The 56072-nt window shown below is 58.9% G+C and carries 58 protein-coding genes (1 of these 58 only partly in view); 29 read left to right on the top strand and 29 right to left on the bottom strand.

The features are described 5' to 3' along the window. Positions 1-64, bottom strand: partial view of an ADP-forming succinate--CoA ligase subunit beta gene (sucC, locus tag J5Y17_RS14815; protein WP_219786068.1) — the start only. The gene continues 1130 nt to the left of window position 1, outside the view; 64 of the gene's 1194 nt are visible here — the first part of the coding sequence; it begins with the start codon at positions 62-64; its stop codon lies off the left edge, out of view. 371 nt (positions 65-435) lie between these two features. Between sucC and J5Y17_RS14810 the strand changes: the two genes are divergently transcribed. Further along, the gene (locus tag J5Y17_RS14810; RefSeq protein WP_219786066.1) at positions 436-1095 is read left to right on the top strand and encodes an outer membrane protein; all 660 of its coding nucleotides are present in this window, start codon (positions 436-438) and stop codon (positions 1093-1095) included. A gap of 62 nt (positions 1096-1157) precedes the next feature. Here J5Y17_RS14810 and J5Y17_RS14805 read toward each other — a convergent pair whose 3' ends face one another. Further along, positions 1158-2156: a glycosyltransferase family 2 protein gene (locus J5Y17_RS14805; RefSeq protein ID WP_219786064.1), complete on the bottom strand. Its 999-nt coding sequence runs from the start codon at positions 2154-2156 to the stop codon at positions 1158-1160. Positions 2157-2390: 234 nt separating this feature from the next. Further along, on the bottom strand, positions 2391-3353 hold the full coding sequence (gene mdh / locus J5Y17_RS14800; RefSeq protein WP_219786062.1) for a malate dehydrogenase: 963 nt from the start codon (positions 3351-3353) through the stop codon (positions 2391-2393). 162 nt (positions 3354-3515) lie between these two features. On the opposite strand from mdh, the gene J5Y17_RS14795 reads away from it, so the two are divergent. Then, a complete protein-coding gene (locus J5Y17_RS14795) occupies positions 3516-4271 on the top strand; it encodes a sulfite exporter TauE/SafE family protein (RefSeq protein WP_219786060.1) in 756 nt (251 codons plus the stop codon). Here J5Y17_RS14795 and J5Y17_RS14790 read toward each other — a convergent pair. Further along, positions 4268-4585 carry a hypothetical protein gene (locus J5Y17_RS14790; protein WP_219786058.1) on the bottom strand — a complete coding sequence of 106 codons (318 nt, stop codon included), beginning with the start codon at positions 4583-4585 and terminating at the stop codon, positions 4268-4270. The two genes, J5Y17_RS14795 and J5Y17_RS14790, sit on opposite strands and share 4 nt — an antisense overlap. 267 nt (positions 4586-4852) lie before the next feature. On the opposite strand from J5Y17_RS14790, the gene J5Y17_RS14785 reads away from it, so the two are divergent. The 11 genes from J5Y17_RS14785 to J5Y17_RS14735 all read left to right on the top strand — a co-directional run bounded on the left by J5Y17_RS14785 (position 4853) and on the right by J5Y17_RS14735 (position 12631). Beyond that, positions 4853-5707, top strand: a complete 855-nt coding sequence (locus J5Y17_RS14785; protein WP_219786057.1) for a CoA ester lyase — start codon at positions 4853-4855, stop codon at positions 5705-5707. A gap of 3 nt (positions 5708-5710) precedes the next feature. Then, complete coding sequence (locus J5Y17_RS14780; RefSeq protein ID WP_219786055.1) at positions 5711-6262, top strand: NnrU family protein; 552 nt, start codon at positions 5711-5713, stop codon at positions 6260-6262. A gap of 11 nt (positions 6263-6273) precedes the next feature. Continuing rightward, positions 6274-6477, top strand: a complete 204-nt coding sequence (locus J5Y17_RS14775; RefSeq protein WP_219786054.1) for a DUF1737 domain-containing protein — start codon at positions 6274-6276, stop codon at positions 6475-6477. A gap of 10 nt (positions 6478-6487) precedes the next feature. After that, a complete protein-coding gene (locus tag J5Y17_RS14770) occupies positions 6488-7525 on the top strand; it encodes a MaoC family dehydratase (RefSeq protein ID WP_219786115.1) in 1038 nt (345 codons plus the stop codon). Between the two features lie 301 nt (positions 7526-7826). Continuing rightward, the gene (gene sdhC, locus J5Y17_RS14765) at positions 7827-8225 is read left to right on the top strand and encodes a succinate dehydrogenase, cytochrome b556 subunit (protein ID WP_167602298.1); all 399 of its coding nucleotides are present in this window, start codon (positions 7827-7829) and stop codon (positions 8223-8225) included. A 10-nt stretch (positions 8226-8235) separates the two neighbouring features. Next, a complete protein-coding gene (gene sdhD / locus J5Y17_RS14760; RefSeq protein ID WP_219786052.1) occupies positions 8236-8610 on the top strand; it encodes a succinate dehydrogenase, hydrophobic membrane anchor protein in 375 nt (124 codons plus the stop codon). A 22-nt stretch (positions 8611-8632) separates the two neighbouring features. Next, positions 8633-10441 (top strand): succinate dehydrogenase flavoprotein subunit, encoded by a 1809-nt coding sequence (sdhA, locus tag J5Y17_RS14755; RefSeq protein WP_219786050.1) that lies wholly within the window; start codon positions 8633-8635, stop codon positions 10439-10441. Between the two features lie 12 nt (positions 10442-10453). Continuing rightward, positions 10454-11233, top strand: coding sequence for a succinate dehydrogenase iron-sulfur subunit (locus tag J5Y17_RS14750; RefSeq protein WP_219786048.1), 780 nt, complete (start codon positions 10454-10456; stop codon positions 11231-11233). Continuing rightward, a complete protein-coding gene (locus tag J5Y17_RS14745; protein ID WP_219786047.1) occupies positions 11233-12120 on the top strand; it encodes a DUF1989 domain-containing protein in 888 nt (295 codons plus the stop codon). Before J5Y17_RS14750 ends, J5Y17_RS14745 begins: the two co-directional genes overlap by 1 nt. Positions 12121-12129: 9 nt before the next feature. Beyond that, the gene (locus J5Y17_RS14740) at positions 12130-12330 is read left to right on the top strand and encodes a hypothetical protein (protein WP_255572110.1); all 201 of its coding nucleotides are present in this window, start codon (positions 12130-12132) and stop codon (positions 12328-12330) included. A gap of 133 nt (positions 12331-12463) precedes the next feature. Beyond that, complete coding sequence (locus J5Y17_RS14735; RefSeq protein ID WP_167602307.1) at positions 12464-12631, top strand: hypothetical protein; 168 nt, start codon at positions 12464-12466, stop codon at positions 12629-12631. Positions 12632-12695: 64 nt separating this feature from the next. Here J5Y17_RS14735 and J5Y17_RS14730 read toward each other — a convergent pair whose 3' ends face one another. The 4 genes from J5Y17_RS14730 to J5Y17_RS14715 form a co-directional block, all read right to left on the bottom strand. Continuing rightward, positions 12696-13685, bottom strand: a complete 990-nt coding sequence (locus tag J5Y17_RS14730; protein WP_255572109.1) for an aldo/keto reductase — start codon at positions 13683-13685, stop codon at positions 12696-12698. After that, positions 13682-14392, bottom strand: a complete 711-nt coding sequence (gene deoD, locus J5Y17_RS14725) for a purine-nucleoside phosphorylase (RefSeq protein WP_219786045.1) — start codon at positions 14390-14392, stop codon at positions 13682-13684. Before deoD ends, J5Y17_RS14730 begins: the two co-directional genes overlap by 4 nt. Before the next feature lie 91 nt (positions 14393-14483). Then, the gene (locus J5Y17_RS14720; protein WP_219786043.1) at positions 14484-15173 is read right to left on the bottom strand and encodes a sulfotransferase family 2 domain-containing protein; all 690 of its coding nucleotides are present in this window, start codon (positions 15171-15173) and stop codon (positions 14484-14486) included. 165 nt (positions 15174-15338) lie between these two features. Further along, positions 15339-17333: a protein meaA gene (locus J5Y17_RS14715; protein ID WP_219786041.1), complete on the bottom strand. Its 1995-nt coding sequence runs from the start codon at positions 17331-17333 to the stop codon at positions 15339-15341. A 355-nt stretch (positions 17334-17688) separates the two neighbouring features. Here J5Y17_RS14715 and ccrA point away from each other — a divergent pair, with 355 nt between their 5' ends. From ccrA to J5Y17_RS14695, 4 genes are all read left to right on the top strand, one after another. Then, positions 17689-18969 (top strand): crotonyl-CoA carboxylase/reductase, encoded by a 1281-nt coding sequence (gene ccrA / locus J5Y17_RS14710; protein WP_219786039.1) that lies wholly within the window; start codon positions 17689-17691, stop codon positions 18967-18969. 485 nt (positions 18970-19454) lie between these two features. Next, positions 19455-20168 (top strand): autoinducer binding domain-containing protein, encoded by a 714-nt coding sequence (locus J5Y17_RS14705; RefSeq protein WP_219786038.1) that lies wholly within the window; start codon positions 19455-19457, stop codon positions 20166-20168. A 170-nt stretch (positions 20169-20338) separates the two neighbouring features. Beyond that, positions 20339-20977, top strand: a complete 639-nt coding sequence (locus J5Y17_RS14700; RefSeq protein ID WP_219786036.1) for an acyl-homoserine-lactone synthase — start codon at positions 20339-20341, stop codon at positions 20975-20977. A 57-nt stretch (positions 20978-21034) separates the two neighbouring features. Further along, positions 21035-22591: an ATP-dependent RecD-like DNA helicase gene (locus tag J5Y17_RS14695; protein WP_219786035.1), complete on the top strand. Its 1557-nt coding sequence runs from the start codon at positions 21035-21037 to the stop codon at positions 22589-22591. Position 22592: 1 nt separating this feature from the next. On the opposite strand, the gene J5Y17_RS14690 is transcribed toward J5Y17_RS14695, so the two are convergent. The 10 genes from J5Y17_RS14690 to J5Y17_RS14645 all read right to left on the bottom strand — a co-directional run bounded on the left by J5Y17_RS14690 (position 22593) and on the right by J5Y17_RS14645 (position 31280). Next, the gene (locus J5Y17_RS14690) at positions 22593-23339 is read right to left on the bottom strand and encodes a TIGR02186 family protein (protein WP_219786033.1); all 747 of its coding nucleotides are present in this window, start codon (positions 23337-23339) and stop codon (positions 22593-22595) included. Beyond that, complete coding sequence (locus J5Y17_RS14685) at positions 23339-24247, bottom strand: sulfite exporter TauE/SafE family protein (protein ID WP_219786032.1); 909 nt, start codon at positions 24245-24247, stop codon at positions 23339-23341. Before J5Y17_RS14685 ends, J5Y17_RS14690 begins: the two co-directional genes overlap by 1 nt. A 128-nt stretch (positions 24248-24375) precedes the next feature. Continuing rightward, on the bottom strand, positions 24376-25338 hold the full coding sequence (locus J5Y17_RS14680) for an ABC transporter permease (RefSeq protein WP_219786030.1): 963 nt from the start codon (positions 25336-25338) through the stop codon (positions 24376-24378). Between the two features lie 3 nt (positions 25339-25341). Further along, positions 25342-26445: an ABC transporter permease gene (locus tag J5Y17_RS14675; protein ID WP_219786029.1), complete on the bottom strand. Its 1104-nt coding sequence runs from the start codon at positions 26443-26445 to the stop codon at positions 25342-25344. After that, a complete protein-coding gene (locus J5Y17_RS14670; RefSeq protein WP_219786027.1) occupies positions 26442-28052 on the bottom strand; it encodes an ABC transporter ATP-binding protein in 1611 nt (536 codons plus the stop codon). The genes J5Y17_RS14675 and J5Y17_RS14670 overlap by 4 nt, the downstream gene beginning before the upstream one ends. A gap of 12 nt (positions 28053-28064) precedes the next feature. After that, positions 28065-29054, bottom strand: coding sequence for a BMP family protein (locus J5Y17_RS14665; protein WP_219786025.1), 990 nt, complete (start codon positions 29052-29054; stop codon positions 28065-28067). 224 nt (positions 29055-29278) lie between these two features. Next, on the bottom strand, positions 29279-29602 hold the full coding sequence (locus J5Y17_RS14660; protein ID WP_370628965.1) for a GNAT family N-acetyltransferase: 324 nt from the start codon (positions 29600-29602) through the stop codon (positions 29279-29281). 108 nt (positions 29603-29710) lie between these two features. Next, positions 29711-30277: a NifU family protein gene (locus tag J5Y17_RS14655; RefSeq protein ID WP_219786022.1), complete on the bottom strand. Its 567-nt coding sequence runs from the start codon at positions 30275-30277 to the stop codon at positions 29711-29713. A gap of 83 nt (positions 30278-30360) precedes the next feature. Further along, on the bottom strand, positions 30361-30825 hold the full coding sequence (locus tag J5Y17_RS14650; protein WP_219786020.1) for a DUF2267 domain-containing protein: 465 nt from the start codon (positions 30823-30825) through the stop codon (positions 30361-30363). Beyond that, the gene (locus J5Y17_RS14645) at positions 30825-31280 is read right to left on the bottom strand and encodes a universal stress protein (protein WP_219786019.1); all 456 of its coding nucleotides are present in this window, start codon (positions 31278-31280) and stop codon (positions 30825-30827) included. Before J5Y17_RS14645 ends, J5Y17_RS14650 begins: the two co-directional genes overlap by 1 nt. 398 nt (positions 31281-31678) lie before the next feature. Here J5Y17_RS14645 and J5Y17_RS14640 point away from each other — a divergent pair, with 398 nt between their 5' ends. After that, a complete protein-coding gene (locus tag J5Y17_RS14640; protein WP_219786017.1) occupies positions 31679-32278 on the top strand; it encodes a L,D-transpeptidase in 600 nt (199 codons plus the stop codon). A gap of 124 nt (positions 32279-32402) precedes the next feature. Here J5Y17_RS14640 and trpS read toward each other — a convergent pair whose 3' ends face one another. Then, the gene (trpS, locus tag J5Y17_RS14635; protein ID WP_219786015.1) at positions 32403-33419 is read right to left on the bottom strand and encodes a tryptophan--tRNA ligase; all 1017 of its coding nucleotides are present in this window, start codon (positions 33417-33419) and stop codon (positions 32403-32405) included. A 78-nt stretch (positions 33420-33497) separates the two neighbouring features. Between trpS and J5Y17_RS14630 the strand changes: the two genes are divergently transcribed. Further along, the gene (locus J5Y17_RS14630; RefSeq protein WP_219786014.1) at positions 33498-34196 is read left to right on the top strand and encodes a rhomboid family intramembrane serine protease; all 699 of its coding nucleotides are present in this window, start codon (positions 33498-33500) and stop codon (positions 34194-34196) included. A 111-nt stretch (positions 34197-34307) separates the two neighbouring features. Here J5Y17_RS14630 and murJ read toward each other — a convergent pair whose 3' ends face one another. The 3 genes from murJ to J5Y17_RS14615 are packed head-to-tail and all read right to left on the bottom strand — an operon-like array spanning position 34308 to position 39806. Then, positions 34308-35849, bottom strand: coding sequence for a murein biosynthesis integral membrane protein MurJ (gene murJ / locus J5Y17_RS14625; protein ID WP_219786012.1), 1542 nt, complete (start codon positions 35847-35849; stop codon positions 34308-34310). After that, positions 35846-38668 carry a [protein-PII] uridylyltransferase gene (locus tag J5Y17_RS14620; RefSeq protein ID WP_219786010.1) on the bottom strand — a complete coding sequence of 941 codons (2823 nt, stop codon included), beginning with the start codon at positions 38666-38668 and terminating at the stop codon, positions 35846-35848. Before J5Y17_RS14620 ends, murJ begins: the two co-directional genes overlap by 4 nt. Beyond that, positions 38628-39806 (bottom strand): penicillin-binding protein activator, encoded by a 1179-nt coding sequence (locus J5Y17_RS14615; RefSeq protein WP_219786008.1) that lies wholly within the window; start codon positions 39804-39806, stop codon positions 38628-38630. Before J5Y17_RS14615 ends, J5Y17_RS14620 begins: the two co-directional genes overlap by 41 nt. 116 nt (positions 39807-39922) lie before the next feature. Between J5Y17_RS14615 and rsmI the strand changes: the two genes are divergently transcribed. The 4 genes from rsmI to J5Y17_RS14595 all read left to right on the top strand — a co-directional run bounded on the left by rsmI (position 39923) and on the right by J5Y17_RS14595 (position 43151). Further along, on the top strand, positions 39923-40783 hold the full coding sequence (rsmI, locus tag J5Y17_RS14610; protein WP_219786007.1) for a 16S rRNA (cytidine(1402)-2'-O)-methyltransferase: 861 nt from the start codon (positions 39923-39925) through the stop codon (positions 40781-40783). Between the two features lie 28 nt (positions 40784-40811). After that, positions 40812-41210 carry a YraN family protein gene (locus tag J5Y17_RS14605; RefSeq protein WP_370628964.1) on the top strand — a complete coding sequence of 133 codons (399 nt, stop codon included), beginning with the start codon at positions 40812-40814 and terminating at the stop codon, positions 41208-41210. 118 nt (positions 41211-41328) lie between these two features. Then, positions 41329-42264, top strand: a complete 936-nt coding sequence (gene gshB / locus J5Y17_RS14600) for a glutathione synthase (RefSeq protein ID WP_219786110.1) — start codon at positions 41329-41331, stop codon at positions 42262-42264. Continuing rightward, entirely contained in the window at positions 42261-43151 is an 891-nt protein-coding gene (locus tag J5Y17_RS14595; protein WP_219786003.1) for an alpha/beta hydrolase, read from the top strand. Before gshB ends, J5Y17_RS14595 begins: the two co-directional genes overlap by 4 nt. Here the strand turns inward: J5Y17_RS14595 and J5Y17_RS14590 are convergent. The 4 genes from J5Y17_RS14590 to cobU all read right to left on the bottom strand — a co-directional run bounded on the left by J5Y17_RS14590 (position 43144) and on the right by cobU (position 46596). Then, positions 43144-44655: a YifB family Mg chelatase-like AAA ATPase gene (locus J5Y17_RS14590; RefSeq protein WP_219786002.1), complete on the bottom strand. Its 1512-nt coding sequence runs from the start codon at positions 44653-44655 to the stop codon at positions 43144-43146. The genes J5Y17_RS14595 and J5Y17_RS14590 overlap by 8 nt on opposite strands. Positions 44656-44745: 90 nt before the next feature. Continuing rightward, positions 44746-45432 carry a glutathione S-transferase gene (locus tag J5Y17_RS14585; protein ID WP_219786000.1) on the bottom strand — a complete coding sequence of 229 codons (687 nt, stop codon included), beginning with the start codon at positions 45430-45432 and terminating at the stop codon, positions 44746-44748. A gap of 76 nt (positions 45433-45508) precedes the next feature. Beyond that, the gene (locus J5Y17_RS14580) at positions 45509-46078 is read right to left on the bottom strand and encodes a histidine phosphatase family protein (protein WP_219785999.1); all 570 of its coding nucleotides are present in this window, start codon (positions 46076-46078) and stop codon (positions 45509-45511) included. Next, complete coding sequence (gene cobU / locus J5Y17_RS14575) at positions 46075-46596, bottom strand: bifunctional adenosylcobinamide kinase/adenosylcobinamide-phosphate guanylyltransferase (RefSeq protein WP_255572108.1); 522 nt, start codon at positions 46594-46596, stop codon at positions 46075-46077. Before cobU ends, J5Y17_RS14580 begins: the two co-directional genes overlap by 4 nt. Positions 46597-46759: 163 nt before the next feature. On the opposite strand from cobU, the gene J5Y17_RS14570 reads away from it, so the two are divergent. The 6 genes from J5Y17_RS14570 (at position 46760) to J5Y17_RS14545 (ending at position 53352) form a co-directional block, all read left to right on the top strand. Continuing rightward, a complete protein-coding gene (locus J5Y17_RS14570) occupies positions 46760-47641 on the top strand; it encodes an RNA polymerase factor sigma-32 (RefSeq protein ID WP_219785995.1) in 882 nt (293 codons plus the stop codon). After that, entirely contained in the window at positions 47638-48441 is an 804-nt protein-coding gene (locus tag J5Y17_RS14565) for a ChaN family lipoprotein (RefSeq protein ID WP_219785994.1), read from the top strand. The genes J5Y17_RS14570 and J5Y17_RS14565 overlap by 4 nt, the downstream gene beginning before the upstream one ends. Before the next feature lie 110 nt (positions 48442-48551). After that, on the top strand, positions 48552-49751 hold the full coding sequence (gene coaBC / locus J5Y17_RS14560) for a bifunctional phosphopantothenoylcysteine decarboxylase/phosphopantothenate--cysteine ligase CoaBC (protein ID WP_219785992.1): 1200 nt from the start codon (positions 48552-48554) through the stop codon (positions 49749-49751). Between the two features lie 22 nt (positions 49752-49773). Continuing rightward, positions 49774-50241: a dUTP diphosphatase gene (dut, locus tag J5Y17_RS14555; protein WP_219785990.1), complete on the top strand. Its 468-nt coding sequence runs from the start codon at positions 49774-49776 to the stop codon at positions 50239-50241. Continuing rightward, complete coding sequence (moeB, locus tag J5Y17_RS14550; protein ID WP_219785989.1) at positions 50238-51275, top strand: HesA/MoeB/ThiF family protein; 1038 nt, start codon at positions 50238-50240, stop codon at positions 51273-51275. Before dut ends, moeB begins: the two co-directional genes overlap by 4 nt. A gap of 52 nt (positions 51276-51327) precedes the next feature. Next, on the top strand, positions 51328-53352 hold the full coding sequence (locus J5Y17_RS14545) for a M3 family metallopeptidase (protein WP_219785988.1): 2025 nt from the start codon (positions 51328-51330) through the stop codon (positions 53350-53352). Between the two features lie 38 nt (positions 53353-53390). On the opposite strand, the gene J5Y17_RS14540 is transcribed toward J5Y17_RS14545, so the two are convergent. The 3 genes from J5Y17_RS14540 to J5Y17_RS14530 form a co-directional block, all read right to left on the bottom strand. Further along, complete coding sequence (locus J5Y17_RS14540) at positions 53391-54269, bottom strand: cation diffusion facilitator family transporter (protein WP_219785986.1); 879 nt, start codon at positions 54267-54269, stop codon at positions 53391-53393. 83 nt (positions 54270-54352) lie between these two features. Continuing rightward, positions 54353-55342: a hypothetical protein gene (locus tag J5Y17_RS14535; RefSeq protein WP_219785985.1), complete on the bottom strand. Its 990-nt coding sequence runs from the start codon at positions 55340-55342 to the stop codon at positions 54353-54355. Between the two features lie 6 nt (positions 55343-55348). Beyond that, positions 55349-55894 (bottom strand): SH3 domain-containing protein, encoded by a 546-nt coding sequence (locus J5Y17_RS14530; RefSeq protein ID WP_255572107.1) that lies wholly within the window; start codon positions 55892-55894, stop codon positions 55349-55351. Positions 55895-56072: the final 178 nt, after the last annotated feature.

Here is a 56072-nt window from a genome sequence, read left to right as displayed (position 1 = left end):
CGTCCGAAACCGGCGCGCCGTATTCCTTGAGAAGGGCTTTCGCCTGATACTCGTGGATATTCATTAGAGATGTCCTCTCCCTGGTTCGATTGACCCGTGTATGCCATTGGCTGCGGGGCATAAGAAATGGTTTTTTGGCTTGTTGGCGGTAAAACGCCCGTGTTTTGGCGTTTTGTGATCACAGGAAAGTTTCGTGTGATCACAAAATTCATATTCCAATCCGTTTTTCGAATCGACCATGGAATTTTAGCCGGATTTGAGGCTTTTAGAGAGGTGCGTCCGAGTGGGACGGAGGTGTCTAACGCTAACATGCTTCACTCTATCACGGGGCGCGACGCTTTCGCGCGGCTTTGCACAGGCCGCTTTCCTTGCCTGTTTGACGTGAATTTCGTATTCAAAGGGCAAGACTCACCCACGGATACCTCGGGAAAAATCATGCATATTTCTGGATCGAAAGCCTCATTGGCGCTTGTCGCGCTTCTGGCCACGCCGCTGGCAGCAAACGCAGGCGATTTCAGCCTCTCTCTCTACGGCGGCTACCAAACTGCGCCGCACAGCTCTGTGAAGGGCAACGATGGCGTGGATGATTTCGACTTCACCACGGGCTGGGACGGCAAGAGCTTTGACATGCCGCCCTATTACGGCATTCGCGGCACCTACTGGGTGCGGGACAACTTTGGCTGGATCGCCGATTTCAACCACACCAAGGTCTACGCCGACGAGGATGACATGGCGGCAAACGGGTTCTCGACGCTCGAGTTCACCGACGGGTTGAACAACCTGACCGTCGGTCCGATCTGGCGCTGGCCGGGCCTGTGGAACAGCTTCACGCCCTATGTGAGCGTCTCCGCCGGGATGGTGATCCCGCATGTCGAGGTGGTTACGGCCAACACCGACACGATCGAATATCAGATCGCCGGTCCGACCGTCGCTTTGGTGATGGGCGCCAGCTATGAGCTGAACGACCGCTGGGATGTTTTCACGGAATACAAAGGCACCTATAGCCAGCTTGACGTCGACCTTGATGGCGGCGGCAACCTTAAGAGCGACATCATCACCAATGCGCTGAACTTTGGTGTGACCTACAACTTCTGATCCATCGTCGGAACGCGATAGAAAAGCCGGGCCATGTGTCCGGCTTTTTCGTGTCCGTTTTTTTACATATCAAGTCCGGCCTTGGCCAAAATCTCGCCGTCCCTCTCCCGCAACAGCGCATCGAATGTGGCGCGTGTCAGATCAAGATCGTCACAGTCTTTGGGCATAAAGGGATCGAGGCGCAACCGGTCGAGTGCCAAGAGGCTTTCCGCCTGGCGGGTATCAAGCGATTGTACCCCCTCCACCAGCCGCAGGATCTCGCGCGGGCGATCGGCGTGGTTGCGAGCAAAGCGGTATTGCGCCTCGCGCGCCGCGCCGAGTTTGCGTTTCGGGCCGGAGTAATTCTCGAATGATTTCTTGAGCAGCTTTATCGCGTAATGCAGCGGTGTCAGCCCGTCGAAATGCAGCAAAAGACGTCTTTCGGTCGAGACCACAGGCGGTCTGGAGCCATCCGCCAGAATTTTCGGATAATGCACGCCCATTTCCCAGGCCTGCCCGGTAGGTACGATGGTCTTACCAGTGCGATGGCCGGTGAAGCCTTGGGAAAGGAACTTGCTGAACCGCCCGTAAAGCGATTGCATCTCGTCCTCCTCAAGGGCAACAGGCTGCCGGAACCCGCCCTCGAATAACATCTCACCCGGAGCGCCGGGCAGGTAGACGCGTTCTGCATTGCGGATGACGAGCCCCTTGGTGCGATCTGCCTTGCCAAGCGCCTTCGAGAGCGCTGTACCATCGGCGATGAATTCATCGACATCGCAATGCAGGAGCCAATCGCAAGAGGAGGTATTGTAAACGCTCGTGGAGACGAATTTCTGCCGACCTGTGTGGCGTTCCGGCCGCTTGCCGTTGTTCACACGCGCCCAATAGGATTGATCGCAGGTCGTGATGGAAACCCCGTCACGGTCCCCGATCAACTTTTCGACTTCCGGGTTCGGTCGATCCAAAAACACGTGAACCTCAGCGGCGCCGATGGCTAGGTGATGTCGGGCGAAGGCGGCAATCAGAGGCGCGGGTTCGTCGCCCAGAGCTGCGACGGCCCAAGTGGGAGGCGTCCCCGTCATCAGGCGACCCATTCCAAAAGAAACGACCCCTCGATCTTTCTCGCAGAAAGCAAAACGCGGGGTTGGGTCGGGTTTCGGGATGCGTAAGAGGTCAAGATAACGTCGCTCTGCTCTCGGTTTCTGGCAAGCTTTTGAAGCATTTGCATCAGGTTAGCAGGGGTGCAGGTCTCGCGAAATACGAAAAAGCCCGCGGAGCATGTCCGCGGGCTTTGAATGTCTCACTCTCTTTCGAGATCAGGCGAGAGAGCCGTCGATGCCTTTACAAGCGTCCATCAGGCCTTTCACGGCGTCGACGGATTTGTCGAACATCACTTGCTCTTCTTTGGTGAGCTTGATGTCGATAACTTTTTCGATGCCGCCAGCGCCGATCACGGTGGGCACGCCCACATACATGTCGGAGACGCCGATTTCGCCGTCGCAGTAAGCGGCACAGGGCAGCACGCGCTTCTGGTCTTTGAGGTAGGCTTCGGCCATTTCGATGGCGGAGGTCGCCGGTGCGTAGAAGGCGGAGCCGGTTTTCAGGAGGCCCACGATTTCGGCGCCGCCGTCACGGGTGCGCTGAACGATGGCGTCCAGTTTTTCTTGAGTGGTCCAGCCCATCTCGATCAGGTCGGGGAGCGGGATACCGGCAACGGTGGAGTAGCGCACGGAGGGCACCATCGTGTCGCCGTGACCGCCCAGAACGAAGGCGGTGACGTCACGCATGGAGACACCGAATTCGACGGAGAGGAAGTGGCGGAAGCGGGCGGAGTCGAGAACGCCAGCCATGCCGCAGACTTTGTTGGCCGGGAGACCGGAGAATTTCTGCAGTGCCCAAACCATCGCGTCGAGCGGGTTGGTGATGCAGATGACAAATGCGTCGGGGGCGTGTTTGGCGATGCCTTCGCCGACGGATTTCATGACCTTGAGGTTGATGCCCAGAAGATCGTCACGGGACATGCCCGGCTTACGCGCCACACCAGCAGTCACGATGCAGACGTCTGCGCCTGCGATGTCCTCATAGGACTGGGTGCCGGACATGGTGGCGTCGAAGCCTTCGGACGGGCCGGATTCAGCGATGTCGAGCGCTTTGCCTTCGGGCAGGCCTTCGGCGATGTCAAAGAGGACGATGTCGCCAAGTTCTTTGAGAGCTGCGAGGTGGGCAAGCGTGCCGCCGATATTGCCGGAGCCGATGAGGGCAATCTTGGGTCGGGCCATGAGTTTGTCTCCAATCTGTTTGTGAGATTGGCGCATGGGTAGCCCTTTGCTGGCTTTCGTGCAAGTCTGTGCTGCGCTGCCGCGACGTGGCTGTCGGGTCTGGTGGCGCTAACCCCTCGATATTTTCAGGGAAAAACCTCTCGTTGCCCAAAGGCTGTGCTGATGACGCTTGATCTCAATTTCTACCTTTTTGCCGTGCCGGCGGTGATTTTTGCGGGCATGTCCAAGGGAGGTTTCGGTTCTGCTGCCGCCTTTGCGGCCACGCCTTTTCTGGCCTTGATTCTCACGCCGGGGCAGGCGGTGGGACTGATGTTGCCATTGCTGATGGTCATGGATGTGACCGCCGTTAAACTGTTTTGGCGCAAATGGGATATGCGCGTGGCGGGTGTTCTCATCCTGGGGGCCATTCCCGGAATTGTGATCGGAACGTTGCTTTATGGCGTGGCCGATCCTGCGGTGTTCAAGCTTTTGATCGGGATTGTCGCAATTGGATTTGTGGTCTGGCAGCTGGCAAAAGCGCGGCGCTGGATCACCCCGCCGAAACGTGAGCTTGGCACGGGTGCGGGGCTGTTTTGGGGCGCGGTCACGGGGCTCACCAGTTTCATTTCCCATGCCGGAGGCCCACCTGCCGCTGTCTATATGCTGTCAAAGCGGATGGATAAGACGACCTATCAAGCGTCGAGTGTGCTGACCTTCTGGGCGGTGAACCTGATGAAAGTCGTGCCCTACGCCTTTGTCGGTATTTTCTCGAAAGAGACTTCGATCGCTGATCTGACCCTTATCCCGGCGGCTGTCGTCGGTGTGTTGGCTGGGGTCTGGATGCATCACAAAGTGCCGGAAAAGCTGTTTTTCGGGTTGGCCTATGTGTTTCTTCTGATCACCGGGAGCAAACTGATCTGGGAGGTTCTGGCGGCTTAAGCGTCATCGCCTTTCGTGACGGCCACTTCGGCGAGGGTCTCATAGGCCTGACCGGAGGCGATCAGGCAGCTGACGCCGTTGGGCGTGGTCATCAGGATCGTCCAGGTGCCGGTCTCGGTGGAGGCGAAGACCTCGACCACGCCATTATTGGGCGCGAGACCGATGGATTGGCGGCTTTCGCCATATTTGCTTGCGAGCCTGTCCAAGATTTGAGCGCGCTGGGCGCAGTTTTGTTGCGCCATAGCTGGGGTGGCAATAATCGTCGTAGCCACGAGCAGAGCGGCTCCGGTCAGAGTGGCAATCCGTGTCATCATCGTCTTGTCCTTTTCCGTTTTGGCGCGTCATGCTTTGCAAAAGAAATGACGCGCGGCGTCCGGTGCTGGGGTATCCCTCGTTTTGACGTCCCGGTGTGAACATGAGCCTGCCGAAAAAGGGTTAAGAAAGCGGTTGCCCGACCGCGCTCAGGGAGGTTTTCATAGGGCGCAACGTGGAGAAATTCTGCGCTGCGGAAAATTTACCCTTGCAGATTGGTGCGTTTGTGTGGCCTCTTGCGCAATAATATTGCGGAGGAAAAGAATCAAATGACCCAAGTCGCCAACCGTCCCTATCGTTCGGCTCTCTACATCCCCGGTTCGAAAGAACGTGCGCTGGAAAAGGCCAAGGGGTTGGCCTGTGACGCGATCCTTTTTGATCTCGAAGATGCTGTGTCGCCGGATGAAAAGGTAAACGCGCGCGCACTCTTGAAAGAGGCCCTCGCTCAGGGTGGTTACGGCAATCGTGCCAAAATCGTGCGGGTGAACGGCTTTGATACCCAGTGGGGACGCGATGATGTGGCGGCCTTCGTTGGCGCCGACATTGACGGGATTCTCCTGCCGAAGGTCGAGAGCGCCGAAATGGTCGAAGAACTGGCGCAGGCCATTCCCGATGTGCCGCTCTGGGCGATGATGGAAACGCCGAAGGGGATGCTGAACGCCGCCGAGATCGCCGCGCATCCGCGCATGGCAGGGTTCGTCATGGGGACGAACGATCTGGCGAAAGAGTTGAACACGCGGTTCCGGGCCGACCGCCTTCCGATGATGGGCGGGCTCCATATGTGCCTGATCGCGGCGCGCGCCTATGGGGTGATTTGCCTCGACGGCGTCTATAATGCCTTCAAAGACGACGAAGGTCTCAAGGCCGAATGCGAGCAGGGGCGCGACATGGGCTTTGATGGCAAGACGCTCATTCACCCGGCGCAGCTGGAGATTGCCAACGCGGCCTTCGCACCAAGCGAGGCAGAGATCGCTCTGGCCCAGCGTCAGATTGCGGCTTTTGAGGACGCTGAGGCAAAAGGCGAAGGCGTTGCGGTTGTTGATGGGAAAATCGTGGAAAATCTGCATATTGTGACGGCGCGAGCGATGCTTGCGAAACACGAAGCGATTTTAGCCATGGAGTAAATTATGCCTCTTCTCATCCTGGGCCTGCTGATCTGGTGCGGCTCCCATCTTTTCAAACGACTGATGCCGGAGGCTCGCGCGGCACTCGGCGATAAGAAGGGACCAGCGCTTGTTGCAACGGGCAACCTCATCGGCCTCGTGTTGATGGTGGTGGGGTTCCGGATGAGCGAGACTTACGATCTCTACGCCCTGCCACCCTATCTGCGCCATGTGAACAACACGCTGATGATAATCGCAGTGCTTCTGTTTGGGGTCGGCCAATCGAAAAGCCGTCTGCGGGCCAAGATGCGGCACCCGATGCTGACCGGTGTGGTGGTTTGGGCTGTGGCGCATCTCTTGGTGAATTCTGATGCGGCGTCTCTCGTGCTCTTTGGCGGCATGATCCTTTGGGCGCTCGCCGAGATGACGTTGATCAACCGTTCGGAGTCTGCGCCAGAGCGGTATCAAGGCGGCAGTCTTGCGGGCGATATTCGTCTGGTGGTGATTTCTCTCGTGGTCTTCGGCGCGATTGCGGGGATACATATCTGGCTTGGATATAACCCGTTTCCGATGTGAGGGAGTGAGAGATGAAAGCCTACAGGTTGCTGACCGAAGAAGACACATCGGCCTTTTGTCATAAGGTGACAGAGGCTTTGAACAAGGGCTGGGCGCTCTATGGCGACCCCAGCTACGCCTTCGACGCCGCATCGGGAAAGATGCGGTGCGCGCAGGCGGTCACAAAGGAGGCCGAGGGGGAATATTCGCCCGAGGTGAAGCTGGGACAGCTATAGTGGGAGGACCATTGAGGTGAAAACCAATCCGGGACGTTTTTTTGAGGATTACCACGTAGGGCAGGTGATCGAGCACGCCGTGCCGCGCACCGTGTCGGGCGGCGAACGCGCGCTTTATCATGCGCTCTATCCGGCGCGGCATGCGCTTTATTCCTCTGACGAGTTTGCCGAGAACTGCGGGCTTGAGAAAAGCCCTGTGGACGATCTGATCGCCTTCCATGTGGTCTTTGGCAAAACCGTCCCGGATATTTCTCTCAATGCGGTCGCCAACCTTGGCTATGCCGAGGGGCGGTGGCTTAAGCCGGTCTACCCCGGCGATACGCTGCGCTCGGTCTCAGAGGTGATCGGTCTTAAACAGAACTCGAATGGTAAATCCGGCGTGGTCTATGTGCGCACGACGGGTCTCAATCAGTTCGACGAGCCGGTGCTGGAATATGTCCGCTGGGTGATGGTGCGCAAAGGCGATCTGGATGCGCCCGCGCCCGAGACGGTGATCCCGGAACTGACCAAGGTGGTGGCACCCGAGGACCTTGTGATCCCCGAGGGGCTGGACTTCCTGAAATACAATTTCACGCTGGCGGGCGAGCCGCATCGGTTTGGCGACTATGAGATCGGCGAAAAGATCGACCATGTGGACGGGGTGACCATCGAGGAAGCTGAGCACATGATGGCCACGCGGCTTTGGCAGAATACCGCGAAGGTGCATTTCGATGCGACCAATCGCGAGGATGGCAAGCGGCTGATCTATGGCGGCCATGTGATTTCGATGGCGCGGGCGCTGTCTTTCAACGGTCTGGCCAATGCGCAGATGATCGTGGGTCTGAACGGCGGCGCGCATGCCAACCCCTGTTTCACCGGCGATACCGTGCGGGCCTATACCGAGGTGCTCGATAAGGCGGAAACGGATGCGCCAGGTGTTGGTGCGCTGCGGCTCAGACTTGTGGCCTACAAACACGGCGCGCCGGAGTTCGCCTATAAGACCGAAGAGGGCAAGTATCACCCCGATGTTTTGTTGGATCTGGATTACTGGGCTGTCGTGCCACAGTGAGTCTGCTGTGAGTCTTTAGAGGCTGAATTTGTGATCGCAAAACGGGGCTGCGCAGTGATGCGTGGCCCCGTTTCTTCTAAGCGCCCAATCCAAAGCGCCTAAATTCCTTAGAGAAACCCTAGGAGAGCGCATTTTGCCCACTTTTGTGATCACTGAATGTTTCTTGTGATCACAGATTGCTTTTTCCTGTGTTTCGGATTGGATAAACCGCCCCTGTTAGCGCTCACAGGTGGTGACTCGGGGACAAAAAAGTTTATTACGAAAGGCAACTTCAACGCATCAATCGTGAAAGGACGCCACCATGGCTGATGTGAATCGCGGCAACCGACCGCTCTCTCCCTTCATGATCGGACCCTATTATCGACCGCAGATGACGTCGATTTCCTCGATCATGGTCCGTATCACCGGCATTGCATCGCTGGGCTCCGTCTTCCTCGCGATCTGCTGGTTCCTCGCAGCCGCAAGCTCCGAGACGGCATTCAATTTCTTCAACGGTCTCTACGGCAGCTGGATCGGCAACATCGTGATGCTCGCCGCCGCTTGGGCGATCTGGTACCACATGCTGGGCCGGGTGCGTCACGTGATCTGGGACTTCGGCTACTGCCTGGATGTCGAGACCTCCGAGAAAATGGGTTGGGGCATGTTCATCGGGGCGACCGTCCTGACCGTGCTGACCGCTCTTGTGTTTCTGATTTTCTGAGGGGATCGCCATGAACTTTCTCACTGACCGCAAACGTGCGACGGGTCTGGGCTCTGGCGGGACCGGTGCGCAACATCACTGGCTGACCATCGCGACCTCCTTGTCGCTCGTCGTGCTCGTGCCGCTCTTCGTGTTCACCTTCGGCTATGCCGTGGGCCATTCTCTCGAAGAGGTGCTCGCGTTCTACAGCAGCCCCTGCATCGCGATCATCACGGCGCTCTGCCTCGTCGGTGGCATCATCCACCTCAAGACCGAAGTGGACGAAGCGGTCGAAGATTATGTGGGCGGCATCAAGCGCAAGCTGACGCTGATCGCCGTGGCTGGCTTTTGCTACACGTTGATGGCAGCCGGCCTCTTCGCCCTTTTGAAACTCGCCATTCAGTGATGCGCGGCAAGGAATAAAGACAATGACAGCAGCATATGAATATGAAACCCACGAATACGACGTGGTCGTCGTTGGCGCCGGTGGTTCTGGTCTGCGTGCGACGCTCGGTATGGCTGAGCAAGGTCTGCGCACGGCTTGTGTGACCAAGGTCTTCCCGACCCGCTCGCACACCGTGGCGGCTCAGGGCGGGATCGCGGCGTCCCTGTCCAACATGGGTCCGGACAACTGGCAGTGGCACATGTATGACACCGTCAAGGGCTCCGACTGGCTCGGCGATACCGACGCGATGGAATACCTCGCCCGTGAAGCACCCAAGGCTGTTTACGAGCTTGAGCATTACGGTGTGCCTTTCTCGCGGACCGAAGAAGGCAAGATTTACCAGCGTCCCTTTGGTGGTCACACCACCGAATTCGGTGAAGGCCCACCGGTGCAGCGCACCTGTGCCGCCGCTGACCGGACCGGCCACGCGATCCTGCACACGCTTTACGGCCAGTCCGTGAAGAACAACGCAGAATTCTACATCGAATATTTCGCCATCGACCTGATCATGTCCGACGACGGTCAGTGTCAGGGTGTGCTCTGCTGGAAACTTGATGACGGCACGTTCCACCTCTTCTCCGCGAAGATGGTTGTGCTGGCGACGGGTGGCTATGGCCGCGCTTATTTCTCCGCAACCTCTGCCCATACCTGCACCGGCGACGGTGGTGGCATGGTGGCGCGGGCAGGTCTGGCGCTTCAGGACATGGAATTCGTTCAGTTCCACCCGACCGGCATTTACGGCTCCGGCTGTCTGATCACCGAGGGGGCGCGCGGCGAGGGTGGTTACCTGACCAACTCCGAAGGCGAGCGCTTCATGGAGCGTTACGCGCCGACCTACAAAGACCTCGCACCGCGTGACTACGTGTCCCGTTCGATGACGATGGAAATCCGTGAAGGTCGCGGTGTGGGCGAGCACAAGGACCACATCTTCCTCAACCTCAGCCACCTTCCGGCCGAGGCTCTGGCGGAACGTCTTCCGGGCATTTCCGAATCCGCGAAAATCTTCGCCGGTGTGGACGTGACCAAAGAGCCGATCCCGGTTCTGCCGACCGTGCACTATAACATGGGCGGTATCCCGACGAACTATCACGGTGAGGTGTTGAACCCGACCAAAGACAATCCGACCGCTGTCGTGCCGGGCCTTATGGCCGTGGGCGAAGCGGGCTGTGCCTCCGTGCACGGGGCGAACCGTCTGGGCTCCAACTCCTTGATCGACCTTGTGGTCTTTGGCCGCGCCGCCGCAATCCGCGCCGGTCAGGTTGTCGACCCCAAGTCGCCGAACCCGGAACTGAACATGGCCTCCGTGCAAAAGGCGTTCGATCGTTTCGACGGTATCCGTTACGCCAAAGGCCCGATCCCGACCGCCGAACTGCGTCTCGAAATGCAGCGCACGATGCAGGCCGATGCCGCCGTGTTCCGCACCGACAAGACGCTGAAAGAAGGCGTCGAGAAGATGACCGCCGTGGCCGGCAAGATGGGCGACGTCTCCGTCACCGATCGCAGCCTCGTGTGGAACTCGGATCTGATGGAAACGCTGGAACTCACCAACCTGATGCCGAACGCGCTGGCGACGATCCACGGCGCCGAGGCGCGTAAGGAATCCCGCGGTGCGCACGCCCATGAGGATTACCCGGAGCGTGACGATGCGAACTGGCGCATCCACACGATTTCGCGCGTCGAAGGCAATGAGGTCGAGCTCAGCTACCGTCCGATCATCGAGGACCCGCTGACGACCGAAGCCGAAGGCGGCATCAGCCTCGCCAAGATCGCGCCGAAAGCGCGGACGTTCTAAGGAGATTACCCAATGGTACAATTCAATCTGCCCAAGAACTCCAAGATCGTGACGGGCAAGACTTGGCCGAAGCCTGAAGGCGCGACCAATGTTCGCAAGTTCCAGATTTACCGCTGGAGCCCCGATGACGAGAAAAACCCGTCGGTGGACACGTATTTCATCGACATGGACAAATGCGGTCCGATGGTTCTCGACGCGCTGATCAAGATCAAGAACGAGATTGACCCGACGCTGACCTTCCGTCGCTCTTGCCGTGAGGGCATCTGTGGTTCCTGTGCGATGAACATCGATGGGATCAACACGCTGGCCTGTATCTATGGTCTCGACGAGATCAAAGGCGATGTGCGCATCTTCCCGCTGCCGCACATGCCGGTGGTGAAAGACCTCATTCCCGATCTGACCCACTTCTACGCTCAGCACGCCTCGATCATGCCGTGGCTTGAGACCAAGACCAACCGTCCCGAGAAGGAATGGCGTCAGTCCATCGAAGACCGCAAGAAACTCGACGGTCTCTATGAATGTGTGATGTGCGCCTCTTGCTCGACCTCTTGCCCGAGCTACTGGTGGAACGGCGACGAATATCTTGGACCGGCAGCTCTGTTGCACGCCTACCGCTGGATCATCGACTCGCGCGATGAGGCCACCGGCGAGCGTCTCGATTACCTCGAGGACAGCTTCAAGCTCTACCGCTGCCACACCATTATGAACTGTGCGAAAACCTGCCCCAAAGGTCTGAACCCGGCGGCCGCTATCGCGCATATCAAGAAGATGATGCTCGAACGCACGCACTGATGTGTAAAGAGCTGCATTCCTCTTCTGGAAAAGACATTTGCGACGCGCCTGAGGATGCTCAGGCGCGTCGTGCCATTTCGCCCGTGATCTGTTATCCGAATGAGACACTTCCTCAGCCCGATCTCACTTTGTATCAACAGGCAAGAGACGGGGCGGAAAAAATTAACGAAGTGATCGTTCCGCCCCGTGAGGCGGCGACGTTCCGGGTTAACGCTGGTCAGTTTTTCCGTATCAAAAGCATTGAAGGTCCGCAGGTCGGGGATTTTAATCTCTGGAATGCGGCGGATCTGTCGGAGCGTTTCTATTCCGGGAAAACCCGCGCCCTGCATGGCACGCATCTGAGCACGGGGCATCGGATGTGGAGCAGTTTTCCGTCCTTGCGTCCTATGGCGACGATCGTCGGCGACAGTCTGGCATGGTACGGCAAGGATGAATACGGTGGGTCCGTGCATGATGTGATCGGCACGCGCTGTGATCCCTACACGCATCAGCTTTTGTCTGGCGGGCAGTATCATCACTGTTGCCATTCAAACCTGACGCGGGCCTTGGCCAAAGAGCTTGGCGTGACGCCAGCGGAAGCCGAGCCTCATGTGCATGACGTTCTGAACGTGTTCATGTGTACCGGCTTCACGAAAGACACAGGCCAGTATTTCATGAAGGCGAGCCCGGTGCGCCCCGGGGATTATTTGGAATTTTTCGCGGAGATCGACCTCCTTGGCGCTCTTTCGGCGTGTCCGGGTGGGGATTGCTCAACGGTGCATTCCTCAGATGCAGCACAATGCCACCCGCTGTTGGTCGAAATTTTCGCCCCCAAACCCGGTGCGCTCGGGACGTGGACGTCGCCGCCACAGAACGCCTACGATAAAAGCCACGGTTGCCATACTTAGCGCGATAATATGCTGTTCCTTATCCCGATCATCGTCATTTCGCTCTACGTTGGCATGTATGTCTTGCGCACGGATAGGACCTCCGATTGTCGTTGGCGTCAGACCGGAAAAGAGGCGCAAAGCATCGCCTGGCGCTGTCAGGTTTGCGGGGCGGTGGCGCAGACGGATAAGGGAGAGCCGAAACACTGCGGGGCGAAACCGGGCGATTGAAGGCCGCTCCACGGTTGCGCCGCATTGCAGCATGTGCATGGCGACTATGCGACATTAGGGGGCTGTCATTCGCGGCACTGCGGCATACCTGTGTGCACAAGGGAGACCACTACACCTCCACGGAGTTTACGACATGACCCTGCACGATGTTGCACTGAACGACAAAGCCAAAGACGCCGCAATGAAAGTGTCCGAATGGCTCGAATACTACGCCCCGGCCACCCCGGCGGTGAAAACCAGCGAACAGGTTGTTCCGGGCAAACTCGATGTGCTCGATCAAATGTACGCCTACTACGAGTAAGGCTTTTCGCCTCTCGTAAGATGAAGAAGCCCCGCCAAAGCGGGGCTTTTCTATTTTTTGTCGCTTAGCAGTAGCGTTCGACGCCGAAGATTTGCTGATCGGCATAGCGGTGCCCCGCCGCCCACCCTACTGGCAAGATCTGCTCGATCTCCCAGAGATCGTCCTCAGACAGGCCGATCTCTCCCGCATGGGCCCAATCGGCGAGGTGCTCTTTGGTGCGCGTGCCCGGAATCGGGATCAGGTGATCGCCTTGGTGCAGGACCCAAGCCAACGCAAGCGCCGGGGTCGAGACGCCTTTTTTCTCGGCATAGGCTTGGAACGCGTGGATATATTCCAGATTTTCCAACCAGTTCTGCCCCATAAAGCGCGGGTTTACTTTGCGGAAATCGTTGTCGGAAAACTGCGCGGGGTCGAGATCGGCAACGCCAAGTGCGCCGCGTGCAACGGGAGAGAAGGGGATGAACGCGATGCCCAGTTCTTCGCAGGTCTGGATCACACCCAATTCCGGCTGACGGGTCCAGAGCGAATACTCGTTCTGCACCGCCGTGACCGGCACGACTTTATGCGCGCGGCGGATCGTCGAGGGTGCCACTTCGGACAGACCCCAGGCGTCGATCAGCCCCTCTTCGATCAGCTTCCCCATGGTTTCGGCCACCACTTCCACAGGCAATTCTTTTTGCCGACGGTGGATGTAATAGAGCTCGACCTTGTCGCGGTTCAGCTTTTTCAAAGAGCCTTCCAGCTCAGAGCGGATGTAGTCTTCTTCGTTGTTAAAACTGCGCTCCGGCCCAGGTACGATGCCTACCTTTGTGGCCAGCGTCACTTGCGCGCCGCTCTCTTTAAGGTATTGGCCGACGATCTTCTCAGACCGCCCCATCCCGTAGATATTAGCGGTATCCCAGAAATCGATGCCCGCAGCTTCGACGGCGGCGAGAGTTTCGAGGGAGGTGTCATCATCGGCAGCGCCGAAGAACCCGGCGAAACTCATGCAGCCGAAACCAATTGCGCCCACCATCGGGCCGTTTGCGCCAAGCTGGCGTTTGGGCATGCTCATGCGAATGCGGCCTCCAATGCGATTTCGACCATGTCGCCGAAGCTCTTTTCACGCTGATCGGAGGGAAGAGCCTCATGCGTCAGCAGGTGATCGGAGACGGTCATGACGCCCAAAGCACGCACTCCATGCCGGGCGGCGACGGAGTAAAGCTCGGCAGCTTCCATTTCGACGCCCAGAATGCCGTGGCGGATCATCATCTCGTCCAGATCGGGGCGTTCGGCATAGAAGATGTCCGAGGAATAGATGTTGCCGACATGAACGCCTGTGTCTTTCTGACGCGCGGCGGCAACGGCGGCTTCCAAGAGGCCGTAGTCGGCGCAAGGCGCGTAGTTGATTTCTTTGAAAAAGCCAGCGGACGGGGTCGTTCCCATCGTTGTGGCGGTCATGGCGATCACCACGTCGCGCACCTTGATATGATGCTGCATCGCGCCACAGGAGCCAATTCGAATAAGTGTCTTGGCGCCATATTCAGTGATCAACTCATTGGCATAGATCGAGATCGACGGCATCCCCATGCCGGAGCCGTGGATGGTCACCGGGTTGCCTTTGTAGGTGCCGGTAAAGCCCAACATGCCGCGCACTTCGTTCACCAGTTTGATGTCGTCGAGATAGGTCTCGGCGGCCCATTTGGCGCGGTAGGGATCGCCCGGCATCAGGACGGTTTCGGCAATGTCGCCAACGGCGGCTGAAATATGGGGGGTCGGCATGCTATCCTCGCGATAAATCTCTTTGACGCTATAAAGCCAGCCTCGGCACGGATTGTATAGATTGCAACCGTGGTTTTTGTGCTGCGCAGGCTCAGAAGCGGTAGCCGAAATATGCAAGGTCCCGGGCATAGAAGTCCTCAAGCAGAGCGCGGGTCTTGTCGTCATGCGCGAGGCGATAATCCTGCCCTTTGGGCGAGGCCGTTTGCACATGGAGTTTGCCGAGGTCCGGAAAGCCGATCTTTTGCCCGATGCGGGTGATCGCCTCCGCGCGGTTCTCAAAGTGGAAAATTTCGGTGACGAGCTGTTTACCTTCGGCGTCGAGCACGAAATCACAAGCGGTTCGCCGCAAACCGAAATAGCCCAGATACGGCGTCTTTGGCGTGGCCTCGACAAGGCGGGCGACGAATTCAGTGTAGCTCCAGTCGGACGGAAGGTCGCCGCATTTCTGCATATAGTTGTAAAACGACAATAGCCGCTCGAACGGATTGCGCACGATGCTGAAGCTGTAGAGCTCGTCCCACGCGTCTGCACCAGTGATCGCCTGCATCTCGTGCGCACTCAGATGTTCGGGCAGGACCTGCTCCGTCGCATGTTCTGACTCGATCACGTTTCGCTTGCCGTGAATGGGGCCAAATTTCTTACCAAGTTCCGCGCGGATCGAGGTCGAGGAGGTCCGAGGAATGTCGATGAACCAAAAGCCAGTCGAGACAATCGCCTTGGTTGCTTGTCGGTTGCGATAGCGTGTTTTGATCCGGCGGATCGCTTTTTGCAGATGGCCCATGGAGCTGGCTCTCTTCAACTTCCCGGTGGATTGTCCACTAACTCAGAAAGTGACGTGGGTAAAGTGGAGGGCCGGATGGCGGCTGAATTCCTCCTAGGCAAAAAAATGCCCGGCCGCATCGACGCAGCCGGGCGGTGATCCGCATGTGTCGCGCGTGATGCGCGTTTACTCCGCAGCCTCTTTGCTCGGGTCCACCAGCGCCACGATGTCGAACATGATGCGATTCAGTTCGAAGTCTTTCGGCGTGTAAACCCGTGCGACTCCGATGGAGCGAAGATGCTCTGCGTCTTCCTCAGGGATGATGCCGCCGGCGACTACGGGGATGTGACTTAGACCGGCCTCTTTCATTTGCCGCATCAGATCTTCGATCAGAGGGATGTGCGAGCCGGAGAGGATCGACAGCCCCACAACATGGGCGTCATCGGCCTTGGCCGCGGCGACGATTTCCGCGGGCGTCAGGCGGATGCCCTCATAGGCGATGTCCATGCCGCAATCACGGGCGCGGGCGGCGATTTGTTCGGCGCCGTTGGAGTGACCATCAAGGCCAGGCTTGCCGACGAGGAACTTGAGCTTGCGCCCTAAGGAGGCCGACACGCGGGCGACCTCTTCGCGGATTTCGTCCAAGCCCTCTGTGCGGTTAGACGGGTTCGCAGACACGCCTGTCGGCCCGCGATACTGACCGAAAGCCGCACGTACCACATCGCCCCATTCGCCGGTCGTCGCCCCGGCTTTCGCCGCCTTGATCGAGGCGGGCATGACGTTGACGCCACTGGCCGCCGCCTCGCGCAACTCTTTCAGTGCGGCCTGAACGGCCTGTTCGTCGCGGGCGTCGCGCCACGCCTCAAGACGCGCGATCTGATCGGCCTCGGCTTCCGGGTCGGCCTTCATGATGCCACCATCGCCTGCGGTCAGCGGCGAGGGCTCGCCGGTGGTCCATTTGTTGACGCCCACGACCACGGTTTCGCCCGCTTCGATCTTGGCGATGCGTTCGGCATTGGCTTCCACGAGGCGCGATTTCATATACTCAATCGCCTCGATCGCGCCGCCCATGCCGTCGAGCGTCTCTAGCTCGGCGCGCGCACCCTCTTTCAGAGCGGCCACTTTGCGCTCCACGGCGGGGTTGTTGTCGAAGAGGTCCTCATATTCCAAGAGGTCCGTTTCATAGGCGAAGATCTGTTGCATGCGGAGCGACCATTGCTGATCGAAGGGGCGCGGCAGGCCAAGCGCCTCGTTCCAGGCCGGCAGCTGCACCGCGCGGGCGCGGGCGTTTTTCGATAGGGTGACGGCCAGCATCTCGATGAGAATACGGTAGACGTTGTTTTCCGGTTGCTGCTCCGTGAGGCCCAGAGAGTTGACCTGAACCCCATAGCGGAAACGACGGAATTTCGGATCCTCGACGCCGTAGCGCTCGCGGGTGATCTCGTCCCAAAGCTCCACAAAGGCGCGCATTTTGCACATCTCTGTCACGAACCGGATGCCCGCGTTCACGAAGAAGGAAATCCGCCCCACCATTGTTGGGAAGGCCTCGGCGGGCACTTTCTCTTTTAGATCGTCCAAGACGGCGATGGCGGTGGCCAGCGCAAAGGCCAATTCCTGCTCCGGCGTCGCGCCAGCTTCCTGTAGATGGTAGGAACAGACGTTCATCGGGTTCCATTTTGGGAGATGCTCGCGGGTATAGGCCGCGACATCCGTGATCATCCGTAAGGATGGACGCGGCGGGCACACGTAAGTGCCGCGCGACAGGTATTCCTTGATGATGTCGTTTTGTACCGTGCCTTGCAGTTTGGAAATATCCGCGCCTTGTTCCTCGGCGACCGCAATATAGAGTGCCAGCAACCAAGGCGCCGTGGCGTTGATCGTCATCGAGGTGTTCATCTGCTCGAGGGGGATCTCATCGAACAGCATCCGCATGTCGCCCAGATGCGCGACCGGCACGCCGACCTTGCCGACTTCGCCTTTCGACAGTTCATGATCGCTGTCATAGCCCGTTTGCGTGGGCAAGTCGAAAGCCACCGATAGGCCTGTCTGCCCCTTTGACAGGTTGGTGCGATAAAGCGCGTTTGAGGCCTTGGCGGTCGAATGCCCCGCATAGGTGCGGAACAGCCAGGGGCGATCCTTTGTGGGGCGATTGGTTTTCACCTCTTGTGCCGTCTCGGTCATTGCGAACCTCCCTAATGTCGCCATGCAACAATATTTCTCAAAGTGCGTTATGCTTGAAATATTGTGCTATTGTCAATTCGCCGCAATGCGGCAGAGGGGTAAAAATCCGTGACGTCAGGAAATTTTCTGTCGCGAAAAGGGTAAATCCCTTTGTTTTATAGGGATCTTCTAAAAAATTCTGCATCCGCTCGGTTATAAAATTTCAAAATTATACTTATCAGGATTGCATAATTACTTTGTGGGGCGTATCACCATGGCATACCCCGCGATTCTGCAACGCGGCACGACAAGGCTCACTGCAGGCTCTGTGACAGCACGAGACGGCAAAGAGCCGGCAAAGATATGGAGGAAAAACATGGCGCTCGACACGAACCAGCCGGCCTACGAGGCCGAAGAGAAGGACCTCTACGAAGTCGGGGAAATTCCGCCGATGGGTTATGTGCCTGAAAAAATGTACGCTTGGGCGATCCGTCGCGAGCGTCACGGTGAACCGGAGAGCTCGTTCCAATGTGAAGTGGTCGACACGCCGAAGCTCGACAGCCACGAGGTCTTGGTCCTCGTGATGGCGGCAGGCGTGAACTATAATGGCATCTGGGCCGGTCTCGGTGTACCTATTTCGCCCTTCGACGGCCATGGCGCCGACTATCACATCGCGGGCTCCGACGCCTCTGGCATCGTTTGGGCCGTTGGCGACCGGGTCAAGAATTGGAAAGTGGGCGACGAGGTCGTGATCCACTGTAATCAGGACGACGGCGACGATGAGGAATGCAACGGCGGCGACCCGATGTATTCGCCTTCGCAGCGGATCTGGGGTTACGAGACGCCGGATGGGTCCTTTGCGCAGTTCACCCGCGTGCAGGCACAACAGCTTTTGCCGCGTCCCAAACATCTGAGCTGGGAAGAAAGTGCGTGCTATACCCTGACGCTGGCGACCGCATACCGCATGCTCTTCGGCCACCATCCGCATGAGTTGAAACCGGGTCAGAATGTTCTGGTCTGGGGCGCGTCTGGCGGTCTTGGCTCTTTCGCGATCCAACTGGCCAATGCGGCGGGTGCGAATGCGATCGGGGTGATCTCCGACGAGGACAAACGCGATTTCGTCATGGGGCTGGGTGCCAAAGGCGTGATCAACCGCAAGGATTTTAACTGCTGGGGCCAACTGCCCACCGTGAACACGCCGGAATACGCCGCATGGTTCAAAGAAGCGCGCAAGTTCGGTGCTGCGATCTGGGCGATCACCGGCAAGGGCAACAACGTCGACGTCGTGTTCGAACATCCCGGCGAGGCGACCTTCCCGGTGTCGACGCTGGTCTGTAAAAAAGGCGGTATGGTCGTGATCTGCGCCGGCACCTCCGGCTTTAACTGTACTTTTGACGTGCGCTACATGTGGATGCACCAAAAGCGTTTGCAGGGCTCGCACTTCGCGCATTTGAAACAGGCGGCAGCGGCGAACAAGCTTATGATCGAACGTCGTATCGATCCGTGCATGTCGGAAGTCTTCCCTTGGGAGGAAATCCCGGCCGCGCATACGAAGATGTGGAAGAATCAGCATAAGCCGGGGAACATGGCTGTGCTGGTGCAGGCTCCCAAAACCGGGCTTCATACGCTCGAGGACGTTCTGGAAGCCGGAAAATAATCCGCCTTTACGGCGAGTGTCGCGCGATTTTGAACCCGCCCTCAACCAAGGGGCGGGTTTTTTCTGCCCTGTTGAAATTGTGCAACTATAGGTTGATCTGAGGTTTGCAGCGTCTGTTGCGTGATGCAAACTTCAAAAAACTGACGAGGCTTTCCCGCCGAGGTGTGCCAAGTCCGTGAAAATTAACGGAATATTTTATTTCAGTATATTACGATACCCTGCCTCGCTATTTCTGGGGAGGGTAAAACCGCGAATTTCAGAGTGCGAATGAGCTGTCTAAAGTTGAAATTGTACCAAAGCATCAACCGAAAAGAGGGTTTACATGCGCAACGATTGGATTCTTGATGTACTCACGGATTTGCGGACATTCGCGGATCAGAACGGCTTGAAGGCAAGCGCCGAACATTTGGCTGACACCTGTCTGGTGGTTGCGGCCGAATTGTCGAACCGACCCTCAGAGACGTTGCCGGAACAGGCGGGAGTGCATGACGACAGGGTTGCAAGACTTTCTGGAGGATATCCAGCGAGTTGAGAATTTCGAAGAGTTTCAAGACGCAACTGTAAAGCTGCGTGACCTCTTAGGTATTGCACATGTTGTTTACCATTGGGTGAACAGTGTCGGCGAACGATTTGGCGCAGGGACCTATTCGTCGGAATGGGTCGATCGATATCTTGAAAAAGATTACCTGCGCATGGACCCCGTTATTTTTGGCTGCTTTCAAAGATTTACCCCTGTGTCGTGGAAGCAGTTGGACTGGTCCTCCAAGGCGGCAAAGGCCTTTTATCGCGATGCGATGGACTATGGTGTCGGGAACCAAGGCTACACGATCCCGATCCGTGGTCCGAACGGCCAATTCGCGCTTTTTACCCTCAATGACAACACGACAGACGACGCCTGGGATCAACTGATTGCGCGCAATGAACGGGATCTCGTGGTTGTGGCCCACGAGTTCAACAAAAAAGCCCTGTCTTTTGACGCACAGAATGAGGTGCAAGTGGGGCCCTCGTTGTCTCCGCGAGAGGCGAGTGCGATCACGCACCTGGCAAAAGGTCTGAGCCGAAGTCAGGCTGCGGTGGAAATGGGAATATCCGAACACACGCTCAGGGTGTATATAGAATCTGCGCGTCACAAACTTGGGGCTATGAATACGACTCACGCTGTGGCGCGGGCGCTGTCGATGGGGCTCATCATCGTCTGAGATCGACTACGGTTTGCCTGTTGACGCCACGTCCACTTGCGGAATCTGCCTAATTTAAGTGCGCAGAACGGATAGAGAACATTCGCACAGTGCAACGGACGCAGCTAGTAGATGATGGTTAACACTTCACCGATAGCGTTCTTCTCAGATGATGGAGACAGGAGCTCAATATGCTGCGCTATATTTACGGAAACGACCTTTGCCACTTCCCCCGCCTGCGCGACACGATGTTTCGTGATCGAGCCGATCAATTCAAACGCCGTCTCGGATGGGATGTGCATGTGAACGAGGCAGGCGAGGAACGCGACGAATACGATGCGATCAACCCGCTTTATGTGATTTGGGAAAAACCGGACGGCACCCACGGGGGCTCGATGCGGTTCTTGCCGACCACGGGCGACACGATGGTGAACGATCACTTTTCCCACCTCACGGACGGGGTACGGATCGAAAGCCCTTTCATTTGGGAATGCACCCGCTTTTGCCTTGCCCCCGGTGCGGATCGCCGCGTGACGGCGGCCCTGACGCTCGCTGCAGGTGAGATCATGGAAGAATTTCACCTGAAACATTTTGTTGGTGTCTTTGATCCGCGGATGGAACGGATTTACTCGCTCATGGGGCTTGTGCCGGATGTCCTTGGCCGTGTCGGCGAAGGACGTGAGACCATCGGTGTCGGTCTTTGGGAGATGCATGAGGATGTGTTTGCCCCGACGCTTGAACGCGCTGGAATAGACCGAGAAACCTCCAAGCGCTGGTTCCATGACGCGTTCAATCAAAGCTATGAGGAAGAGCTGCGGGCTATCGCCTGAGACGCGACTGATGCGATGACTCTGGCACATGGTGCGGCGTCCCTGTAGGGTCGCCGCATGACCCAGACCGCGCTTACATTTTCCGAAGATCAGGCTGAAGCCTTTGACGCCATCAGCGAAATGTTGGCGCGTGTGGGTGTCGATCTCGAAGATGGCATCATCACGCCGCAGGCCAGTGCGACCAACCAGCTTTGCGCGGTGATCGGTAAGGCTGGTTCGGGGAAAACCCTTTTGCTGGCGCAGCTTTATAAGGCGTTGGATGAGGCGGGCGTCGAGGTCGTCTCTGGCGACTACGAGAACAAGCGACGCAAAGAACGGCGCACTCTTGCGATTCTAGCGCCGACGAACAAGGCGGCGTCGGTGTTGCGCAACCGTGGTGTGCCTGCAACCACCATTCACCGCATTCTCTATACGCCGGTTTACGATCCGGAATACGAGAAAATCGCCGAGTGGCTGGCGGGCAATGGCGAGCGGCCCGATCTCGAGGGGCTCAAGATCGAGGGGCTGACTGAAGAGGCGCTCGACAAGGCCTATGCGTTTTACCAGAACAACAAATCCATTCCCGGCGCGCTGGCGGCGGCGGGGTTGCGGGGGTCTGATTTCATCACGGGCTGGAAGAGGCGCGAAGACCCGCTCGATATCGGATTCGTTGACGAAAGCTCGATGCTCGACAAACGCCAATTCGAGGATTTGCAGGAAATTTTTCCCACTCTCGTGCTGTTTGGCGACCCGGCGCAGCTGGCGCCCGTGAACCAATCCGGCGAGATGGTTTTCGAGACGCTGCCCAAGGCAAAACAGCATATCCTTCACCGCATTCATCGTCAGGAAGCCGACAGCCCGATCCTCGATCTGGCGCACGCGCTGGCCGACCCACAGCTTGGGTTCGACCAATTCGAGCGCATGATCGAAGAGGCCGCTGCGCGCGACGAGCGTGTGGTTTATGCGCAGCGCGTCGAAAGCGACCTGATGGCGCGCTCGCCTGTGCTGGTCTGGCGCAACGCGACGCGCATTCGCCTGATCCAGGCGTTTCGGCAGGTGTTCGATGCCCCCACCGATGCGCTTTTGCCAGGTGAGCCGCTGATCTGTGATGGTATCGAATTGCCGATGAAACACCGCAAAAAGCGCCTTGATCTGGAGGCACGCGGACTGATCAAGGGCGCGCAGGTTGTCTACCTCGGGCCGGGGCGTAAGCCGGGGTTTTCGCGCCTGCATGTTATGGGTGCTGAGGATCCGAATATTTCGGCGGCCTCCATCGTTAAAATCGAATTTCCCGATGAGGAAGAACCCTTTATCCCCTATGCGGCGCGGATGGGCGCGGCCTTTCTGCACGGTGCGGCGGTGACGATTCACAAGGCGCAGGGCTCGCAATGGGATGATGTTCAGGTCTTCGCGCCCGACCTCTACGCCGCAGCGCGCGCGGGCCGGATGGAGGCGGGGATTCCCCTGTGGAAACGGTTGGCTTACGTGGCCATCACCCGGGCGCAAACGCGACTGTTGTGGGTGACACGGGCGCGTTTGGCGAAACCTTCCGGGCCTCTATCGGTGGCCGATCTGACATCGCGCGTTGCGGCGCCGTTGACACTGGAACCAGAGCAGATCGAAAACGGGCTTTAAGTTAGCGCCGGATCAGGCGGAACACCTGTGACGCACCCCAGCCGAAAATCCCGGCAATCGCCAGCGCCATAATCCCGTAGATCAGTGCATTCTGATAGGCCAGATTGTAGAGCCAGCGCTCAATCCCGACCTTTTGCACATTGATCGAGGTGCCATAGCTGTCGATCACATCGCCGTCACGGATCAGAAAAATCCGGGTCGTATAAGTGCCTTCGACGATGTTCGACGGCAGCGCGATGGAGGTGTCAAACAGTGTGTCTTCGATGAGAGAGACTTCGCCCTCGCGGGTGCGATAGAGGTCATCGTTCTGGCGCAAACGGATCAGCGCCTCGCGCGCGGGCAAGCCGCGCATCCCGGGCAGGATGCGTTTGTCAGCGGTGATTTTCCACAGGCTGTCAGTGAGCGGCGGCAGGATGTCTTGCAGCGGCCGCGTCGTGGCGACGGAGTAGAAGGTGGGCGTGTGGCCGATGACCTGCGCCTCGACGTTGATCCAGATGCCAAACCGGCGATCCTTGCGGCGAATGGTTTCCACCTGTTCCGGACCGGCGACTGTGATGACCACGTCAAGCGGACTGTTTTCGGGGATCGCGGCTTCGCGTTTGATTGCGCCAAAGACCAGAATTTCGGACCCGTCGAAATTGGCATTCACGGAGACACGAGTCTGGCTCAAGGCAGCCACGACCTGTTCGGCCTGTGCGGTCAGAGGCAGGAGAAAAAGCGCGAGGAGGGCGATCAGGCGATGCATCATCAGACCCCCAGCGAATAGAGTTCTTTGGGTGTGATCAAGAGATCGACCCCTAGTTTCAGACAGACCAGAAGGACCAGAAGCGCCAACATAATGCGGAGCTGTTCGGCTTTGAGCCGCAACCCGATCTGTGTGCCGATCTGGGCCCCGATGACGCCGCCGAAGAGCAGAAGGAAGGCCAAAAGCACATCCACCGTGTGGTTCGTATAGGCGTGCAACATCGTGGTGAACCCGGCGGTGAAAATGATCTGGAACAGCGAGGTGCCGATCACCACCTTGGTGGGCATGCCGAGGATGTAGATCATCGCGGGCACCATGATGAAGCCACCGCCAACACCCATCACGGCACCCAACATGCCGACGAACACGCCAACTGCGATGGGCGGAATGGCGGAGATATACAGGCCGGAGGCACGGAATTTCATCTTGAAAGGCAGGGTATGAACCCAGAGGTGCTTTTTACGTTCGGGCCGTCCGGCGGGGCGTCCGCGGGCGCGTTTGATGGCGCGGATCGACTCGATCAGCATGAGAAAGCCGATGATGCCGAGGAAGACGACGTAGCAAAGCGTGACCAACAGATCGACCTGGCCCATCGCCTTGAGCATGTTGAAAATCTGGATGCCGATGGCCGAGCCGACAAGGCCGCCACCCAGCAAAACCATCCCCATTTTCAGGTCCACAGTTTTGCGTTTGAGATGCGCCAGCACGCCCGACACCGAAGAGGCGACGATCTGATTGGCAGAGGTCGCGACGGCCACGGCGGGGGGGATGCCAACGAAGAACAGCAATGGCGTGATGAGAAAGCCGCCGCCCACGCCAAACATGCCTGAGAGCACGCCGACCATGCCGCCAATTCCCAGAAGCGTGAAGGCGTTCACGGAGACTTCTGCAATGGGGAGGAAGATTTGCATGGGCTGTAGCTTTCGCGTGCGTTTCTTTCAGGAATGCAATGATTTGCCAGTGTCGTCAAATGTTCTGCCGGAGGCGGTATGAAAAAAGCGGGCGCTGAGGCCCGCTTTCAACATCGCGTAAGATCGCCTTAGCGTTCCTTGACGTAGGATTGCCCGCTGGCGCGCGGCGGGATGGCTTTGCCTACAAAGCCTGCGAGGATGATTACGGTCAGGATGTAGGGCAGGGCCTGCATGAACTGCACCGGGATGACGAAATCGCCCAAAGCGATCGACTGATAACGGTTGCCGATGGCCTCCAGAAGACCGAACAACAGTGTCGCCCAAAGTGCATACCAAGGCCGCCATTTCGCAAAGATCAGCGCAGCCAACGCGATATAGCCCCGCCCTGCCGACATGTCCTTGACGAAACCGGCGGCGAGAGAAGCCAGATAGGTGCCCGCAAGACCACAGAGCACGCCGGCGATCACGAGGGCCGCGTAGCGCAGTTTGACCACCGAAATCCCGGCGGTGTCTACGGCGCTGGGGTTTTCGCCCACGGCGCGCAGGCGCAGCCCAAAGCGGGAGCGGTAGAGTACCCACCAAGACAGCGGCACGGCCAGAAGCGCCAAATAGGTTAGTGTCGTGTGGCCGGAAATCAGCTCGTCATAGGCCGGGCCGATCACTGGGATTTTCGACATGGCGTCAGCAAAGGGCAGGTTCCATGCTTCAAATCGGCCGTCACCGGAGAGCGACGGGGTGCGCCCGCCGAGCTGGAACCAGCTTTGGCCGATCACAACGGTGAGGCCTGCGGCTAAAAAGTTCAGCGCGACGCCGGAGATTAGCTGATCGCCTTTGAAGGTGATCGACGCGAGACCGTGCAGCATGGAAAACGCCAAAGATCCTGCGACGCCCGCCAATAGCCCGATCCAGATCGAGCCGGTGACGGCAGCCGCCGCCCCCGAGAGGAAGGCCGCGGCCAGAAGTTTGCCCTCAAGCCCGATGTCCACAACGCCTGCGCGTTCGGAAAACAGCCCCGCGAGACAGGTCAGCAAAAGAGGTGTGGCGAGCCGCAGGGAGCTGTCTAGGATCTGGATGATCGTGAGATAGTCCATGTCTTACGCCTCCTTCTTTTTGTTTTTGCCAAGCGCGACAAAGAGTTTTTCAAGCGGCATGCGTACCATATTGTCGAGCGCGCCGGTGAACATGATCACAAGCGCCTGAATGACGACAACCAACTCGCGCGGGATCGATTCCCAGAACGACAGCTCGGCGCCGCCTTGGTAGAGAAAGCCGAACAACAGCGCCGCCAGAAGGATACCGATGGGGTGGTTGCGCCCCATGAGCGCGACCGCGATGCCGATGAAACCGGCGCCTTCGACGGCGTTGTCGATCAGGCGCTCGGCCTCGCCCATGACGTTGTTGATCGCCATCAGACCGGCCAGACCGCCAGAGATCAGCATTGCAATGATGACGATGCGCGAGGGGTTGATACCGGCGTATTTTGCCGCCGTTTCCGACTGACCATAGGCTCGGATTTCATAGCCCAGACGCGTTTTCCAGATCAGAATCCAGAACAGGAAGGTGCAGAGAAGCGCCACGAAAAACGCCATGTTGGCAGGCGCGTTGGGCGAGAAATTGATGCCGAAAGGCGCGAGAATTTCAGAGAAATTCGGCAGATGCGCCCCCTCGGGGAAGCGTGCACTCTCAGTGAGCATCGAGCCGGGCACCTTGAGTACCTTGGTCAAGAGATAGCCCAGCAAAGCCGCGCCGATGTAGTTGAACATGATCGTGGTGATCACGATGTGGCTGCCGCGTTTGGCCTGAAGCCATGCGGGGATAAAGGCCCAAGCCGCGCCAAACAAAGCGCCCCCGATCATCGCTGCAGGCAAAGCCAGCGTCCAATGCGGCCACGGCACAGCAAGACAGACGAGCGTCACACCCAGCCCGCCCAGCATCGCCTGACCTTCGCCACCGATGTTGAAAAGCCGCGCGTGATAGGCGACCGCGACGGCGAGGCCTGTGAAGATAAAGTTGGTTGCGTAATAGAGCGTGTAGCTGATCCCGGAGGTCGAGCCGAACGCGCCCTGCACCATGGTCTTGATCGCCACCACCGGGTCTTTGCCGATGGCCCAGATCACAAGACCGGAAAAGAAAAACGCCAGAAGAATGGAAATCAGGGGAATGAGGACGGCGTCCGCCCATTTCGGCATCTTGTTCATTGTGCCTTCTCCGCAGGTTTGTCGGCGGCGCCACCCGTGTCCGTAATCCCGGCCATCAACAGGCCCAATTCGCCCTCGTTGGTCTCAGAGGGCAGGCGTTCGCCCATGATCTGACCGTCGAACATGACGACGATGCGGTCCGACAGAGACATGATTTCGTCAAGCTCCACGGAGACCAAAAGGATCGCCTTGCCCTCATCGCGGAGCGCGACGATTTGCTGGTGGATGAACTCGATCGCGCCGATGTCCACACCGCGCGTCGGCTGGCCGATGAGCAAGAGGTCAGGGTTGCGCTCGATCTCGCGGGCCAGCACGATTTTCTGCTGGTTGCCGCCGGAGAAGGACTTGGCCTCCAGTTTCGGGTTCGGCGGGCGGACGTCGAATTTGTCCATGCTTTTTTGGGTCATCTCCTTGATGCCCGCATTGTCCATCAACAGCGCGTTCTTCTGATATTCCGGCGCGTGGTGATAGCCGAAAACCATGTTCTCCCAAGCCTGAAACTCTAGGATCAGCCCTTCGTCATGGCGGTCTTCGGGCACATGGGAAATGCCGCGTGCGCGCCGTGTCTGGCCGTTCGAATGCTTGCCTGAGAGATCAATTTCCTGACCGTTCATCAGGATATTGCCGGTGCCGTTCATATAGCCACCCAAGACTTCCAAGAGTTCGGTCTGGCCATTGCCCGCAACGCCGCAAATGCCGAGGATTTCACCCTGATGCACCGTCAGATCGATGCCTTTGACACGCCGGACACCTTGTTCGTCGACGACTTCAAGGTTCTCAATCTCGATCACCGGCGCGCCTGGGCTGGCGGGTTTCTTATCGACACGCAGCAAGACCTTGCGCCCGACCATCAACTCGGCAAGTTCCTCGGGGGAGGTGTCTGCGGTCTTCACGGTCGCGGTCATCTCACCGCGCCGCATGACGGACACCGTGTCTGTGATCTCCATGATTTCACGCAATTTATGCGTGATCATGATGATGGTTTTGCCCTGTTCCTTCAGCCCTTCGAGGATGCGGAAGAGGTGATCGGCCTCGGCCGGCGTCAACACGCCGGTGGGCTCGTCGAGGATCAGGATGTCCGCTTGACGATAGAGCGCCTTGAGAATCTCGACCCGCTGCTGGTGGCCCACGGAGAGGTCTTCGATCAAGGCGTCCGGATCGACGGACAATTCATATTCGTCAGAGAGCTGTTTCAAAAGCTTGCGCGCCTTGGCGAGCGAGGGCTTCAATAGCCCGCCGTCTTCGGCGCCCAAAATGACGTTTTCCAGAACGGTGAAGTTTTCCACCAGTTTGAAATGCTGGAACACCATGCCGATGCCGGCGGCAATGGCCTCCTGGCTGTCGGTGATGTTTACCTCTTGGCCGTTGATGAGGATCTGGCCCGCGTCCGCCTTGTAGAACCCGTAAAGGATCGACATCAGCGTGGATTTGCCCGCGCCATTCTCGCCAATGATGCCATGGATCGAGCCCTTGGCGACCGAGATGGAAATGTCCTTATTCGCCTGAACCGGGCCGAAAGCCTTTGAAATCCCGCGCAGTTCGATGGCGGGGGCGGAAGCGGTGGGGGCGACAGTCTCCTGCCGCCCCGCCTCGTTCTGAACGCTCATGCGACGCCTGCCTTAGTAAGCCGGGCAGGTTTCGTCGGACATGTAGTCGTGGACCACAACCTCGCCGGAGATGATTTTCGCGGTGGCGTCATCCATGGCGGCTTTCATCTCGGGCGTGATCAGGGCTTCGTTGTATTCGTCGATGGCAGCCCCCACGCCCTCATTCGCCAGACCCATCACAAAGATGCCGGTCTCGAGGTCTTCGCCCTGCATGAAGGCGTCATAAACGGCGTTGTCGACGCGCTTGACCATGGAGGTCAGGACGTGACCCGGCTGCAGGTAGTTCTGGTTGCTGTCCACACCGATGGCGAGCATATCTTCGTCGGCTGCGGTTTGCAGAACGCCGAGGCCCGTGCCGCCAGCCGCTGCAAACACCACTTCGGAGCCAGCCGCTTTTTGCGCGCGGGTCAACTCGCCGCCCTTCACCGGATCGTTCCAGGCCGCAGGCGTGGTGCCGGTCATGTTCACGATCACTTCGCCCTCGGGTTTCACGGACTTAAAGCCCTGCGCGTAGCCACAAGCAAATTTGGAGATCAGCGGGATGTCCATGCCGCCGACGAAGGAGACGGTGTCGCCCTCTGCTGCGTAGGCTGCGGCGATGCCCACGAGATAGGAGCCTTCATGTTCGTTGAACACCACGGAGCGCACGTTCGGCGCATCTACAACCATGTCGATGATGGCGAATTTGGTGTCCGGGAAGTCGGCGGCCACGGTTTCAAGCGCGGTCGCAAAGGAGAAGCCTGCCATGATGATCGGGTTGAACCCGTTCTCGGCAAAGCGACGCAGCGCCTGTTCACGCTGGGCGTCGGATTGCAGTTCGACGTCACGATAAGACCCGCCGGTTTCGGCTTTCCAACGCTCGGCACCGTTGTAGGAGCTTTCGTTGAAGGATTTGTCGAACTTGCCACCGAGGTCGAAAATGATCGCCGGATCGGCCAGAGCGGCACCGGAGGTCAGCGCGAGTGCAGCTGCTGCGCCGAGGAACGTGGTTTTCAGGGTCATGAATGGTCTCCCGTTGGATACTGGTCTTGGGGCCGCCCCGGATGAGATGCGCAAACTCGATCAAAGCACGTCTCATGATGCAGCCCGTGTAAGCGAGCACAATCTCGCCTTGAGAAGGATTAGGGCGTGTCCCTGCCGGAGGGTCAATACACATTTTGCCAAATTTGACCAAATGGTTGCCTATCGGGGGGAGTTTCCCTCAGGCGCGGCGAAATGACGTTGGGTTACGAATGATTTATACGCTTTTCAAAGATCAGCGCGTCGATCTTCGAGCCGTCGGGGGCCGTGTAATAGGCCTTGCGGCGGCCGGATTCGCTATAGCCTTCTGAGAGATAGAGGGAAATTGCCGTCACGTTGTCGGCGGCCACCTCGAGAAAGGATGTGAGCGCACCTTGTTGGCGGGCGTCCTCCTCATAAGCCTGAAGCATGTCGCGCCCAAGCCCACGACCGCGCGCCTCGGGCGAGACCGCAATGGTCAAAAGCTCTGCTTCTTCCGCGACATAGCGCCCGAGCGCAAAGGACGGGCCATCGCCCGTCACAAGAAACACGCCCCTCATAGATAAAAGCCCCGCAAACTCGGTCTCGGACCAAGGGCGGGGCGTTTCAAAACTCGCCGCATGTATCGCGGCGAGCCTTTCAGGCGTGAATTGGGTCACTTATGCCGCGACCGGGCGCACTTCGAGTACCTCGGGGATGTAGTGACGCAGCAGGTTCTCGATGCCCATTTTCAGAGTCAGCGTCGAAGACGGGCAACCGGCGCAGGCGCCTTGCATGTGCAGGTAGACGATGCCGCGATCAAAGCCGTGGAATGTGATGTCGCCACCGTCTTGCGCCACAGCGGGGCGCACGCGGGTGTCCAGCAGTTCCTTGATCTGGGTGACGATCTCGCTGTCCGGGCCGTCATGCTCGGCGTGGCCACCTGCGGTCTCCGCGGCTTGACCGGCCATCACAGGCTCGCCGGATTGGAAATGCTCCATGATCGCGCCCAGAATGGCAGGTTTCACGTGGTCCCAATCGGTATCTTCGTCTTTCGTCACGGTGACGAAATCGGAGCCAAAGAACACCCCCGCGACATGGCCAACCTTGAAGATGCGGCTGGCGAGCGGAGAGGCGCTTGCGGCCTCCTCTGTGGTGAAATCGGCGGTGCCGGCGTCCAGAACGGTCTGGCCGGGCAGGAACTTCAAAGTGGCGGGGTTCGGCGTGGATTCGGTCTGGATGAACATGGCGCGTATTCCTTAGGAGATATGTCGGATATGCGCCTTATGGCGCCGGAAGTCAAGATTTAGAACGGTTCTAAAGGGTAGCGTCAGATGATCTGTTGTTCAAGCTCTGTCTCGGGAACGCCCCGAACCGCCCAGAACGCCACCGCATCGGGGCCGATCATCTCTAGGACGCGCTTCAGGTCGCGGTGATTGCAATGCCGCCAAAGCGCGTAGGCGGTCGCGTCGATCACATTGAGTGGCGTGATGTTATGCTCTTTGCGCACCGTCTGAGCCTCGCGGATCAGTTCGGAACGCGTGCCAAAGGGCAGGGGCACCGCATCGACGCGCCAATTGAACACCAGCATCGCGCGCAGGCTTGAGGGCAGCACATCGCCAAAGGCGATCACCTGTGGCGGAGTAAGGCGGCGGCGAAAGGTCTGTAACACGCCATCGACCGCCGTATAGGTCATGTTGTCGCTTTCCATCACATGACCCATCCGCTCTTTGGCGTCCTTCAGAAAGGATTGAAACTCCTTTTCTGAGTGGCGATAGCTCCATGGCATCGGCATCAGGTCACCGCTTCGAGACGTTCTTTCGACATCTCGCCAGGCACGAGTGTCATGGGAATGGGCAGGAAGCCCGCCTGTTTGGTCATCGCGGCCACGAGCGGGCCTGGGCCGGATTTCTCCGTGCCCGCGCCCAGAACCAGCACGCCGATTTCCGGATCTTCCTTGATCTGGGCGAGGATCTCATGCACCGCCTCGCCTTCTCGGATGACAAGCTCGGGGTCGATGCCCTGACGATCGCGCATCCATTTGGCGAAAACTTCGTAGTGCGCCACGATGCGGTCTCGGGTTTCCTCGCGCATCAGATCGGCCACCCCGATCCAGTGGTTGAACTCTTCGGGGGGGATGATCGACAGGATGGTGACCCCGCCGCCGGACTTCGAAGCGCGCATGGCGGCAAAGCGCATGGCGTTGAGACATTCGCGGCTGTCATCGAGGATCACAAGAAACTTGCGCATTCGGGCCTCTTTGCTCGTGCTCTTCTCAAAGAGCTTCAACGCGATGATGACCGAGCCACGCGTCGGACGCAACAGTTGGCAGATGTGAAAGCGCGACAGAAAACCCCCGGCTCCGGGAAGCCGAGGGTTCAATGAGGGGCTGATCCTTTGGGGAAGTGATCAGCTCATGCGCCCGACACAGGCGCGTGCGACACGGGATCAGGCGGGGACAGGACTGATTCTGAATCGCTTGGTTCCATTGATAGGGCCGGTTTGAAACCCTTATGTGACATCCCTGCTGCGGTTTCCCGCCTGTCTCACGCGTCACCGCTTCGTGATTTGAAGGTGAGGGGTGATTTGGCGTCTCTTGCCGCAAATCGCTGATGAAATCGCCCAATGAAACCGCACGAGAGATATCGATGTCCGACATGAAACGCCGCCGCTTTTTGGCGCTGAGCCTGACCACACCTTTCTTGGCCACGCCTTTTCTGGCGCGTGGCGCGCATGCCCAAGAAGTCGGCCTGACCCTGCCGGACGAGTTGCAGTCCAAGGGGCCAGCGCGTCAAAACATTTCGAGTTTTCGTCGCATCGACTGGCGCGAACATTTCGATGAGCTGGGGCAGGGGCGCATCGTGGCCGATACTGTAAGCCGCGCTCTGCATTTCTGGGGGGCGGATGGCACTTATAAACTCTACCCGACCTCTGTGCCGATCTCGGAAGAGTTGACCCGACGCGGTTATACGGAAGTCATTCGCAAGGTGAAGAACCCGACCTGGACGCCGACACCCTCGATGCGCGAACGCGATCCAAGCCTGCCGGTGACGGTGCCTGCAGGGCCGCAGAACCCTTTGGGGGTGCGCGCGCTGTATCTGAGCTGGCAATATTATCGCATCCACGGCACGCATGACACGCGCAAGATCGGGCGCCGGTCGTCGGATGGCTGTATCGGGCTTTACAATGAACAGATCGTGGATCTCTACGACCGGGTGGCCGTGGGGACGCAGGTCAAGCTGATCTGAGTATTTGAGGCACAATGAAAACGAAAAAGGGCGCCGCAATTGGCGCCCTTTGTGTTGTTCGGAAGGTGTGCTCAGCGCACGAAGCCCATGTCGACCCCGAGGGGCGCGGGCATCTCGTGCGCATTCAGCGCACGAACCCCATAATGTCGAAGGTCTTGGCGAGAATCGGCTGCGCGATCTCATTGGCCTTCTCGGCCCCTTTCGCCATGATCCGGTCGATCTCTGCCGGGTCGTCCATCAGGCGCTTCATCTCCGAGGAAATCGGCGCGAGATGTTCGACCGCCAATTCCGCCAGAGCCGGTTTGAACTTGCCCCAACCCTGACCGCCATATTCGGCCAGAACCTCTTCGCCGGTCATATTGGCGAGACCTGCGTAAATGTTGACGAGGTTGCGCGCCTCGGGACGGTTGGCGAGGCCTTCCATCTCTTCGGGAAGGACTTCCGGGTCGGTTTTGGACTTTTTGAACTTCTTGGCGATGGTGTCCGCGTCATCGGTCATGTTGACACGTTCCATGTCGCTCTCACCCGACTTTGACATCTTCTTCGTGCCATCGCGCAGGTTCATCACCCGCATCGCGGGGCCTTCGATCACAGGGATGGTCTCGGGGAAAAAATCGACCTTGTAATCGTGGTTGAATTTATTGGCGATGTCGCGGGTCAGTTCGACGTGCTGTTTCTGGTCCTCGCCCACGGGAACGTGCGTTGCGTGGTACAGCAGAATATCGGCTGCCATAAGAGACGGGTAGGCGTAGAGGCCCAAAGACACATTTTCGGCGTTCTTGCCCGCCTTGTCCTTGAACTGCGTCATGCGGTTCATCCAGCCGACGCGGGCGACACAGTTGAACAACCAGCCCAGCTCGGCATGGGCCGAAACGCGGGATTGGTTGAACAGGATCGACTTGTCGGGATCAATGCCCGCGGCGAGGTAGCCGGCGGCGACTTCGCGGGTCGCGTGGCGCAGGTCCTCAGGGCTTTGCCAGACGGTGATCGCGTGCATATCCACCACGCAATAGATGGTTTCGAACTCACCGCCCTGCATCCCCACGAAGCGTTTGATCGCCCCGAGGTAGTTGCCGAGAGTGAGCCCGCCCGAAGGCTTGATCCCCGAAAAGACGCGGGGGGTAAAGGCAGGCTTGTCCATCTGGAACTCCGTCACTGGAATAATAGGTGATCGTGGCTTACCTATGCGGGACGAGAGCGTCAAGGAAAGGCCCCAGTAATGTCCGATGATCCCGAGTATTCCCGCCCGGAAGCGCCATTTAATGCGCTGCCACCGATGGTGATTGCCATTGCTTTGGTACTGGGGGGCATTGAATTGGTGTTCCAGATCGGAACGCTTGGATTGGTCGGGGGGCCGGACGCCGTCGGTTGGCGGATTGGCGCGATGGAGACTTACGGCTTTTTCGATACGGTGTTCGAGGCGATGCGGGCGCAAAGCACCTGGCCGTTCGAACATCTTCGCCGGTTCTTCACCTATGCCTTCGTGCACTATTCGATCACCCATGCGCTGATGGTCATCGTCTTCGTTTTGGCGCTGGGCAAGATGGTAGGCGAGACCTTTGGCAATCTGGCGGTTCTGGTGATTTTCATCGTCTCGACGCTGGCCGGCTCTTTGGCGTTCGGATTGATCTTGAATGCCGCAACGCCACTACTGGGCGCCTATCCAGCCGCCTATGGTTTTATCGGCGCCTATACGTTCATTTTGTGGCTGGGTCTTGGTCAGATGCAGGAAAACCGCATGCGGGCCTTTACGCTCATCGGCTTTTTGATGGGCTTGCAGCTGGTCTACGGCCTGCTGTTTGGCGGCTCTCCCGATTGGGTGGCCGATCTGGCGGGCTTTGTGGCCGGGTTCGGCACGGCGGCTTTGCTGGTGCCGGGGGCGTTCGGTCGGATTTTGATGCGGCTGCGTCAGCGGTAGAGGTGTTTCCCTCCCGACCCAAATCCTAACAGGCATTAAGGTTAATCAGATTAACCTTAATGCGGGGTAAATGAGATCGTAGTGGGCCTGTGTCGGGCTGCGAGAAAGACCTCACCCGCCGCGACGCACCGAGCCTCTCAACTCCGCCATGCGCACCGCGCCGATCAGATGCGCGAAGGTGAAATAGCCAACGATCCCAAGCGCCACCAACAGAAGCGTCCCCATCCCGCGCGACAGCTCGAACACCGGTGAAAGCGCCATCTCACCGCCCCAAAGCACAGCGCCCATCAAAAGAGCAGCGATCAGGATGCGCGGCGCGCGGCGGATCAGGCGGGTGTCGGCGTGGACGTCTTCGCCCATGCCTTTCTTGCCAAACCACAACAGCGCCACCATGCCCCAAGCGGCCAGCGTTGTCGCGACAGCGGCGGCGAGATAGCCGATGACAAAGGACAGTCCGACGGCGACAACTGCGTTGATCACCATGGCGTAGACCGCGAAGCGGAATGGCGTTTTGGTGTCTTCGCGGGCGAAATAGAGCGGTTGCAGCACCTTTTGCATCACAAAAGCAGGCAAGCCCAACCCGTAGATCATCACCGCAAGCGCCGTCTTTTGCGTGTCCTCCGCCGTGAAGGCGCCACGCTGGAACAGGAAGGAAATCAACACATCCGGGATCACGATCAGGGCGACGGCTGCAGGAACGGTGAGCAAAAGCGCGAACTCAAAAGCTCTGTTGTAGGCATCGCGGGCGCCCTTGTGATCTCCTGCCTGAAGGCGCCGAGACAGATCGGGCAACAGCACGATACCGATGGCGATCGCGACCACGCCCAACGGCAACTGATAAAGACGATCCGCGAGGTTCAGATATTGGATCGCGCCTTCCTGCGAGAAAGACGCGACCTGACGCCCGACCAGAAGGTTGATTTGAACCACACCACCCGCCAGTGCGGCAGGACCGGCCAGAACCAGTAGAGATTTGATTTCCGGCGTGAGGCGGGGCAGGCGCGGGCGCAGATTAAATCCGGCCTTGGCGGCGGCGATCCAGACCACGGCCAATTGCGCGGCCCCTGCGACCGGCACGGCCCAGATCAGCGCGCGCTCGACGGATAGGCCCATTTTCGAGGCTGCAATCATGGCCACCGAGAGCACAACATTGAGCATGACAGGCGCGGCGGCGGCGGCGGCGAAACGACCGGTGGCGTTCAAAATGCCGGAAAACAGCGCGCCCACCGAGATGAACAGCACATAGGGAAAGGCGATGCGGCCAAAATCGACGGCCAGATCGAACCTTTGGTCGCCAATAAGACCCGCCGCCATCAGCGTGACCAAAGCGGGCATGAAAAGGGTTGCCAAAAGCGTGAGCGCGATCAGAGCAGTTGCGAGAACCGCCAGCGTTTCCTCGGCAAAACGTTTGGCGTGATCCTCGGCTTCAACCTTTTTCGAGAACATCGGCACGAAGGCAACGTTGAGCGTGCCCTCGGCAAAGAACCTGCGGAACATGTTGGGCAGCGAAAAGGCGACGGCGAAGGCTTCGGCTACGGGTCCCGCGCCGAAAAAGGCCGCGATCAGCGCGTCCCGGACAAAGCCCAGGATGCGGCTCATCAGGGTCCAGCCGCCCACCGTGACAAAGCCGCGGACAAGGCGGATGGGCTTCATTGCACTTGCGCCCGTTTCGCGCCGGTCACGATGGCCTCCCGCAGTTTCTTCTCAAGCGATTTGCGCTTGGATTCGGCATGGAGTTTCATCCCGAACATATCCTTCACATAGAACACATCGACCACCTGCGCGCCGTAAGTGGCGATCTGGGCGGTGACGATGGAGATGCTGTTTTCGGCCAGAACCCGCGTTAGGTCATACAAAAGACCGGGGCGGTCGCGGGTGTCGACCTCGATGATGGTGAAAATCTCCGAGCCTTCGTTGTCGAAGATGATCGAGGTCGGAACGTTAAACCGGCTTTCGCGCTTTTTGATCTTGTCGCGGGTGTCGAGCGCCTCTCGGGCCATGACCTGACCGCGCAGGATCTTGTCGATCATTTGACGCAGACGCGGCAGGCGGGCGCTCTCAAACGGGTTGCCGTCATTGTCCTGAATCCAGAAGACGGCGGTCGCGTAGCCATCCTTCGAGGTATAGGTGCGCGCGTCCACGACATTAGCGCCGACAAGCGCAAGTGCGCCCGCGAGACGCGAGAAAATCCCGTGGTGATCGGCCAGTGCAAAACAGGCGCGCGTGGCGTCGCGGTCCTCGTCCTGATGCAGGTCGATGCGGATTTCGTCGGTTTGGATATCTTTGAGCAGATGCGCGAAAATCTCATGCGCGGCAAAGGGTAGACCTTGCCAATAGGTGCTGTAGTGCCGCTGCAACTCGGTGCGCTTTTCGGCGGCATCCCAATCCTGAAGCCGGCTGCGCAGCTCTTTTTTCGCCTCGCCTTCGCGGGCGTCACGGTTGATCTCTTCAAGCCCGTGTTCGAGCGCATAAGCTGTCTGCGAATGTAGGTTGCGGATCAGCGTGGCTTTCCAGTTGTTCCACACATCCGGGCCGACGCCGCGAATGTCACAGACGGTAAGCACCGTCAAAAGATCGAGCCGCTCGCGGGTTTTCACCGCCTTGGCGAAATCGCGTACCGTGCGCGGATCGGCGATGTCGCGTTTCTGGGCGATGTCCGACATCAAAAGGTGATAGCGCACCAGCCATTCGACGGTCTCGCATTCGGCAGGTTTGAGGCCCAGTCTCGGCGCCACCTTGCGGGCGATTTGCGCGCCGATCACGGAATGGTCTTCGACACGCCCCTTGCCGATGTCGTGCAGCAGCAGGGCGACATACAACACCCGCCGGTTCACGCCGTTCTTCAGGATATTGGTCGAGACCGGCAGGGCATCTTCCAATTCGCCACGTTCGATTTCTGCCAGATTGGAGATCACCTGAATCGTGTGCTCGTCCACCGTGTAGCTGTGATACATGTTGAACTGCATCATCGCGACGATGTGTTGGAATTCCGGGATGAAAGCACCCAGAACGCCCAGTTCGTTCATCCGCCGGAGCGCGCGTTCCGGGTTGCCGTGTTTCAAGAGAAGATCGAGGAAAATGCGCTGTGCCTCAGGATCATTGCGCATCTCATTGTCGATCTTGTCGAGATTGGCGGAGATCAGGCGCATCACATCTGGGTGCAACAGATAACCTGTGCGGAGCCCTTCTTCGAAGACCCGCAATAGATTGAGTTTGTCAGTTAAAAATGCCGTGCGGTCGCGCAGGTTCAGCCTGTTGTGCACCATCTCATATTGATCGCCCACCTTGCGGCGGCGTTTGAGCAGGCGTTGCAGCGCCGGTTCTTGTTTGACGTGTTGTGCTTCGAGTGAGGTCAGGAAAATCCGCGTCAATTCGCCGACGCGCGTGGCGTGCAGAAAGTAGTTCTGCATGAAATGCTCGACGGCGCGGCGCCCCGTGTGGTCGATATAGCCAAGACGTTCGGCCACCTCGACCTGCATATCGAAGGTCAGCTGATCCATCGGACGCCCGGCAATCAGGTGCAGCGCGTTGCGGGTGGCGTGAAGGAAGGTCTCGGCCTCTTCGAACTGACGATATTCATCTTGGGTAAAGACGCCCGCCTTCACCAAATCGGCGGTGTTGCGCACGCCGTGCACATATTTCGCGATCCAAAAAAGCGTGTGCAGATCGCGCAGCCCGCCTTTGCCCTCTTTGATATTCGGCTCCACGACATATCGCTGGCCGCCTTGTTTGCGGTGGCGTTCGGCGCGTTCTTCGAGCTTGGCTTCGATGAACTCGCGCGCTGTGTTGCGGAACAGCTCGTCACGCAGTCTGACGTGCAATTCCGTCGCCAGATCGCGATTGCCGGACAGGAACCGCAGCTCAAGCATGGCGGTGCGGATGGTGAAATCCTCTTTGCCGAGCCGGATACAATCGCGGACCGTGCGGGTCGAATGCCCGACTTTGAGGTGCAGGTCCCAGAACATGTAAAGCATGCTCTCGACCACGCTTTCGATCCAGCCGGTGATCTTGTGGGGGGCAAGGAACAACAGATCGACGTCGGAATAGGGAGACATCTCCCCGCGCCCATACCCGCCCACAGCCAGAACGGCGATGCGTTCGCCTTCTGTGGGATTGGGGTTCGGGTGCAGCTTTATGGTCGCAGTGAATAGCACCGTGGTCACGAGACAATCGGTCAGCCAGGCATAGGCCCGAAGCGCCGGTCGCGCATTGCGCGGCGCCTCGGACATGGCGGTGGCAATGGCGGCGCGGCCCCGTTTCTGGGCCGCGTTCAGAACCGACACCGTGGCCTTGCGAATCTCGGCGTCACTGGTGGCCTCGGCCCATCCGGCTTCAAGCTCTTTCGCGACGGCGGCGCTGTCGAAAATCGCGTCTTGCGCGCAGATGAACGTGCCCGAGGGCGTTGGTAGAAATGTGGTCAGAGCCGGACGATCAGTATCCGGCGCCACGGAAGGCTCTTGGGGCAGGGTCAATCTCGATTACCTGATTATTTTGAATGGTCGCGATGGAGAGGCCGCGTTGATTGGTGCCGTCGGACATCAGTCGGAAAATCCCGTTCACGCCAACAAAACCAGACCCACGGGTCAGGCCTTGAGCGGTCAGGGCGTTTTGGTTGCCGTCCTTTACCAGCGCGCCGATGGCGGCGATGCCGTCATAGGCCAGACCGGCCAAAGCATGCGGCGCCTGACCATAGGTGGCGGAATAATGCGCCGAGAAGTTGCTGGTCAGCTGTTGGTCGGGAATGGCGAACCAACTGTCCTGCAGACCCGGCAGGCTCAGCGCCGACGCGGGCACGTTCCAGCGTTGCAGGCCGATATATTGCGGGTTCGGCGATTTGATGCCGTTCTCCGGCAGCATCTGCGCCAAAAGCGGCATTGCGCCGTCATTGCCGGACGTGAAAAAGATCGCATCGGCATTCGAGTTGCGCGCGGCGGTGGCGATCGGGCGGATGGCTTGCACCACACCTTGCTGGCTCAACTCAAAGCTCTGGCTGCCCGCGAGTGTTGCGCCTTGGCGGCTGATTGCAGTTTTGATCGCATCGGCACCGGCGTTTTCGGCCGGGCTGTTGCCATTGACGACCATGATGCGGCCTTTGCCGTTGGCGCGGGCATAGGACACCAGCCGGTTGGCGGTATTGTCAAAGGTCGGCCCAAGGATAAAGACGTTGCCGCCCGCGACATCTGGGTTGTTGGAGAAGGACAGCACGTTGATGCCCGCATTGGCCGCCGGAATGCCAGCCAGTTTGGCAGAGCCACCATAAACCGGCCCGAGGATGATCTTGGCGCCGTCACTGACGGCCTGCGACGCGGCGGCAGAGGCGCGTTCGGCCTGTCCTCCGGTCGGGTAGACACGCAAGTCAATCGCGACACCGTCAAGATCGGCCATGGCGAGACGCGCCGCGTTCTCGATCGAGCGTGCCATCGCAACGTCGCCGCCCTGTTGTGATTCGTAAGGCACGAGAAGGGCCACGGGCACCGGCCTTGATGTGTTGATCGTAGGTCCCCCCGAGACAGGAAGAGCGCCCGGATCACAGGCCGCGAGAGCAATAACAGACAGGCCAAGCGCAACTTTGGTGAGCGACTTGCGGGCGGCGCGAAGAACAGCGAACATAGGGAAACCTCACTCCTGACGGCAAAGGCGCAACACGGGGGACCGGTCACGCAAATTTGCGGGCAGACTATGCGACAGTCTACAAAGAGTAAACGCTGCAAAGGGCAGAGATCACATTGATATATCAAACCAAGCCGCTTTCTGCCGGTCTCCATTTTCTCGCCACGCCCATTGGAAACGCGCGGGACATCACGCTTCGGGCGCTCGACATTCTGGCCTCTGCCGATGTCTTGGCTGCCGAGGACACACGATCCCTGCGTAAGTTGATGGAAATTCATGGTGTGCCTCTGGAGGGACGCCACATCTATCCCTACCACGATCACAACGGTGCACAGATGCGCCCGCGCCTCATTGCTCTGATGGAAGAGGGCAAATCCGTGGCCTATGCCTCGGAGGCAGGCACGCCTCTGGTGGCCGATCCGGGTTTTGTTTTGTGCCGCGAAGCGCTTGAGCGCAATATTACGGTCACCTCCGCGCCGGGGCCCTCGGCGATGATTGCGGCGCTGACCATCTCGGGCCTGCCGTCGGATCGCTTTCTCTTCGCTGGCTTCCCGCCGTCTTCGACAGGCGCGCGCCTGAAATTTTTTTCCTCCTTTGCCCCCGTGCCCGCCACTCTCGGATTTTACGAAAGCCCGAAGCGCATTCACCGAACGTTAGGAGAATTGTGCGACACCTTGGGGGAAACGCGTCCGGCGGCTCTGTGCCGCGAGCTGACGAAACGGTTCGAAGAGGTCCGAAAAGGCACACTGCGTGAGCTTGAGGAAAGTCTTCGCGATGCGCCAGTGAAAGGGGAGATCGTGCTTTTGGTCGGGCGTGCGGATCAAGTGGAGGTGTCCGAGGCGGATCTTGAGGCGGATCTTGAGGCGGCTTTGCAGAGTATGACGGTGAAAGATGCCGCGGCAGAGGTTGCAAAGCGCCATGGTTTGAAAAAGCGAGACGTTTATCAGATGGCGCTGGCCATGACGGATGGGCGTTAACGTAAGAGGTGGTTTTGGAAAAGGTGGCGTGATTCCTTTTGATTATCTTCAGAAAGCGCCAGAAATTCGGCGTCGGGAACGTGGGCGCAAGGCCTATGACTTCGGTCTGAGTGCCGAGGCTTCCGTCGCGCGCCTTTACCAAAATCGCGGATATGACCTGCTCGAAGAGCGCTGGCGCAGTTCGGCGGGGGAGATTGACCTGATCTTTCGCAAAGGAGCCGAGGTCGTATTTGTGGAGGTCAAAGCCTCCAAATCTTTTGCGGCCGCAGCCAGTCATCTGGGGCCAAAACAGATCGGGCGTCTTTGCGCCGGGGCTGAGGCCTACATCGGGGCGCTGCCCACAGGATTGCTGACTCCCATGCGGATTGATCTGGCTTTGGTCGATGGCATCGGGCAGGTCGAAATCCTAGAGAATGCGCTAATGTAATGATCTTTGGCCGCACATCGCGGGGCCTGTTGTGAATTCGTGCACAGGATATTCTCATTGAATGCGTCGGGACGCTGGTCCATCTATGGAGAAACAAGTCCAGGAGGCCACCTTGCCCTTGAAAGTCGCGATCCAAATGGACCCGATCGGTCCGATCAACATCAATGCCGATAGCACGTTTCGCATCATGGAAGAGGCGCAAAAGCGCGGCCATGAGCTGTTCTATTACACGCCGGATCATCTGGCCTTTCAGGAAGGCCGTGTTACCGCGCGCGGCTGGCCGGTTGAAGTGCGCCGCATTGAGGGCGATCACTACACGCTGGGCGAGATGACTGAGGTTGATTTGTCCGACTATGACGTGGTGTGGCTGCGCCAAGATCCGCCGTTCGACATGGGGTATATCACCACAACCCACTTGCTTGAACTGATCACGCCGGGCACTTTGGTGGTCAACGATCCGTTCTGGGTGCGTAACTATCCTGAGAAACTTCTGGTCCTGACCTTCCCGGACCTGACGCCACCCACTGCGATTGCCCGAGACCTTGCGACGATCAAGGCGTTCAAGGACAAGCACGGCGACATCATTCTGAAGCCCCTTTATGGCAACGGTGGCGCAGGCGTGTTCCGTCTTGATCCGAATGATCGCAACCTCTCGTCCTTGCATGAGCTGTTCACGGGCATTTCGCGTGAACCGATGATCGTGCAGAAATTCCTGCCCGACGTGTCGAATGGCGACAAACGTGTTATCCTCGTCGATGGCGAACCCGTGGGTGCGATCAACCGAGTGCCGCAAGCTGGTGAAACGCGGTCGAACATGCACGTCGGCGGACGCGCCGAGAAAGTCGGCTTGACCGCGCGCGATTTGGAAATCTGTGCGCGCATCGGTCCGCTTTTGAAAGAGAAGGGCCAAGTCTTTGTCGGGATTGATGTGATTGGCGACTACCTGACGGAGATCAATGTGACCTCGCCCACGGGTATTCAGGAGCTTGAGCGCTTCGATGGCACCAACACGGCAGAGCTGATCTGGAAAGCGATCGAGGCCAAACGCGCATGAGCCTTCGGATGCGGCTTGTCTCCGGGGCCTTGAGCCCCGTCGTGCGGGCCGCGTTCACCCATGCGCAAAACCCTGTGCCTTTGCGAGACGGGGTCGATTTGGCGGCCAAACTGAGCCTGCCGGTTCAACTCTCCGCCGAAGTGACCCACGACGCTTTGGGCCTTCCGGGCATGTGGATCAGGCCGCCCGAGTGCGATGACGAACGCGTCATCCTGTTTTTTCACGGCGGCGGGTATATCGCCGGGAGCCCGCATACCCACAAACGCCTTGCCTCACGTTTGGCGCAGCTGGCCAATCGGCCGGTCTTTTTGCCGGCCTATCGGCTTGCTCCCGAACATCCGCTGCCCGCGGCGTTTGAGGATGCCTTGGTCGTTTGGGAGGCTTTGGTGGCCTCCGGCTATAGCCCGTTGGAAATTTCGATTGGCGGAGACAGTGCGGGGGGCGGGCTGGCATTGACGCTTTTGGCGGAGCTGTGCCTGCGTGGCGCACCGCCCGCCGGGGCCTTTGCCTGGTCGCCTTTCACTGATTTGACGCTGTCGAGCCCCTCGTTCGAGACCAACGCGGAGCGCGATCACTTCTTTCCGCCAGAGCGCGCGCGGGATTTGACCGCGATGATCCTTGGCAATTCTGCGCCGGAGGATCCGCAAGTTTCGCCGATTTTTGCGCGCTTTCCCAACTGTCCGCCTGTGCTGTTGCAGGCCTCGGATTGTGAAATTCTGCGCGACGATTCCGTGCGGATGGCCGCACATCTGCGCGAAGAAGGGGCAGAGGTTATTTTGAGCCTGACCAAAGGCGCGCCACATGTCTGGCAAATGTTCGACGGTTTTTTCCCCGAGGCGCGCCATGCGATTGCTGAGACGGCGGAATTCCTGAAAGCGCTCAATTGAGCACGCCTGACACCACGCGATAGCTTAGAGCCTCGGCCAGGTGTGGACGGCGCACATCGTCCTCGCCCGCCAGATCGGCAATCGTGCGTGCGACCCGCAAGACACGGTGATAGCCGCGCGCCGATAGCCCAAGCTTTTCGGCGGCTTTGGTCAAAATCTCCCGCCCCTCGGCATCGGGACTGGCGACATCATCCAGCATCTGTCCTTCGATCTGTGCATTGGTGCGAAACCCGGTGCCGTCATAGCGCTCGGTTTGGACCGCGCGGGCTTGGGCGACGCGGGCCGCGACGGTGGCGGAACTGTCGCCGGAGGGCGGCAGGTCGAGGTCCTGAAATTGCACGGGCGGCATCTCGAGACGTAGATCAAAGCGATCCATCAAGGGGCCGGAAATGCGCCCCAGATATTCCTCTCCACAGAGCGGCACCTTCGCACAGGCCCGCGCCGGGTCGGGCAGGTAACCGCATTTGCAGGGATTCGCCGCAGCGACCAACATGAACCGCGCGGGGTATCGCATGTGGGCGTTGGCGCGGGCGACCATGACCTCACCGGTTTCGATGGGCTGGCGCAGGGTTTCCAAGACGGCGCGCGGGAATTCAGGGAATTCATCGAGGAAGAGCACGCCATTATGCGCGAGAGAAATCTCCCCCGGCTGCGCGCCACGCCCGCCGCCAACGATGGCGGCCATGGAGGCGGTGTGATGCGGTTCGCGAAAGGGCCGTGCACGGGAAATGCCGCCTTCGTCCAAAAGCCCGGCGAGGGAATGGATGATCGAAGTTTCCAAGGCTTCCTGCGGCGAAAGCGGCGGCAGGATCGTCGGTAAACGCGCGGCCAACATGGATTTGCCGGAACCGGGCGTGCCGACCATGAACATGTGATGGCCGCCGGCTGCGGCGATCTCCATGGCGCGTTTGGCCTTTTCCTGCCCCTTCACATCGCGAAGATCGCGGTGGTGAGTGGGCAGGGTGATCTCGCCGGGGGTGGCTTCATGAAGCGGACGGTCGCCGGTGAAATGCCGGAGCAATTGTGCGAGGTTTTTCGCCCCATAGACGGGCGTTGCTCCGACCCAAGCGGCCTCTGATCCGCAGGCCTCGGGACACGCGAGGACACAGTCCAACTCGGCGGCTTTCAAGGCCGCGGGCAGCGCGCCGTTGACGGCCACGAGCGATCCGTCCAGCGCCAATTCGCCCAAAGACAGCGTTTCTTCGGCTTTCTCGGCGGGGATCAATCCGGTCGCGGCGAGGATGGCCAGCGCGATGGGGAGGTCAAAATGCGAGCCGATTTTTGGCAGATCGGCGGGCGAGAGGTTGATGACGAGTTTCTTCGACGGCAGCGCGATTTGCATCGCTGCCAAGGCCGCGCGGACCCGTTCGCGGGCCTCGCTGACAGCTTTGTCCGGCAGGCCGACGATGGTGAAACTGGGCAGTCCGGGGGCGATGGCGCATTGCACCTCGACGGGGCGGGCCTCGATGCCTTCGAAAGCGACGGAGAATGTCCGTGCGACCATGGTGTGCTCCCGGAATGCGTTAACCAATCTTAACCCGTCTAGCGCAGACGTGGTTAGCAAATGGTTAACGCGCTCCAGAGCGTGTTGAAGTTAGACCGGTTCGGGCCACTCCGTCACAGGCAGGTCCATCGCGTAGGGTACCGGATCGTAGCTGATCTCAAGCCCCTCTTTGCGCCATTTTTTGAACGCCGGATCGGAGAGATGCGCGCGCACATAGGCCTTGAGGCGGTCGGACACAGGCAGGTCATAGCCCGCGATCCGTGCCGCGACCGGCGCGTAGAACGCGTCGGCCGCAGAATAGACGCCGAAGAGCCAAGGGCCGTCATCAGCGAAATTTTCGAAGGCATGCGACAGAACCGTTTCGAGACGCGCCAGATCGGATTTGACCGTATCCGTAACTTCAAATCCCTGATATTGATGCAAAAGCTGCATCGGGCAGGCCCCACGCAGGGCCGTGAACCCGGCGTGCATTTCGGCCACGAGCCAGCGCGCGTAGATGCGCGCCTCGGCGTCTTTGGGCCAAAGACCGGCCTCCGGGTGACGTTCGGCCAGCGTCTCGGCCAGCGCGATGCTTTCGCCGATCACCCAGCCTTCGGGCGTACGGGCGGTGGGCACAAAGCGGGCTGGCGCCAAGGGGGCGAGGTCCTCTTTCATGGTACCGGAATAGAGCCCGACCATGATTTCGTTGACCGGGATGCCGAATTTTTCGAATAAAAGCCATCCGCGTAGCGACCAGCTTGAAAAGCTTTTATCGCCGATGAAAAGATCGTAAGACATGAGCAACCTCCAACTGTTTGCGACAGTCTATGAGGAAACCACCCATCATGAAAATTCATATTTGATTGATATTATATCAATATTTGTGATTTATGAGGTTGCACGACCATGGCCCGGAGAGGCCTTCGGGACAGTCAATCACGGTGCAGGACAGTGGATCAATCCGGTACCCGAGGGCTTCAAAAGCCGTGCAAGATAGCGCCTTTTGCAAAAGCGCCATGATCACGCCCATATGTGCCACGATAACGGTTTCGCCGGAAAGCGCGGCGACGCCTTCATGGACGCGTGCGGAAAACCGGTTCCAGTTTTCGCCGCCGGGTGGGGCGCTTTCTCCCGGTGTTTCAAAGACTTCGCGAGCCAGAGTGCCATCGCTCGCTTCAATTTCGGACCAACTCAGCATCTCCCAGTCGCCAAAATGGGTTTCCCGAAAGCGTGCGTCGTGAGGTAGGCGGGGTCGGTGCCCCTGCACGGCGCTGGCGGTCTCGACGGCGCGCGTGAGGTCCGAGGAAATCACCGGCACATCGGGCAGCGCCGCTTGCAGTCGGGCAATCCCCGCGTGGTCCGACAGGTCTGCGGGCAGGTCTGTCCAGCCGACGAAGGTCTTCGCATGAGTCGGGCCATGCCGGATCAACCAAAGGCGGCTCATGCGAGACCCTCCGGCAGTTGGCCTTTGAGCGCGAAGGGCAACCCGGCCATGACGCCGATCACGGTGCCGGCCTCGGCCGCTAACCGTTGATTGAGCTCACCTTGTGCGATGCGAAACCGACGCGCGAGGGCATTTTCCGGCACGATGCCAAGCCCGACTTCGTTCGAGACGATCACGATCTCTGCAGGGCAGTCGCGGATCGCGGCAAGAAGTCTTTCGGTCTCTGCCATTAGATCACTTTCTGCAAACATATGATTGCTCAGCCACATGGTCGCGCAATCGAACAGGAGAATCTGACCGGCTTTGAGGTCAGAAATCACGCGATCCGCGGCCAATGGCTCCTCTATTGTGCACCAATCCTCGCCTCTGCTTGTGCGATGTTGCGCAGCTTTTGTGCGCATTTCCTGATCGTGACATTCTGCACTGGCCAGATAGATTCTATCTAATTTACTGATAAAGCACAATTTTTCTGAAATTTTGGACTTCCCGGAAGAGGCGCCGCCGAGCACGACTGTCATATTTGTGCACATGATCGTGAAACCTATTCTTGGTCCAATGCGTTAGGCTTTTCGTAACAGGAGTAGCCACAGCTCGCAAATGACCGTCACGATGACCGGATAAGGTTTCTCAGAAGGTTGAACGTGAGATCAAGCCAGAGCGCAAACTCTCAGGAGGTTAAACATGGCACTCGATATGACTGCATCCGACAACGCCCTGCCGCGCCGGGCGATGAAGGCGGAAATGCTCGACGTTGAGACGGAACAGGCCTTGGCCCGCGCTTGGCGCGATCATCGTGACGAGGCGGCGTTACATCGGCTTGTGACGGCTTACATGCGTCTGGCGATTTCCATGGCCGCAAAGTTCAAACGCTACGGCGCGCCGATGAGCGACCTCATCCAGGAGGCCGGGCTTGGCCTGATGAAAGCGGCGGAAAAATTCGACCCGGATCGCGGCGTGCGGTTTTCGACTTACGCCGTGTGGTGGATCAAGGCATCGATCCAAGATTACGTCATGCGCAATTGGTCGCTGGTGCGAACCGGGTCGACCTCTGCGCAAAAATCGCTGTTCTTTAATATGCGCCGGGTTCAGGCGCGTCTCGAACGCGAGGCCTCGGCGCAGGGTGAAGTGCTCGATCACGATCAGCTGTTGCAGATGATCGCGATGGATTTGAACGTGCCGCTGCGCGATGTGGAAATCATGGATGGACGGCTGTCTGGCTCTGATTTTTCGCTCAATGCTCAGCAATCGGGCGAGGAAGAGGGCCGCGAATGGATCGACACGCTTGCCGATGAGGGTGAAACCACGGCGGAAATGGTTGGCGAAGCGCATGATCAGGCGCAGCTCAAAAGCTGGCTTGGCGAAGCGATGGACAATCTGAGCGAACGTGAGCGATTTATCCTCAAAGCGCGCAAACTGTCCGAGGAACCGCGCACGCTGGAGAGTCTTGGCGAGGAACTGTCTTTGTCGAAAGAGCGCGTGCGTCAACTCGAAGCGGGCGCGCTTCAGAAAATGCGAGTCAGCCTTGAGACCAACCATCAGGACGTGCAACATTTCTTTTCATGAGATTTCCTTTCGCCGTCGCGCTCACTTTGAGCGCGGGCCCTGTTTTTTCAGACCAGATCACGCCTGAGGCTCTGTCGATTTTGCCTCGGGCGGATGTCGTTTTGTTGGGCGAAGTCCATGACAATCCGTTGCACCACGCACATCAGGCGGCGGCGCTTTCGGAGATTTCGCCGACGGCTGTCGTGTTCGAAATGCTGACGCCTGAACAGGCGGCGCGCGTGACGCGGGAGCTTCGGGGGGATGAGGCTGCATTGGCCGAAGCCTTGGAGTGGGACACCTCCGGCTGGCCTGATTTCTCCATGTATCATCCGATTTTTGCTGCATCAGATGCGCCCATCTTTGGCGCTGCTTTGCCTCGCGAAGAGGTCCGGCGGGCTTTCTTTGACGGGGCCGCCGCTGTGTTTGGTACGGAGGCTGAGCGCTATGGTCTCACCGATCCTCTGCCCGAAAAAATGCAAGCCGACCGCCAGCAGATGCAATTCGAGGCTCATTGCGAGGCCATGCCGCTTGAGATGATGTCGGGCATGGTGGAGGCGCAGAGGCTGCGCGATGCTGCGTTTTCGCGGGCTGTGATTGAGGCGTACCAGACGACGGGCGGGCCGGTTGCGGTGATCACCGGCAACGGCCATGCGCGCATGGATTGGGGAATGCCTGCGGTGCTGGCCGAGGCTGCGCCCGATCTTGAAACGCTCTCCATAGGTCAGTTAGAGGCCGCTCCCGAAGAAGCTCCGCCCTATAATCTTTGGCTGGTGACCGCCCCCGTCGAACGCGACGATCCTTGTGCAGCACTCGTGCAATAGGGCCCCCGCATCTGACATTTGTCTCTGAGCATTGTCTCGAGAGCGGCCTTGGCTTAAACCGATCCATGTGGATGCACGGTGGAGGCGCTGGCCGTGGCAGGAGATCGAAAATGCTGAACGAAAAGACCATTTTGCTGATCATTGGCGGCGGGATCGCTGCGTTCAAATCGCTCGACCTGATCCGGCGCCTGCGTGAACAAGGCGCGCGCGTTGTTCCGGTGCTGACCAAAGCGGCCGAGGAATTTGTGACGCCTCTGTCTGTGTCCGGGCTGGCCGCCGAAAAAGTCTATCGTGACCTTTTCGATCTCACGGACGAAGCGGAGATGGGGCATATTGAACTGTCTCGCGCCGCCGATCTCGTGGTCGTCTCCCCCGCCACTGCCGATCTTTTGGGCAAGATGGCCGGAGGGCTGGCGAATGATCTGGCCTCGACGCTGTTGATGGCGACTGACACACCGGTTTTGGTCGCGCCTGCGATGAATGTGCGGATGTGGGAGCACCCCGCGTGTCAGCGCAATGTGGCGCAGTTGAAACAGGATGGCGTGCTTTTCGTCGGTCCCGAAGAGGGCACCATGGCCTGCGGTGAATTCGGTCCCGGGCGCCTGTCTGAAACCCCTGACATTATCGCTGCCATTCGCGCTGCGCTCACCGAAGGCCCGCTGAAGGGCAAGCATATCCTCGTGACCTCCGGCCCGACCCATGAGCCGATTGACCCGGTGCGCTACATCGCCAACCGCTCGTCGGGCGCGCAGGGCACCGCGATTGCCAAGGCGTTGCGCGATCTCGGCGCCGATGTGAGCTTTGTAACTGGCCCCGCAGACGTGGCCCCTCCGCGCGGGGTGCGGGTGATCCGGGTGGAAACGGCGCGCGAGATGAAAGAGGCGGTCGAAGCCGCTTTGCCCGCCGAGGCCGCCGTCTTCGCTGCCGCCGTGGCGGATTGGCGTGTGGCCTCCGAGAGTGGATCTAAAATCAAGAAAACACAGGGAAATCTGCCCGTTTTGGAGTTTTCCGAAAATCCGGACATTTTGGCGGGTGTGAGCCAGATGGCAGAAGGGCGCCCGCGTTTGGTCGTGGGCTTTGCCGCCGAGACCGATGACGTGATTGCGCATGCCACTGCGAAACGCAAACGCAAGGGCTGCGATTGGATTGTCGCCAATGACGTCTCGCCCGCCACCGGGATCATGGGCGGCGCCGAGAATGCCGTGACTCTGATCACGGAGCGTGGTGCCGATGAGTGGCCGCGGATGAGCAAAGATGAGGTGGCGCGTCAGCTGGCCTATCGCATCGCGGATCACCTGACGGCAAACTGAATATCTAATTCACGGAAAAGACATGAGCGTAGAGATCAAAATCCAATGGCTCGACGGAGCTGATACCGACATCAAACTGCCGTCTTACGAAACTGCGCACGCGGCGGGGGGCGATGTGCGCGCGAATTTTCCGCCGGAAATGCGCGAGCAAGGTGTCGTTCTGGAACCGGGCGCGCGGGCGTTGATCCCCACGGGCTTCGCGATGGAGATCGAGCCGGGCTATGAGGTGCAGGTCCGACCGCGCTCGGGTCTTGCGCTCAAGCACGGAATTTCTCTGGTCAATACGCCGGGCACAATTGACGCGGATTACCGTGGCCCGGTTGGCATCATTCTGATCAACCTTGGGCAGGAACCGTTTCACGTCCCCCATGGCGAGCGCATCGGTCAGATGATCGTCGCGCCTGTGGTGCAGGCTGCCTACCGTGTGGTCGATAGTCTCAGTGACACCGCGCGTGGCGCGGGCGGGTTTGGGTCGACCGGGCGCACATGACATTTTTCCTGATCATCGCCGCCGTGCTTTGGGGCATCGGCTGGTTGACCGGCGCGCCGACACGGGCGCGCTGGGCGATGATCGGGGTGCTGTATCTCGCTGTTTCGATAGTACTTTTGATGCTGCCCGAAGGGCATGCTTTGCGTGTGGGCCTTGGTGGCTCCTTGGGAGAATGGCTCTTGATCGGTTTCGGGGCGGTGATCATCATCGCCTACCGCGCGGGCCTTGCCGCGCTGCGCAACAAGGCGCAGCCGGAGCCTCATACAGCAGAGCAGCAAAGCGAAGGCACCTTCCGCCCCGCCGAACTGGACCGCTACATGCGCCATATCCTGCTGCGGGAAATCGGCGGGCCGGGGCAGAAAAAGCTGAAAGAGGCAAAGGTTCTGGTAATCGGCGCAGGGGGGCTTGGCGCGCCGGTTCTGGAATATCTCGCGGCCTCGGGCGTCGGTGTCATCGGTGTGATTGATCCGGATGTGGTCGAGGCCTCGAACCTGCAACGGCAGGTGATTCACACGGATGCGCAATTGGGCGTACCGAAAGTGTTTTCCGCCGCAGAGGCCATGCGGGCGCAGAACCCGTTTATCGAAGTGCGGCCCTATCATCGGGCGTTTGACGAAGGCTCCATGGAGTTGGTGGCCGAGTACGATCTGGTGCTCGACGGGACTGATAATTTTGAAACGCGTTATCTGGTCAACCGCGCCTGTGTGATCCATCGTAAGCCGCTGATCGCAGCGGCGATCACCCAATGGGAAGGTCAAATTAGCACCTATAAACCCCATGAAAATGGCCCTTGTTATCAATGTGTGTTCCCTGAGAGCCCTGCTGACGGCATGGTGCCGAGTTGTGCCGAGGCCGGGGTCGCGGCCCCTTTGCCAGGCGTTTTGGGGACCATGATGGCGATGGAAGCGGTGAAAGAAATCACCGGTGCAGGGCAGGGGCTGATGGGCCGCTTGGTCATTCACGATGCGCTTTATGCCGAGACGCGGAACATTACCGTGAAAAAGCGGCCCGACTGCCCGATTTGCGGTGGCTGACCCTTTTCCTTGCCGCTTTCGAGGCTTAGCTTGAGCGCCAAAGGAGACATGCATGACCAACGCTTACCTGTCCGAGTGGAATACGCCCTTTCACCTGCCGCCTTTCGCCGATTTGACGGACGCGGATGTCAAACCTGCGGTCGATGCCGCGCTTGCAGAGGGGCGCGCGGCGATCAAGTCCATCGCGGAGAACCCCGAGGCGCCGACCTTTGCCAACACCATTGAGGCGCTGGAAAAGGCGGATGCCACGCTGTCGAAAGTGCTGGGTGCATTTTACGGCATGGCTGGGGCTGACACCAACGATGTGCGCGATGGGTTGATGCGTGATCTGTCGCCGCTTTTGTCTGCTTATAGTTCCGAAATCACAGCCAATGAGGCGCTGTTCAATCGGATCGAGACGCTATGGCAGGGGCGCGACGCCCTTGAACTGACCGAAGAACAACAGCGTGTGCTAATGCTGACTCGTCGCTCTTTTGTGCGCTCAGGTGCGAAACTCGAAGGCGCGGAGAAAGACCGTATGGCGGCGATCAAATCGCGGCTGGCCACGCTTGGCACCCAGTTCACCCAGAACCTTTTGGCCGATGAACGGGAGTGGTTCATGGAGCTGGCGGAAGAGGACCTTGAGGGCCTGCCACAATTCGTCATCGACGCCGCGCGCTCGGCGGGAGAGGAAAAGGGCTCCCAAGGCCCTGTTGTGACTCTTTCGCGCTCGCTTATTGTGCCGTTTCTACAATTTTCGCCGCGTCGAGACCTGCGCGAAAAGGCGTTCCGTGCCTGGGCCGCGCGCGGTGAGAATGGCAATGCCAATGACAACCGTGAGATTGCGAAAGAGATTTTGGAGCTGCGCGAAGAGCGCGCCAAATTGTTGGGCTATGAAAGCTTCGCGGCTTACAAGCTTGAGACCGAAATGGCCAAGACGCCGGAGCATGTGCGTGATCTGTTGATGCGGGTTTGGGGCCCGGCGAAAGAGGCCGCCGAACGAGATGCCGCGATCCTGTCCGAGATGATGGCCGAGGATGGGGTGAATGGCGATCTGGAGCCTTGGGACTGGCGCTATTATTCCTCGATCCGGCGCAAGGCGGAGCATGATCTCGATGAGGCGGAGCTTAAGCCGTATCTGCAACTTGAGCGGATGATCGAGGCGTCGTTCACCTGTGCCAATCGTCTCTTCGGGTTGGACTTCGAGCCGCTCGATATGCAGGTCTATCACGCCGATGCACGGGCATGGAATGTGACGCGGAACGGCGAACATATCGCAGTCTTTATCGGCGATTATTTCGCGCGTGGCTCGAAACGTTCGGGCGCTTGGTGCACTGCGATGCGTAGCCAACAAAAGCTCGACGCTGACATTCGTCCCATCGTCCTCAACGTGTGCAATTTTGCCAAACCGTCGAAAGGCGAGGCGGCTTTGCTGTCTTATGATGATGCGCGCACGCTCTTCCACGAGTTCGGTCATGCGCTGCATCAAATGCTCTCTGACGTGACATATGAGTCGATTTCCGGCACGTCCGTGGCGCGCGATTTCGTTGAACTGCCGAGCCAGCTTTATGAGCACTGGCTCGAAGTGCCTGAGGTGCTCGAAGAGTTTGCGACCCATGCGAAAACCGGCGAACCGATGCCGCGTGATATGCTGGAACGCCTCCTTGCAGCGCAGACCTATGATCAGGGCTTTGCCACGGTCGAATATGTTGCCTCCGCCCTGGTGGACCTCGATTTTCACGATGGTCCCGCACCGAAAGACCCGATGGCGGCACAGACCGAGACACTGGCGAAAATTGGCATGCCGAAAGCCATCACCATGCGCCACGCGACACCGCATTTCGCGCATGTGTTTTCCGGCGATGGCTACAGTTCCGGCTATTACAGCTATATGTGGTCCGAAGTGATGGATGCGGACGCTTTCGAGGCCTTCGAGGAAACCTCGCCCTTCGATCCGGCGATGGCAAAACGGCTTGAGGAGAACATCCTCTCGAAAGGCGGTTCTGAAGATGCCGAGGCGCTCTACACTGCGTTCCGGGGCCGGATGCCGGGTGTCGAGGCGCTGCTCAAAGGACGCGGCCTTCTGGCCGCCGAATGAGTCTTCTCTGAAGGCTTAAATACTCAATTGCGAGGCGGTCAATCCGCCTCGCCCGCCACATCCTTATGCACGATTACATCGGCATTGGGATAGGCGTCCAGAATCTGACGTTTGAGATCGGCAGAGATTGCATGCGCCTCTCGCAGGGTCTGGTCGCCGTCCACCTCGATATGGATGTTCACGAAAGGCTTTGAGCCCGCCATGCGGGTTTTCAGGTCGTGATAGGCGTAGATGCCGGGCATCTCTTTCGCCATGTTTTCAACCGCTTCGATCATTTCCGGCGGGGCTGCACGGTCCATCAGGGCGTCCCAGGCGGATTTGCCGATGTTGAGCGCGCCCACGACTAAAATCGCAGCGGCACCCAGCGCCACCACGCTATCGAGTTGGTGAAATCCAAACATCGAAGAGGCCAGAAGGGCAAAAATTGCGCCGATATTGGGGATCAGGTCACCCACATAATGCAGGCTGTCGGCAGAGACGACTTTGGAGCCGGTTTTGCGCGCGACGTGGCGTTGCCACAAGACAAGCGCGATGGTCAGCACGATGGACAAGATCATCACGGCGATGCCAGCGCCCTCCGCCATCATTTCTTTCGGCGCGGGCGACAAGAGACGGCGCACGGAGGTCACGCCGATGACGCCCGCCGAGACCAGAATGAACACCGATTGCGCAAGCGCCGCGAGGTCTTCGGCGGAAGTGTGGCCAAAGGTGTGATCGTTGTCCGGCGGGCGCGCGGCGTAGTAAATCGCGAGCAAGCCCCCAGCTGCAATTAGGAAATCCATCGCGCTGTCCGCCATGGAGGCGGCAATCGACAGCGACCCGGTGAGGCTTAGGGCCCAAAGCTTGGCCAGAACGAGAATGGTCGCGACCGTCACGGAGGCTATGCCGGCTGATAGGTTCAGGCGGAGGTCTGGCATGTCGTCATTCCCGTTTGAAGCACTTAGGGGGGTTATAGTCCATTCCCGCCCGAGGGTAAGGCCACGGGCGCAGATTTTAGGTCTTAATTCAGCATCAATTTGTCTTTGATCCGAGCCCAGGCGCGCGCCGCAAAATTGTCCTTCGCGGGCTCCAAACACTGACGTTCGAGGAACCAGTGGAAATAGCCCTCGTAATCAAAATCCGCCATGGTTTCCGGGCCAAACTCAATCGCGGCTTTGAGGTCGGGAACCGTGCGCGGGGTCAAAGTGGCGTGCCAGTAATCGGTTTTGCCGCAGGTGATCACCGGCTTTTTCTGCATCAAGGCCTCAAAGCCCGCCGAGGAGTTCTGTGTGATCACCACGCGCGCGGCTTCGATCAGGTCGTGGATCGAGGCATCGCTGAGTTTGACATTGGGATGGTTCTCGCAAATCTCGAGGATGCGCCTGCGGCCCTGTTTGCTTTGATGCGGATGCGGTTTGACATAGACCAGTGCTTCGCGGTCGTAATCTGCCGCCGTGGCAATCATCTGTTCGGTACTCAGGTAGCGCGCACTTGGGGCTGCTGTTTCCGCGGGCTGGCACAGAATTGTCGCGGTCGAGGGGCGCAATGGCGCATCCATCCGCGGCTCTTGGGTGTGTTTCGAGATGTTTTCCCGCAGCATATATCCCGTGACGCCGTTGAAGAAATACTCGGCCGCCTCGCGCGCGTCAGACTCTGGATAATAGCGGGAGAACCGCAGCGAGCTGTTGTGGCCAAAGCCCAGCTCATCGAAATACCAAAAGCCCCAGAGATAGGAGGGATAAGCGTGCAGGATCGTCGGGCCATAGAGTGCGGGGCCGCCGACGATGATATGGAAATGATCTTCGGCCAGCAACGCCCGCCCGCTGCGCGAGCCGCCTTCGACCAGATAGGTTGAAAAGCCTTTTTCTTTTAGCTTGGGCGCCAGTCGAGTGAAGAAGTCGTGTCGTCCCTGCGAGATGGCCTCATGCCAGCTGCCGTAACCATGAATCACACAGGATTTGAGACCGGCCGGGATGTTGCGCGCCGCCAGAGGAGATTTGATCTGATCCATACGCAGTTACTCTAGAATTTCGTCCGGACGCACGCCCCAGATCCCGGACTTCAGGACCCATCCTTTTTGCCCGCCGGCGGTGACTCTGCACCAGGACACATTGCATTCCTGAAGGCGCAGAATGACATTTTTCTCTGCCTGCGCATTAAGCCGCGAGCTTGGGTCCGCGCGGGAATAGAGATCGATATTCTCATCGGTGACGAGCGCTGTTCGGACCCCTGAAATCAATGAATAATGCAGCCAGCCGGTGGCACCCTCGAGATCGCGCACGCGACGCCAATGGCCGTATTCCGCGATGACCTCGAGCGGATAGCCCCGACGTACAAAGACCCAGTCGATGCGATGCGACAACGACGGCCCGCGCCGTACGTTGGCCTTGTCACTTTTGAGGGACACGAACCGCGGAAGCGGCAGGTTGGTGACAGATCCGCGTGTGGGACCGCTTTGGGCCCAGCCGAGCGTCGGCGTCGTCGCCAAAAGACTAAGCGCGAGAAGGCAAGCCAGGATCATGCGCGAAAGCGCGCCCTTGCCGGAATATCGCCCCGTTTTCATCGTTACTCTGCCTGATCTGCTCATCGCCTGCCCGAAACTGTTGGCAATCTGCCTGCGCTGTGTCAGGGGCATGATCCCCCCGGTCTTTTATACAGTTTTTCTACCCCGGTTCTTATCCTTACGCCTTGCCGGGATGCAATCGAGTTTGCCAGTATGGGGGTGAAAAAGAAAGAGGGAG

It is taken from the genome of Celeribacter sp. PS-C1, assembly GCF_019429625.1.
In the GTDB taxonomy this organism is placed as follows: Bacteria; Pseudomonadota; Alphaproteobacteria; order Rhodobacterales; family Rhodobacteraceae; genus Celeribacter.
This window is presented reverse-complemented; position numbering and strand designations above follow the sequence as displayed.

Coding starts and splice junctions, on each gene's coding strand:
- J5Y17_RS14810 (WP_219786066.1), top strand. CDS start 436: ATGCATATTTCTGGATCGAAAGCCTCATTGGCGCTTGTCGCGCTTCTG.
- J5Y17_RS14805 (WP_219786064.1), bottom strand. CDS start 2,156: ATGACGGGGACGCCTCCCACTTGGGCCGTCGCAGCTCTGGGCGACGAA.
- mdh (WP_219786062.1), bottom strand. CDS start 3,353: ATGGCCCGACCCAAGATTGCCCTCATCGGCTCCGGCAATATCGGCGGC.
- J5Y17_RS14795 (WP_219786060.1), top strand. CDS start 3,516: ATGACGCTTGATCTCAATTTCTACCTTTTTGCCGTGCCGGCGGTGATT.
- J5Y17_RS14790 (WP_219786058.1), bottom strand. CDS start 4,585: ATGATGACACGGATTGCCACTCTGACCGGAGCCGCTCTGCTCGTGGCT.
- J5Y17_RS14785 (WP_219786057.1), top strand. CDS start 4,853: ATGACCCAAGTCGCCAACCGTCCCTATCGTTCGGCTCTCTACATCCCC.
- J5Y17_RS14780 (WP_219786055.1), top strand. CDS start 5,711: ATGCCTCTTCTCATCCTGGGCCTGCTGATCTGGTGCGGCTCCCATCTT.
- J5Y17_RS14775 (WP_219786054.1), top strand. CDS start 6,274: ATGAAAGCCTACAGGTTGCTGACCGAAGAAGACACATCGGCCTTTTGT.
- sdhC (WP_167602298.1), top strand. CDS start 7,827: ATGGCTGATGTGAATCGCGGCAACCGACCGCTCTCTCCCTTCATGATC.
- sdhD (WP_219786052.1), top strand. CDS start 8,236: ATGAACTTTCTCACTGACCGCAAACGTGCGACGGGTCTGGGCTCTGGC.
- sdhA (WP_219786050.1), top strand. CDS start 8,633: ATGACAGCAGCATATGAATATGAAACCCACGAATACGACGTGGTCGTC.
- J5Y17_RS14750 (WP_219786048.1), top strand. CDS start 10,454: ATGGTACAATTCAATCTGCCCAAGAACTCCAAGATCGTGACGGGCAAG.
- J5Y17_RS14745 (WP_219786047.1), top strand. CDS start 11,233: ATGTGTAAAGAGCTGCATTCCTCTTCTGGAAAAGACATTTGCGACGCG.
- J5Y17_RS14740 (WP_255572110.1), top strand. CDS start 12,130: ATGCTGTTCCTTATCCCGATCATCGTCATTTCGCTCTACGTTGGCATG.
- J5Y17_RS14735 (WP_167602307.1), top strand. CDS start 12,464: ATGACCCTGCACGATGTTGCACTGAACGACAAAGCCAAAGACGCCGCA.
- J5Y17_RS14730 (WP_255572109.1), bottom strand. CDS start 13,685: ATGAGCATGCCCAAACGCCAGCTTGGCGCAAACGGCCCGATGGTGGGC.
- deoD (WP_219786045.1), bottom strand. CDS start 14,392: ATGCCGACCCCCCATATTTCAGCCGCCGTTGGCGACATTGCCGAAACC.
- J5Y17_RS14720 (WP_219786043.1), bottom strand. CDS start 15,173: ATGGGCCATCTGCAAAAAGCGATCCGCCGGATCAAAACACGCTATCGC.
- J5Y17_RS14715 (WP_219786041.1), bottom strand. CDS start 17,333: ATGACCGAGACGGCACAAGAGGTGAAAACCAATCGCCCCACAAAGGAT.
- ccrA (WP_219786039.1), top strand. CDS start 17,689: ATGGCGCTCGACACGAACCAGCCGGCCTACGAGGCCGAAGAGAAGGAC.
- J5Y17_RS14705 (WP_219786038.1), top strand. CDS start 19,455: ATGACGACAGGGTTGCAAGACTTTCTGGAGGATATCCAGCGAGTTGAG.
- J5Y17_RS14700 (WP_219786036.1), top strand. CDS start 20,339: ATGCTGCGCTATATTTACGGAAACGACCTTTGCCACTTCCCCCGCCTG.
- J5Y17_RS14695 (WP_219786035.1), top strand. CDS start 21,035: ATGACCCAGACCGCGCTTACATTTTCCGAAGATCAGGCTGAAGCCTTT.
- J5Y17_RS14690 (WP_219786033.1), bottom strand. CDS start 23,339: ATGATGCATCGCCTGATCGCCCTCCTCGCGCTTTTTCTCCTGCCTCTG.
- J5Y17_RS14685 (WP_219786032.1), bottom strand. CDS start 24,247: ATGCAAATCTTCCTCCCCATTGCAGAAGTCTCCGTGAACGCCTTCACG.
- J5Y17_RS14680 (WP_219786030.1), bottom strand. CDS start 25,338: ATGGACTATCTCACGATCATCCAGATCCTAGACAGCTCCCTGCGGCTC.
- J5Y17_RS14675 (WP_219786029.1), bottom strand. CDS start 26,445: ATGAACAAGATGCCGAAATGGGCGGACGCCGTCCTCATTCCCCTGATT.
- J5Y17_RS14670 (WP_219786027.1), bottom strand. CDS start 28,052: ATGAGCGTTCAGAACGAGGCGGGGCGGCAGGAGACTGTCGCCCCCACC.
- J5Y17_RS14665 (WP_219786025.1), bottom strand. CDS start 29,054: ATGACCCTGAAAACCACGTTCCTCGGCGCAGCAGCTGCACTCGCGCTG.
- J5Y17_RS14655 (WP_219786022.1), bottom strand. CDS start 30,277: ATGTTCATCCAGACCGAATCCACGCCGAACCCCGCCACTTTGAAGTTC.
- J5Y17_RS14650 (WP_219786020.1), bottom strand. CDS start 30,825: ATGCCGATGCCATGGAGCTATCGCCACTCAGAAAAGGAGTTTCAATCC.
- J5Y17_RS14645 (WP_219786019.1), bottom strand. CDS start 31,280: ATGCGCAAGTTTCTTGTGATCCTCGATGACAGCCGCGAATGTCTCAAC.
- J5Y17_RS14640 (WP_219786017.1), top strand. CDS start 31,679: ATGTCCGACATGAAACGCCGCCGCTTTTTGGCGCTGAGCCTGACCACA.
- trpS (WP_219786015.1), bottom strand. CDS start 33,419: ATGGACAAGCCTGCCTTTACCCCCCGCGTCTTTTCGGGGATCAAGCCT.
- J5Y17_RS14630 (WP_219786014.1), top strand. CDS start 33,498: ATGTCCGATGATCCCGAGTATTCCCGCCCGGAAGCGCCATTTAATGCG.
- murJ (WP_219786012.1), bottom strand. CDS start 35,849: ATGAAGCCCATCCGCCTTGTCCGCGGCTTTGTCACGGTGGGCGGCTGG.
- J5Y17_RS14615 (WP_219786008.1), bottom strand. CDS start 39,806: ATGTTCGCTGTTCTTCGCGCCGCCCGCAAGTCGCTCACCAAAGTTGCG.
- J5Y17_RS14595 (WP_219786003.1), top strand. CDS start 42,261: ATGAGCCTTCGGATGCGGCTTGTCTCCGGGGCCTTGAGCCCCGTCGTG.
- J5Y17_RS14590 (WP_219786002.1), bottom strand. CDS start 44,655: ATGGTCGCACGGACATTCTCCGTCGCTTTCGAAGGCATCGAGGCCCGC.
- J5Y17_RS14585 (WP_219786000.1), bottom strand. CDS start 45,432: ATGTCTTACGATCTTTTCATCGGCGATAAAAGCTTTTCAAGCTGGTCG.
- J5Y17_RS14580 (WP_219785999.1), bottom strand. CDS start 46,078: ATGAGCCGCCTTTGGTTGATCCGGCATGGCCCGACTCATGCGAAGACC.
- cobU (WP_255572108.1), bottom strand. CDS start 46,596: ATGACAGTCGTGCTCGGCGGCGCCTCTTCCGGGAAGTCCAAAATTTCA.
- J5Y17_RS14570 (WP_219785995.1), top strand. CDS start 46,760: ATGGCACTCGATATGACTGCATCCGACAACGCCCTGCCGCGCCGGGCG.
- J5Y17_RS14565 (WP_219785994.1), top strand. CDS start 47,638: ATGAGATTTCCTTTCGCCGTCGCGCTCACTTTGAGCGCGGGCCCTGTT.
- coaBC (WP_219785992.1), top strand. CDS start 48,552: ATGCTGAACGAAAAGACCATTTTGCTGATCATTGGCGGCGGGATCGCT.
- dut (WP_219785990.1), top strand. CDS start 49,774: ATGAGCGTAGAGATCAAAATCCAATGGCTCGACGGAGCTGATACCGAC.
- moeB (WP_219785989.1), top strand. CDS start 50,238: ATGACATTTTTCCTGATCATCGCCGCCGTGCTTTGGGGCATCGGCTGG.
- J5Y17_RS14545 (WP_219785988.1), top strand. CDS start 51,328: ATGACCAACGCTTACCTGTCCGAGTGGAATACGCCCTTTCACCTGCCG.
- J5Y17_RS14540 (WP_219785986.1), bottom strand. CDS start 54,269: ATGCCAGACCTCCGCCTGAACCTATCAGCCGGCATAGCCTCCGTGACG.
- J5Y17_RS14535 (WP_219785985.1), bottom strand. CDS start 55,342: ATGGATCAGATCAAATCTCCTCTGGCGGCGCGCAACATCCCGGCCGGT.
- J5Y17_RS14530 (WP_255572107.1), bottom strand. CDS start 55,894: ATGAAAACGGGGCGATATTCCGGCAAGGGCGCGCTTTCGCGCATGATC.